The organism is Aeromonas sp. R5-1, assembly GCF_040908265.1.
GTDB classification, from domain to species: domain Bacteria; phylum Pseudomonadota; class Gammaproteobacteria; order Enterobacterales; family Aeromonadaceae; genus Aeromonas; species Aeromonas caviae.
This window is the reverse complement of the sequence record NZ_JBFODJ010000104.1, coordinates 1-56,627: the sequence shown is the minus strand read 5'-3', so window position 1 is coordinate 56,627 and position 56,627 is coordinate 1. Positions and strand designations below refer to the sequence as shown.

Annotated in this window: 51 protein-coding genes and 1 pseudogene (1 of these 52 running past the window's edge); 28 read left to right on the top strand and 24 right to left on the bottom strand. The window is 62.2% G+C overall.

Annotation, left to right across the window (positions count from 1 at the left end):
- Positions 1–98 carry the 3' portion of a 3-deoxy-7-phosphoheptulonate synthase AroG gene (gene aroG, locus AB5Y64_RS14600; protein ID WP_010674454.1) on the top strand. Its footprint begins 958 nt before the window's first position, so the window shows 98 of its 1,056 coding nt (coding positions 959–1,056); its start codon lies off the left edge, out of view; it ends in the stop codon at positions 96–98.
- 86 nt (positions 99–184) lie between these two features.
- Here the strand turns inward: aroG and AB5Y64_RS14595 are convergent, their stop codons facing one another.
- A complete protein-coding gene (locus AB5Y64_RS14595; protein ID WP_010674455.1) occupies positions 185–907 on the bottom strand; it encodes a TerC family protein in 723 nt (240 codons plus the stop codon).
- A 116-nt stretch (positions 908–1,023) separates the two neighbouring features.
- On the opposite strand from AB5Y64_RS14595, the gene AB5Y64_RS14590 reads away from it, so the two are divergent.
- The 3 genes from AB5Y64_RS14590 (at position 1,024) to AB5Y64_RS14580 (ending at position 4,289) form a co-directional block, all read left to right on the top strand.
- A complete protein-coding gene (locus AB5Y64_RS14590) occupies positions 1,024–2,139 on the top strand; it encodes an ATP-NAD kinase family protein (RefSeq protein WP_042017248.1) in 1,116 nt (371 codons plus the stop codon).
- 107 nt (positions 2,140–2,246) lie between these two features.
- Entirely contained in the window at positions 2,247–2,525 is a 279-nt protein-coding gene (locus AB5Y64_RS14585) for a YfcL family protein (RefSeq protein WP_010674457.1), read from the top strand.
- A 99-nt stretch (positions 2,526–2,624) separates the two neighbouring features.
- Positions 2,625–4,289 (top strand): AMP-binding protein, encoded by a 1,665-nt coding sequence (locus tag AB5Y64_RS14580; protein WP_042863732.1) that lies wholly within the window; start codon positions 2,625–2,627, stop codon positions 4,287–4,289.
- A gap of 797 nt (positions 4,290–5,086) precedes the next feature.
- Here AB5Y64_RS14580 and cdd read toward each other — a convergent pair.
- The 3 genes from cdd to AB5Y64_RS14565 all read right to left on the bottom strand — a co-directional run bounded on the left by cdd (position 5,087) and on the right by AB5Y64_RS14565 (position 7,299).
- Positions 5,087–5,968, bottom strand: coding sequence for a cytidine deaminase (cdd, locus tag AB5Y64_RS14575; protein WP_010674459.1), 882 nt, complete (start codon positions 5,966–5,968; stop codon positions 5,087–5,089).
- A 226-nt stretch (positions 5,969–6,194) separates the two neighbouring features.
- Positions 6,195–6,881: an LrgB family protein gene (locus AB5Y64_RS14570; RefSeq protein ID WP_368204045.1), complete on the bottom strand. Its 687-nt coding sequence runs from the start codon at positions 6,879–6,881 to the stop codon at positions 6,195–6,197.
- A 58-nt stretch (positions 6,882–6,939) separates the two neighbouring features.
- Positions 6,940–7,299, bottom strand: coding sequence for a CidA/LrgA family protein (locus AB5Y64_RS14565; protein ID WP_010674461.1), 360 nt, complete (start codon positions 7,297–7,299; stop codon positions 6,940–6,942).
- A 130-nt stretch (positions 7,300–7,429) separates the two neighbouring features.
- Here AB5Y64_RS14565 and AB5Y64_RS14560 point away from each other — a divergent pair, with 130 nt between their 5' ends.
- Complete coding sequence (locus AB5Y64_RS14560) at positions 7,430–9,145, top strand: glycoside hydrolase family 36 protein (protein WP_180911624.1); 1,716 nt, start codon at positions 7,430–7,432, stop codon at positions 9,143–9,145.
- A gap of 58 nt (positions 9,146–9,203) precedes the next feature.
- Here AB5Y64_RS14560 and AB5Y64_RS14555 read toward each other — a convergent pair whose 3' ends face one another.
- From AB5Y64_RS14555 to AB5Y64_RS14545, 3 genes are all read right to left on the bottom strand, one after another.
- Positions 9,204–9,710 carry a hypothetical protein gene (locus AB5Y64_RS14555; RefSeq protein ID WP_010674463.1) on the bottom strand — a complete coding sequence of 169 codons (507 nt, stop codon included), beginning with the start codon at positions 9,708–9,710 and terminating at the stop codon, positions 9,204–9,206.
- A gap of 148 nt (positions 9,711–9,858) precedes the next feature.
- Complete coding sequence (gene sbcB / locus AB5Y64_RS14550; protein ID WP_010674464.1) at positions 9,859–11,286, bottom strand: exodeoxyribonuclease I; 1,428 nt, start codon at positions 11,284–11,286, stop codon at positions 9,859–9,861.
- Between the two features lie 178 nt (positions 11,287–11,464).
- Positions 11,465–12,175, bottom strand: coding sequence for a metallophosphoesterase (locus AB5Y64_RS14545; protein WP_368204043.1), 711 nt, complete (start codon positions 12,173–12,175; stop codon positions 11,465–11,467).
- Between the two features lie 219 nt (positions 12,176–12,394).
- Here AB5Y64_RS14545 and AB5Y64_RS14540 point away from each other — a divergent pair.
- The 3 genes and pseudogenes from AB5Y64_RS14540 to AB5Y64_RS14530 all read left to right on the top strand — a co-directional run.
- A pseudogene (locus AB5Y64_RS14540) lies at positions 12,395–14,335 on the top strand (phosphatidylglycerol lysyltransferase domain-containing protein); the annotation flags it as partial.
- 58 nt (positions 14,336–14,393) lie between these two features.
- Positions 14,394–14,951: a phosphatidylglycerol lysyltransferase domain-containing protein gene (locus AB5Y64_RS14535; protein ID WP_368204042.1), complete on the top strand. Its 558-nt coding sequence runs from the start codon at positions 14,394–14,396 to the stop codon at positions 14,949–14,951.
- A 10-nt stretch (positions 14,952–14,961) separates the two neighbouring features.
- Positions 14,962–15,675 (top strand): AcvB/VirJ family lysyl-phosphatidylglycerol hydrolase, encoded by a 714-nt coding sequence (locus tag AB5Y64_RS14530; RefSeq protein ID WP_161470014.1) that lies wholly within the window; start codon positions 14,962–14,964, stop codon positions 15,673–15,675.
- 93 nt (positions 15,676–15,768) lie between these two features.
- On the opposite strand, the gene AB5Y64_RS14525 is transcribed toward AB5Y64_RS14530, so the two are convergent.
- From AB5Y64_RS14525 to AB5Y64_RS14515, 3 genes are read right to left on the bottom strand one after another with little or no spacing between them, the layout of a single operon-like run.
- Entirely contained in the window at positions 15,769–16,539 is a 771-nt protein-coding gene (locus AB5Y64_RS14525; protein ID WP_161470013.1) for an ABC transporter substrate-binding protein, read from the bottom strand.
- Between the two features lie 53 nt (positions 16,540–16,592).
- Positions 16,593–17,408 (bottom strand): carbon-nitrogen hydrolase family protein, encoded by an 816-nt coding sequence (locus tag AB5Y64_RS14520; RefSeq protein WP_161470012.1) that lies wholly within the window; start codon positions 17,406–17,408, stop codon positions 16,593–16,595.
- 8 nt (positions 17,409–17,416) lie between these two features.
- Complete coding sequence (locus AB5Y64_RS14515) at positions 17,417–18,568, bottom strand: methionine aminotransferase (RefSeq protein ID WP_010674470.1); 1,152 nt, start codon at positions 18,566–18,568, stop codon at positions 17,417–17,419.
- A 115-nt stretch (positions 18,569–18,683) separates the two neighbouring features.
- Here AB5Y64_RS14515 and AB5Y64_RS14510 point away from each other — a divergent pair, with 115 nt between their 5' ends.
- A complete protein-coding gene (locus tag AB5Y64_RS14510; RefSeq protein ID WP_201890598.1) occupies positions 18,684–19,574 on the top strand; it encodes a LysR family transcriptional regulator in 891 nt (296 codons plus the stop codon).
- A gap of 71 nt (positions 19,575–19,645) precedes the next feature.
- Here the strand turns inward: AB5Y64_RS14510 and araA are convergent, their stop codons facing one another.
- From araA to AB5Y64_RS14495, 3 genes are read right to left on the bottom strand one after another with little or no spacing between them, the layout of a single operon-like run.
- The gene (gene araA, locus AB5Y64_RS14505; RefSeq protein ID WP_368204039.1) at positions 19,646–21,145 is read right to left on the bottom strand and encodes an L-arabinose isomerase; all 1,500 of its coding nucleotides are present in this window, start codon (positions 21,143–21,145) and stop codon (positions 19,646–19,648) included.
- A gap of 14 nt (positions 21,146–21,159) precedes the next feature.
- Positions 21,160–21,858 (bottom strand): L-ribulose-5-phosphate 4-epimerase, encoded by a 699-nt coding sequence (locus AB5Y64_RS14500; RefSeq protein ID WP_368204038.1) that lies wholly within the window; start codon positions 21,856–21,858, stop codon positions 21,160–21,162.
- Positions 21,855–23,531 carry a ribulokinase gene (locus AB5Y64_RS14495; RefSeq protein ID WP_368204037.1) on the bottom strand — a complete coding sequence of 559 codons (1,677 nt, stop codon included), beginning with the start codon at positions 23,529–23,531 and terminating at the stop codon, positions 21,855–21,857. The genes AB5Y64_RS14500 and AB5Y64_RS14495 overlap by 4 nt, the downstream gene beginning before the upstream one ends.
- Positions 23,532–23,891: 360 nt before the next feature.
- On the opposite strand from AB5Y64_RS14495, the gene AB5Y64_RS14490 reads away from it, so the two are divergent.
- The 4 genes from AB5Y64_RS14490 (at position 23,892) to araC (ending at position 28,532) form a co-directional block, all read left to right on the top strand.
- Positions 23,892–24,875 carry an arabinose ABC transporter substrate-binding protein gene (locus AB5Y64_RS14490; RefSeq protein WP_010674475.1) on the top strand — a complete coding sequence of 328 codons (984 nt, stop codon included), beginning with the start codon at positions 23,892–23,894 and terminating at the stop codon, positions 24,873–24,875.
- A 66-nt stretch (positions 24,876–24,941) separates the two neighbouring features.
- The gene (araG, locus tag AB5Y64_RS14485; RefSeq protein ID WP_010674476.1) at positions 24,942–26,438 is read left to right on the top strand and encodes an L-arabinose ABC transporter ATP-binding protein AraG; all 1,497 of its coding nucleotides are present in this window, start codon (positions 24,942–24,944) and stop codon (positions 26,436–26,438) included.
- Between the two features lie 48 nt (positions 26,439–26,486).
- Positions 26,487–27,488, top strand: a complete 1,002-nt coding sequence (gene araH / locus AB5Y64_RS14480; RefSeq protein ID WP_010674477.1) for an L-arabinose ABC transporter permease AraH — start codon at positions 26,487–26,489, stop codon at positions 27,486–27,488.
- Positions 27,489–27,620: 132 nt separating this feature from the next.
- Positions 27,621–28,532 carry an arabinose operon transcriptional regulator AraC gene (araC, locus tag AB5Y64_RS14475; protein ID WP_010674478.1) on the top strand — a complete coding sequence of 304 codons (912 nt, stop codon included), beginning with the start codon at positions 27,621–27,623 and terminating at the stop codon, positions 28,530–28,532.
- A gap of 68 nt (positions 28,533–28,600) precedes the next feature.
- Here araC and ykgO read toward each other — a convergent pair whose 3' ends face one another.
- Together ykgO and AB5Y64_RS14465 are read right to left on the bottom strand one after the other, a co-directional pair.
- Positions 28,601–28,726, bottom strand: coding sequence for a type B 50S ribosomal protein L36 (gene ykgO, locus AB5Y64_RS14470; RefSeq protein WP_010674479.1), 126 nt, complete (start codon positions 28,724–28,726; stop codon positions 28,601–28,603).
- Positions 28,723–28,992: a type B 50S ribosomal protein L31 gene (locus tag AB5Y64_RS14465; RefSeq protein WP_010674480.1), complete on the bottom strand. Its 270-nt coding sequence runs from the start codon at positions 28,990–28,992 to the stop codon at positions 28,723–28,725. Before AB5Y64_RS14465 ends, ykgO begins: the two co-directional genes overlap by 4 nt.
- Before the next feature lie 225 nt (positions 28,993–29,217).
- Here AB5Y64_RS14465 and AB5Y64_RS14460 point away from each other — a divergent pair, with 225 nt between their 5' ends.
- Positions 29,218–29,472, top strand: coding sequence for a DinI family protein (locus AB5Y64_RS14460; protein ID WP_010674481.1), 255 nt, complete (start codon positions 29,218–29,220; stop codon positions 29,470–29,472).
- 216 nt (positions 29,473–29,688) lie between these two features.
- On the opposite strand, the gene AB5Y64_RS14455 is transcribed toward AB5Y64_RS14460, so the two are convergent.
- The 5 genes from AB5Y64_RS14455 to dcuC all read right to left on the bottom strand — a co-directional run bounded on the left by AB5Y64_RS14455 (position 29,689) and on the right by dcuC (position 36,172).
- Positions 29,689–30,501 carry a DUF2927 domain-containing protein gene (locus AB5Y64_RS14455; protein ID WP_041201585.1) on the bottom strand — a complete coding sequence of 271 codons (813 nt, stop codon included), beginning with the start codon at positions 30,499–30,501 and terminating at the stop codon, positions 29,689–29,691.
- 20 nt (positions 30,502–30,521) lie between these two features.
- Complete coding sequence (locus AB5Y64_RS14450) at positions 30,522–31,025, bottom strand: M48 family metallopeptidase (RefSeq protein ID WP_010674483.1); 504 nt, start codon at positions 31,023–31,025, stop codon at positions 30,522–30,524.
- Between the two features lie 131 nt (positions 31,026–31,156).
- A complete protein-coding gene (locus AB5Y64_RS14445; RefSeq protein ID WP_045524716.1) occupies positions 31,157–32,800 on the bottom strand; it encodes a hypothetical protein in 1,644 nt (547 codons plus the stop codon).
- A 279-nt stretch (positions 32,801–33,079) separates the two neighbouring features.
- Complete coding sequence (locus AB5Y64_RS14440; protein WP_368204033.1) at positions 33,080–34,729, bottom strand: bifunctional UDP-sugar hydrolase/5'-nucleotidase; 1,650 nt, start codon at positions 34,727–34,729, stop codon at positions 33,080–33,082.
- A 90-nt stretch (positions 34,730–34,819) separates the two neighbouring features.
- The gene (dcuC, locus tag AB5Y64_RS14435) at positions 34,820–36,172 is read right to left on the bottom strand and encodes an anaerobic C4-dicarboxylate transporter DcuC (RefSeq protein WP_010674486.1); all 1,353 of its coding nucleotides are present in this window, start codon (positions 36,170–36,172) and stop codon (positions 34,820–34,822) included.
- 323 nt (positions 36,173–36,495) lie between these two features.
- Here dcuC and AB5Y64_RS14430 point away from each other — a divergent pair, with 323 nt between their 5' ends.
- Complete coding sequence (locus AB5Y64_RS14430) at positions 36,496–37,101, top strand: DUF922 domain-containing protein (RefSeq protein ID WP_214003038.1); 606 nt, start codon at positions 36,496–36,498, stop codon at positions 37,099–37,101.
- 118 nt (positions 37,102–37,219) lie between these two features.
- On the opposite strand, the gene mnmC is transcribed toward AB5Y64_RS14430, so the two are convergent.
- Positions 37,220–39,235 (bottom strand): bifunctional tRNA (5-methylaminomethyl-2-thiouridine)(34)-methyltransferase MnmD/FAD-dependent 5-carboxymethylaminomethyl-2-thiouridine(34) oxidoreductase MnmC, encoded by a 2,016-nt coding sequence (gene mnmC / locus AB5Y64_RS14425; RefSeq protein WP_201956155.1) that lies wholly within the window; start codon positions 39,233–39,235, stop codon positions 37,220–37,222.
- Positions 39,236–39,325: 90 nt separating this feature from the next.
- Here mnmC and fabB point away from each other — a divergent pair, with 90 nt between their 5' ends.
- A complete protein-coding gene (gene fabB / locus AB5Y64_RS14420) occupies positions 39,326–40,537 on the top strand; it encodes a beta-ketoacyl-ACP synthase I (protein WP_161470007.1) in 1,212 nt (403 codons plus the stop codon).
- An 83-nt stretch (positions 40,538–40,620) separates the two neighbouring features.
- Here fabB and AB5Y64_RS14415 read toward each other — a convergent pair whose 3' ends face one another.
- From AB5Y64_RS14415 to AB5Y64_RS14405, 3 genes are all read right to left on the bottom strand, one after another.
- Complete coding sequence (locus AB5Y64_RS14415; protein ID WP_161470006.1) at positions 40,621–41,145, bottom strand: GNAT family N-acetyltransferase; 525 nt, start codon at positions 41,143–41,145, stop codon at positions 40,621–40,623.
- A 97-nt stretch (positions 41,146–41,242) separates the two neighbouring features.
- Positions 41,243–41,557: a DUF4377 domain-containing protein gene (locus AB5Y64_RS14410; protein ID WP_045524724.1), complete on the bottom strand. Its 315-nt coding sequence runs from the start codon at positions 41,555–41,557 to the stop codon at positions 41,243–41,245.
- A 93-nt stretch (positions 41,558–41,650) separates the two neighbouring features.
- Complete coding sequence (locus AB5Y64_RS14405) at positions 41,651–42,937, bottom strand: citrate synthase (protein WP_010674492.1); 1,287 nt, start codon at positions 42,935–42,937, stop codon at positions 41,651–41,653.
- 423 nt (positions 42,938–43,360) lie between these two features.
- Here AB5Y64_RS14405 and sdhC point away from each other — a divergent pair, with 423 nt between their 5' ends.
- The 12 genes from sdhC (at position 43,361) to AB5Y64_RS14345 (ending at position 56,253) form a co-directional block, all read left to right on the top strand.
- Entirely contained in the window at positions 43,361–43,750 is a 390-nt protein-coding gene (gene sdhC, locus AB5Y64_RS14400; protein ID WP_029314418.1) for a succinate dehydrogenase cytochrome b556 subunit, read from the top strand.
- Positions 43,744–44,088 (top strand): succinate dehydrogenase, hydrophobic membrane anchor protein, encoded by a 345-nt coding sequence (gene sdhD / locus AB5Y64_RS14395; protein WP_010674495.1) that lies wholly within the window; start codon positions 43,744–43,746, stop codon positions 44,086–44,088. The genes sdhC and sdhD overlap by 7 nt, the downstream gene beginning before the upstream one ends.
- Position 44,089: 1 nt before the next feature.
- Positions 44,090–45,856 (top strand): succinate dehydrogenase flavoprotein subunit, encoded by a 1,767-nt coding sequence (gene sdhA / locus AB5Y64_RS14390; RefSeq protein WP_029314421.1) that lies wholly within the window; start codon positions 44,090–44,092, stop codon positions 45,854–45,856.
- Positions 45,857–45,873: 17 nt separating this feature from the next.
- The gene (locus AB5Y64_RS14385; RefSeq protein WP_010674497.1) at positions 45,874–46,590 is read left to right on the top strand and encodes a succinate dehydrogenase iron-sulfur subunit; all 717 of its coding nucleotides are present in this window, start codon (positions 45,874–45,876) and stop codon (positions 46,588–46,590) included.
- A gap of 114 nt (positions 46,591–46,704) precedes the next feature.
- Positions 46,705–49,515 (top strand): 2-oxoglutarate dehydrogenase E1 component, encoded by a 2,811-nt coding sequence (gene sucA, locus AB5Y64_RS14380; RefSeq protein ID WP_010674498.1) that lies wholly within the window; start codon positions 46,705–46,707, stop codon positions 49,513–49,515.
- Positions 49,516–49,603: 88 nt separating this feature from the next.
- On the top strand, positions 49,604–50,797 hold the full coding sequence (gene odhB, locus AB5Y64_RS14375) for a 2-oxoglutarate dehydrogenase complex dihydrolipoyllysine-residue succinyltransferase (RefSeq protein WP_010674499.1): 1,194 nt from the start codon (positions 49,604–49,606) through the stop codon (positions 50,795–50,797).
- Between the two features lie 106 nt (positions 50,798–50,903).
- Entirely contained in the window at positions 50,904–52,070 is a 1,167-nt protein-coding gene (gene sucC / locus AB5Y64_RS14370; RefSeq protein WP_368204030.1) for an ADP-forming succinate--CoA ligase subunit beta, read from the top strand.
- On the top strand, positions 52,070–52,942 hold the full coding sequence (sucD, locus tag AB5Y64_RS14365) for a succinate--CoA ligase subunit alpha (RefSeq protein WP_005300222.1): 873 nt from the start codon (positions 52,070–52,072) through the stop codon (positions 52,940–52,942). The genes sucC and sucD overlap by 1 nt, the downstream gene beginning before the upstream one ends.
- A 186-nt stretch (positions 52,943–53,128) precedes the next feature.
- Positions 53,129–53,536 carry a hypothetical protein gene (locus tag AB5Y64_RS14360; RefSeq protein WP_319902570.1) on the top strand — a complete coding sequence of 136 codons (408 nt, stop codon included), beginning with the start codon at positions 53,129–53,131 and terminating at the stop codon, positions 53,534–53,536.
- Between the two features lie 96 nt (positions 53,537–53,632).
- Positions 53,633–54,295 carry a hypothetical protein gene (locus tag AB5Y64_RS14355; RefSeq protein WP_319902572.1) on the top strand — a complete coding sequence of 221 codons (663 nt, stop codon included), beginning with the start codon at positions 53,633–53,635 and terminating at the stop codon, positions 54,293–54,295.
- A 201-nt stretch (positions 54,296–54,496) separates the two neighbouring features.
- Positions 54,497–55,408, top strand: a complete 912-nt coding sequence (locus AB5Y64_RS14350) for a hypothetical protein (protein ID WP_319902573.1) — start codon at positions 54,497–54,499, stop codon at positions 55,406–55,408.
- 377 nt (positions 55,409–55,785) lie between these two features.
- Complete coding sequence (locus tag AB5Y64_RS14345; protein ID WP_319902575.1) at positions 55,786–56,253, top strand: YcgN family cysteine cluster protein; 468 nt, start codon at positions 55,786–55,788, stop codon at positions 56,251–56,253.
- The last annotated feature ends 374 nt before the right edge of the window (positions 56,254–56,627 follow it).

Below are 56,627 nucleotides of genomic sequence, written 5' to 3'. Positions count from 1 at the left end.
TCGGCCAGAGCATCACCGACGCCTGCATCGGCTGGGCCGATACCGAGGTGCTGCTGCGCAACCTGGCGGACGCCGTGGCCGCTCGCAACGCCCTCTGAGCCCAAGGCGCCCCGTTGGCGGGGCAATAAAAAAGCGCGACCCTGGGTCGCGCTTTTTGTTTGGCCATCTCTCGGCAGGTCGCGGTTTACTTGGCCCGCTCCTGGTGGCCGCGCAGGCGGATGTTGATCATCTCCACCACCAGCGAGAAGGCCATGGCGAAGTAGATGTAACCCTTGGGAATGTGCAGATCCAGCCCTTCGGCCATCAGCGCCACCCCGACCAGGATAAGGAAGGAGAGGGCCAGCATCTTGATGGTGGGGTGGGTATCGACGAAGTCGCCGATGGCCTTGGCGGCAAACATCATGACGCCGACGGCGATGATGATGGCCAGCACCATGACAGGGACATGATCCGCCATGCCCACGGCGGTGATGACGGAGTCCAGGCTGAAGATGATGTCGAGGATGGCGATCTGCACCAGGGTGGACAGGAAGCCCGCGGTCTTGCTCACCACACCCGCCTCTTCGGCGGCCCCTTCCAGGCTCTGGTGGATCTCGTGGGTGCTCTTGGCGATGAGGAACAGACCCCCCACCAGCAGGATGAGATCCCGTCCCGAGATGGCTTCCCCCAGCACGGTGAAGAGGGGCTCGGTGAGGCGCATCACCCAGGCCAGGGAGAGCAGCAGCAGGATGCGGGTGCCCATGGCGAGCCCCAGCCCCAGGATGCGCGCTTTCTGGCGCTGGGCTTCCGGCAGGCGACCCACCAGGATGGAGATGAAAATGATGTTGTCGATGCCGAGCACGATCTCGAGCAGGGTCAGGGTGGCGAGCGCGACCCAGGCGGAGGGGTCAGCAATCCATTCCAGCATGATTGAACCTTGGTTGAACAGTGATTGAGGTAGAAGCCGCGCATTTTAGCAGGGGGTCATGGCTTGTCCCAGTGGCGGGAAAAGATAAAATGGCGGCGATCCAACAGGAGGGAAACATGTTTCGATTAGGGCTCATCATCAACCCCGTCGCCGGCATCGGCGGGGCCGTCGGTCTCAAGGGCAGTGACGGTATGGTCGCCGAGGCGCTGGCGCGCGGGGCCGTCCCCAAGGCCCGGGAGCGGGCCCGCCAGGCCCTGTTGCCCCTGTGCGAGCTGACCACGTCATTCGAGCTGCTGACGGTGGCCGGTGAGATGGGGGAGACGCTTGCCGCAGAGCTCGGGCTGCCCCATCGCATTGTCCATCGGCCTGCCGGGGCGCAGACGAGCGCCGAGGACACCCGGGCTGCCGCCCTGGCCCTGCGCGATGCCGGGGTGGATCTGCTGCTCTTCGCCGGTGGCGATGGCACCGCCCGTGACATCTGCGCGGCGGTGGGGGAGTCCTGCCATGTGCTCGGCATCCCGGCGGGGTGCAAAATCCACTCCGGGGTCTACGGGGTGACGCCGGCGGCGAGCGGCCGGGTGGCGGCCAGAATGATCGCAGGGGAGCTTCTGAGCCTGGTGGATGCGGAGGTGATGGACATCGACGAGGAGGCGTTTCGCGCCGGCAAGGTGCGCGCCCGCCACTACGGCCAGCTGCTGGTGCCCGGGGATCTGCGCTACGTGCAGGCGGTCAAGCAGGGGGGGCGGGAGTCCGAGGAGCTGGTGCTCGCCGATCTTGCCGCCGGTGTGGTGGAGCAGATGGAGCCCGATACCCTCTACCTGATGGGGTCGGGGAGCACGGTGGCCGCCTGCATGGGGGAGCTGGGTCTGGAAAATACCTTGCTCGGTGTGGATCTGGTGGAAAATGGCCGGCTTATCGGGCAGGATCTCTCCGCCGCCGAGATCCTGACCCGGATCCGCGGCCGTCGCTGCCGTCTGATCATCACCCTGATCGGCGGTCAGGGACATCTGTTCGGGCGCGGAAATCAGCAATTGAGTCCAGACGTGATCCGGGCCGTCGGGCGCGAGCATATCCAGGTGCTCGCCACCAAAGCCAAGCTGGCGGCGCTAGAAGGCCGTCCGCTGCTGGTGGACACCGACGATCCGGCACTGAACCGGTCGTTGAGTGGTTATCTGCGCATAACCACGGGATACAAGGATCAGGTCATCTACCCGGTGGCCAACCCGGAATAGGACATCAAGGATGCGGCTGGCCTGGCGCCAGAGAGCCGCGATCAACCGGATCGCGGTTCCACTCCCCGAATTTTTTGCCGGCAACCCCGGAAATGAGGCTGCGTTAAATGACGATTCACGATTTTGAACACAAGTTGTTGGGACTGATCGACGCCATGGTCGCCACGGCCAGCGAAGACGAGCTGTTTGCGGGTGGCTATCTGCGAGGGCACATCTCCCTTGCGGTGGCGCGCGCCGAGCTGGAGGGCAAGACCCTGGTGCGGGACGTCAAGAGCTATGTGCTGCGCAGCCTGAACGAGGCCATCTTGCAGGGTGAGCTCTCCGAGCAGGACGAGGTGCTGGTGCAGGAGATGTGGAAGCGTCTGCAGGCCCAGGCGGAAGCTTGATCCCATTCGCAGTTCAAACACAAGTTTAAGTAATCTGCTTCCCTGAGTGTTATCAAAAGGTTAATAATGAGGCTCGCCTTTTGTTTCAGGGATTAAACCATGGCCTCCACCTCACGCATTGCCACCAGACTGCCGCTCGAGATGCTCTATCACTGGGAGCGGCAGTGTCCCGACCGAATCTATCTGCGTCAGACCATCCACCGCGAATACGTCGACTTCACCTGGGGTGAGGTCGCCGACGAGGCGCGGCGCATGGTGACGGCACTGCGCGCCCTGGGCCTGGTGCCCGGTGACAAGGTAGCCCTGCTCTCCAAGAACTGCGCCCAGTGGTTCATTGCCGATCTGGCGATGCAGATGGGGGGATACGTGAGCGTGCCCATCTACCCCACCGCCAACGTCGACACCATCGAATACGTGCTGCGCCACAGCGAAACCAGGGCGATCTTCGTCGGCAAGCTGGACGACTGGAAGAGCCAGGAGGCGGGGGTGCCCGGGGATCTGCTGCGTATCGCCCTGCCTTACGACACCATGCCGGCCACCCACCAGTGGGACGATCTGCTGGCGCAATACGACCCCATCCCGGACAGCCCGGTGCAGGCGCCGGATGCCCTGCTGAGCCTGGTCTACACCTCCGGCAGCACCGGCAAGCCCAAGGGAGCCATGCTGAGCGTGGAGCGCTACGCCTGGTCCTGCGAGAAGCTGGTGGAGGCGGTCTCCCTCACCGCCGAGGATCGCGGCTTCTCCTACCTGCCCCTTGCCCACATCACCGAGCGGGTCTACATCTACGGCGGCAGCCTGTTCAGCGGCGCCACCATCGCCTTCCCCGAATCCCTCGACACCTTCATCGAGGACGTCAAGCGCTGCCGTCCCACCGTCTTCATCTCGGTGCCGCGGCTCTGGGCCATGTTCCGCATCAAGATCCACGAGAAGCTGCCCCAGAAAAAGCTGGCGCTGCTGCTCAAGATCCCTCTCGTCTCCAGCCTCATCAAGAGCAAGCTGCAAAAGGGGCTGGGGCTGGATCAGGCGCGGGTGCTGGGCTGCGGCTCGGCGCCGGTGGCCCCGGCGCTGCTGGAGTGGTATCACAGCATCGGTATCCATATCACCGAGGCCTGGGGCATGACCGAGAACCACGCCTACTCCACCCTCAACTACCCGTTCCGGGCGGACAAGATAGGCACCGTCGGCAAGGCCGGGCCCGGGGTGACCATCAAGATCTCCGACGAGGGGGAGATCCTCTGTCGCTGCGACGGCATGATGGTGGGCTACTACAAGGATCCCGAGCACAGTGCAGAGGCCATCGACGCCGAGGGCTGGCTGCACACCGGTGACATGGGGAAGCTGGACCGGGAGGGTTACCTCACCATCACTGGTCGCATGAAGGACGTCTTCAAGACTGCCAAGGGCAAGTACGTGGCCCCGGTGCCCATCGAGGGGATGCTCGGGCAGGAGCCCATCATCGAGCAGCTCTGTGTCATCGGCTACGGCATGCCGCAGCCGGTTGCCCTGGTGCAGCTCGCCGAGAGCGCCATGAAGGGGGACAAGGCCGGGGTGGAAGCCCAGCTGGAGGCTGCCCTCAACCGGGTCAACGACAAGCTGGAATCCCATGCTCGCCTGCGGGGCATCCTGGTGGTCAAGAGCCCCTGGAACATCGAGAACGGGGTGCTGACCCCCACCATGAAGATCCGCCGCCACCTGCTGGAACAAAAATACGCGGACATCGGTGAGCGCTGGTCCGGCAGCCAGCGCATCCTGTGGGAGTCCTGACAGGGGTCGGTGCCGCCATATCGGCCACATCAATGACAGTCGGGGGAGCCAGTGGCTCCCCCGCTGTATTTCAGGGGGGAAGCAGCCGACAGGGGGCGGGGCTGGGGCATTGACCCCTTCCCCGAGGTTTCCCGCCGCCATACCGCCCCGCGTCGGGGGAATCGGCAGGGAAAGGTATTTGCAAAATCCATGGAGAGGCGGGATCCCAGTGGCTGGGCGAATGCATCTTGGGGTCACACACGGGGGCTGCAAGGGGAGAGGGCGGGGCATTGACCCCTTCCCCGATCTTTCCCGCCGCCGCCATGCCGCCCCGCGTCGGGGGAATCGGCAGGGAAGGTATTTGCAAAATCCATGGAGAGGTGGGATCCCAGTGGCTTGGCAAATGCATCTTGGGGTCACACACGGGGGCCGCAAGGGGCGGGGACGAGGTATTTATCCCTTCCCCGACCTTTCCCGCCGCCGCCATGCCGCCCCGCGTCGGGGGAATCGGCAGGGAAAGGTATTTGCAAAATCCATGGAGAGGTGGGATCCCAGTGGCTGGGCGAATGCATCTTGGGGTCACACACGGGGGCTGCAAGGGGCGGGGGGGAGGCATTGGCCCCTTAACCTGGGCTTCCCGCCACCGCAGAGGAGGTCTGCCAATAAGGTCATCGGAGGGAGACCGCCCTCACATGGGGCAGGGGGGCATCTGATGCACGGCGCCAGAGGCGCAGAGAAAGGGGCTGAGGGGCAGGATGAGAGCCGCAGAGAGCAAGAAGGGGAGCCGCAGCTCCCCTTCCCGTTGGCGGATGCCGGGGTCAGACGGCTTTGTACTCAAGCTCGACCGAGCCCAGGGCCTTCAGGGTGGACTGGGCCGAATCCCGCTGGCTGATCTGGCCATCCTTGCTCTCCAGCAGCACGGCGCGGCGCACGGTGGCGAGATCCTCGCCACCCAGCACAGCGTGGGCGCAGGCCATCTGCATGGGGGGCAGGCTCGGGTTGAAGGCGGCGTTCTCGGCATAGCGGCCGCAGAAGATGCGCCCGTCCTCGAACTGCAGCGCCACCGCGGCATAGCCCTGGCTGTAGGGGGCATAGCTCTGGCGGGCGGCGGCGAGCGCAGCCTGCCACAGGGGGTCGTCGCTCTCGAGCACCAGCTCGTCGTGAGCCTGGGGGCTCATCAGGGCATCGGTGATCTCGAGATCGGCGGGGCCGAAGGAGTGGGGCAGGAAGGATTGCAGCTCGCTGAGATCGTCCGGCAGGGAGACTTTCAGGGTCTTGGCGGTGCTCAGCTCGTTCATGAACTGGCGGCAGTGGCCGCAGGGGGTGTAGTTCACGGTGATCTCGGAGATCCCGGTCTCGCCACCCAGCCAGGCGTTGGAGATGGCGGACTGCTCGGCATGGACCGAGTGGAACAGCCCCTGGCCCGCGAACTCCATGTTGGCGCCAAAGTACCAGGTGCCGCTCAGGCCGCAGGCGATGGCGCCGACGAAGAACCTGGAGATGGGGGCCACCGAGCAGGCGGCCGCCAGCGGCAGCAAGGCCAGACGCAGGGCCCTGTCATCCAGCCCGGTGGCGGCTTTCAGGGTCGCGACCTGGTCCGGGGTGAAACGGGCCTGGAAATCGTCCCCCAGCATGGGCAGCAGGGCGGCCTGGAGCGGGGCGGAAAGGGTCTCGAATGGCTTGGCAAAGCGGGGATGCATACTGTGTCCTCAAAGGCCAATTGGGGGGCCATTGTAGGGAGCAAGCGCGGCGAATTGTGTGAGCGCGCTCACGCCTTGATGGGTAAAGGGGCGGGGATGGTAAAGGAAACGTTTGTCTTTCGCAATCTGTGCGCCAGCTCCCGGCATCAGGGAGGCGAGGGTATCGGATGGAAACGGTGAAAGGGCACAGAGGCCATGGCCGCAAGGGCGGCCATGGCAACGGGGATCAGGTCAGCCAGTGGTAGAGGGCGAACAGCAGGGGGGCGATGGCCGCGGTCAGCACGCCGCACACCACCATGGCCAGCGACGAGAAGGCGCCCTGGGTCACCCCCTGCTCGGCGGAGGCGGCGGTGCCGATGGCGTGGGCGCAGGCTCCCATGGCGAGCCCCTGAGCCTCGGGGTCGGTGACCCGCATCAGCTTGAGCAGGGGGTAGCCCACCAGGGCCCCCAGGATCCCCACCACCACCACCACGGCGGCGGCGATGGCGGGAATGCCGCCGAGGGACTGGCTGACGCTCATGGCGAGCGGCGTGGTGATGGACTTGGTGGCGATGGAGGCGAGCAGCGCCGGATCCGCCCCCATCAGGTGGCCGACCACCAGGGTGGTGCAGACCGAGATGAGCACCGCGGTGAGGGTACAGGCCAGGATGGGTGTGAGCTTGTCGCGGATCTGGCGTGCCTGCTGGTAAAGCGGCAGGGCCAGGGCCACCACGGCGGGTTCCAGCAGGGCGGTCAGGGGCGAGGCCCCCTGCTGGTACTGATCCAGGGGCAGATCGAGCCAGAGCAGCAGGCCGATGATGACGGCGGTGGGGATCAGCACCGGATTGATGACGGGCCAGGGCAGGCGGCGGTAGAGGGCCCGGGTCATGAAATAGAGGGCCAGGGTGAGGGGAATGGCCAACCAGAAGATCATGGCTGCATCCTTGTGATGACAGGGTAAGGTGAGGTGAGGGGCAGGGCGAACCAGAGGATCATGGCTTGTTCATCCTTTGATAGAGGTGGCCGACCGCGCCCAGGATGAGCACGATGCCGAGCACGACGCAGAGCATGATGAGACCGAAGGATTGGCGCAGGGGCTCGAGCCAGGCCACCAGGCCCACCGCCACCGGCACGAACAGCACCCCCATGTGGCGCAGCAGCAGGCCGCCCCCCAGCTCGACCCAGGAGAAGCGGACGATCTGCAAGGAGAGCAGCACGAACAGCAGCAGCATGCCGATGATGCTGCCGGGGAAGGCGAAGGGCAGGATGGCCGCCACGGCCTTGCCTGCCAGCAGACAGGCGATGATGACCAGAAAATCACGAAGGTAGCGCAGGGTGCGTTGCAGCAGCACGGGGGCCTCATCTTGGCAAGTGTGAGCAAGGTCGCAGTTTAACAGGCACGGGGGGGAGGGAACAGGGTCAACTGGCCCGCAGGGGATACAATGGCCCCGGCTTCATCCCCATTCACAAGAAGGAGTTCCCATGTCGACCCCCTCTCTCCTGGCCCGGTTGCGCCAACTGCCCGCCGATCCCGCCCTCCCTGACACCCTGCTGCAAACCCGCCAGTGGGAGGGGCCGCTTTGCCGGGTGAGGCTCGACAACACCGGGAAGCAGTCCGAGGCCGTCCACCACTGGCGGCTGTTTGAGGGGGATCTCGGACTTGCGCCCGACGCGGCCATCTACGGGGAGGGGTTCCAGATGCTGGCCCAGACCGGGGGACGCTGGAATGCCCCCGAGCACCTGGGCCGCTGCCCCGATGCGTCTGTCTATCGCATCACCGCCGATCATGGCTACCACACGGTGCACAACCTGCTGCTGGTGGCGCTGGAGGGGGGCTGGCTGCTGCTGGCCTTTGCGAGCTGCCAGCGCTTTGGCGGGGAGTTTCGTCTCCATCCCGACGGGCGCCTCGAGATAGTGATGAACACCGAAGGGCGCACCCTGGCGCCGGGTGCGTACTGGCAGAGCGAGGCGCTGATCTGCCTGGAGGGGCCGGACAGGGAGGCCCTGCTCGCGACGCTGGCGCAGCATATCGCCGCCGAGCACGGCTCCCTGGTGGGGGAGGTGCCCACGCGCCCGAGCGGCTGGTGCTCCTGGTATCACTATTACGCGAACGTGAGCGCGGCGGACATTCGCGAGAACCTGGCGGTGCGGGCCGAGCGTTTCCCGGCCCTGCGCTACGTGCAGATAGATGACGGCTATCAGGCCAGGATGGGGGACTGGCTCACCCCTTCCGCCAAGTTCGAGGAGGGGGTGGCGGCCCTGGCAGGGGAGATCCGCGCCGCCGGTTGCGAGCCGGCGCTCTGGGTCGCCCCCTTTATCGCCGAGCCCGGCTCGCAAGTGTTCCAGGATCACCCTGACTGGTTCGTGAAAGGGGAGGATGGCCTGCCGCTCCCCTCGGAGCGGGTCACCTACGGGGGCTGGCGCTGCACCCCCTGGTACGTGCTGGATGGCACCCACCCCGAGGTGCAGACGCACCTGGAGCAGGTATTTCGCACCCTGCGTACCCAGTGGGGCATTCACTACTTCAAGCTCGATGCCAACTTCTGGGGGGCCATCCACGGTGGTCGCTTCCACGACCCCGCCGCCACCCGGGTGGAGGCCTATCGGCGCGGCATGGCCGCCATCCTGCGCGGTGCCGGGGAGGGGGCTTTCCTGCTCGGCTGCAATGCGCCGCTGTGGCCGAGCCTCGGCCTGGTGCACGGCATGCGGGTGAGCGATGACGTGGAGCGCCAGGGCCCCCGTTTTCGCCAGATAGCGCGAGAAGCCTTCTGCCGCGCCTGGCAGCACGAGCGGCTCTGGGTGCTGGACCCCGACTGCGTCTGCCTGCGGGATATTCCGGGCCAGCACGGGAGCCGCGCCGAGTACGACTTCCACCTGGCCGCCCTGGTGGCGAGCGGTGGCATGGTACTGGCGGGGGACAGATTGCAGGATCTGGACGAGGCGCAAGGGGCGCGCCTTGGCAAGCTGCTGGCCCTGTGCGCCGCGCGCACCCCGGCGGCCCGCTTCGAGGGGATGGCATTCGAGCGCGGGCGGGTGGCGCTGCCCGGGGGCGGCGAGCTGCTCTGCCTGTTCAACTGGGGGGAGCACGCCTGCGAGTTCCCGTTGGCGCCGGGGGGCACGGACTTCTGGGACGAGACGCCCCTGGGGAGCCCCCTGGTGCTGCAAGGGGGGCAGGGGGCGGTGATCCGCTACCCCTGATGGCGTTGCACTGCAAAAAGGCTCCCTCGGGAGCCTTTTTTATGTGGCGAAATGGTCTCTAGAAGTGCCACTCCATCCCGATGGCGTAATTGGCGGAACCATAGCCCGGGATCTCGTTGCTGGAGGCGAGCGCCTTGACGGTGAGGCGAGTTGTCAGGGGGATGCCGAGCCCCATGCCGATGGCGATCTCGTCGCTCTGATCCCCCATCATGTCCACCCGCAGGGTGCGATAGAGGGAGAGATCCTGGCTCATCTGGGCATAGATCTGGGACGACTTGTTGTAGAGCTGGCCGAACACCTCCATCTGGAAGCCGTTTTGCGGCGTGATGGCCAGGGGAATGCCGGCGAAGCGGTAGAGATCCGAGTGGTTGAAATAGCTGTTGGTGATTTGCGGGGTGAAGTCGGTCTGCTGGTAGAGGGTGCTGAAGTTGTGCTCGATGAGCCGGTAGGTCTGCTCCGGCAGGCGCAAGAGGTAGTCTGGCACCTCGAACCGGGCGCCAGCGAGGGCGGCCTGGGGCAGCAGGGCACAGGCGACGAGTGTCAAAGCAGGCAGAGCTGAACGCATAAAACGAGAGTTCCCCAACAGTCGAAAGCACGGCATCCATGCCGTCAGCGCATCTAAATATTCACACTATCAGGAGCTTGGGCTCCCTGCCCATTATGTCGCGAGCCGGGGAAACGCATCGGTTTTTAACTGTGAAACGGCTCACATCTCATAGATTTTCAAGGTAGTGATAGAGACTCTTTAGAATCGCAAAGTTCCGTTCGTTCCCCTGGTTCTGTTCCGCCAGGGCTTCCAGGCGCGGCACATAATCCGGCAGACGGCGGCTGAAGTAGTCGCTGCAGTGCAGGCGCCAGCGCTTCTGCTCCGCTTCGCTCAAGGTGTGGGGCCAGTTGCGGGCGCGGTAACGGAACAGCATCTCGGGCAGACGGGGATCCGTGAAGGCAAACTCCCGCTCCCCCAGCAGATCCGCCGGGGTGGCGCGCACCAGATCCATGGTGGACTTGTCGCCGTGGCCGAAGAAACCGGCGTAGAGCTGGGTGTCGGGGTCGCCGTCATTGCTGCCGGCAAACTCCTGGTTGAACACCTCCACCAGTTTTTCCCGCACCTCGGGGTGGGCCCGCAGCAGATCCAGGCTCTTGCGGCACTGAGCCCGGTTGATGCCCAGCTCGTCCGCCCGCTCCGGCGTCAGGGTGGCGGCCGGGGCCAGCACCGGGCACTTGTTGATGTGCACCAGTTTGACCGGAATGCCGGCCAGATCCCCCAGCTCCTCTTTTTTGGTGTAGAGGCGCTCGCGGATCTCCTCGCAGGAGAGCTCGATAAGCGGAGTGGGGTCACGGGTCAGATCCACCATGATCACCGCGTTCTGGTTGGTGGGGTGCCAGGCGAGCGGCGACACCCAGCTTGCACACCCCTGCCAGGGGGAGAACATGCCGGAGACGTGCACCAGGGGTTTCATGGTCACCACGTCGATGAGGGCCTTCACCTTGTTCTTGTTGCGAAGATCAAAGAGGTACTCGAAGAGCTTGGGCTGAGCCTTTTTCACCAGCCTGGCCATCTCGATGGTGGCCAGCACATCCGAGAGCGCATCGTGGGCGTTGGCGTGGGCCACGCCGTTGGCGACGGTGAGCTTCTCCAGCCTGAAGCTCGGCTTGCCCTCGTCGTCAAACGCCCACTCTATCCCCTGCGGGCGCAGGGCGTAGCAGGCCCGCAGCATGTCGAGGATGTCCCAGCGGGAGTTGCCGTTCTGCCAGGCGTAGGCATAGGGGTCATAGAAGTTGCGATAGAGGGTGTAGCGGGTCACCTCGTCATCGAAGCGGATGCTGTTGTAGCCGAGCACGCAGGTGCCCGGGGTGGCGAACTCTGCGTGGATCTGGCGGATGAAGTCCGCCTCGCACAGGCCGTCCTTCATCGCCTTTTGCGGCGTGATGCCGGTGATGAGGCAGGCTTCCGGCTCCGGCAGGTAATCCGCCGGCGGCTTGCAGTAAATCACCAGCGGCTCGCCGATGACGTTGAAATCCCCGTCGGTGCGAATGCCCGCAAACTGCGCCGGTCTGTCTTTGGCCGGACTGATGCCGAAGGTCTCGTAGTCGTGGAAATAGAACGTGGGCCCGCTGGCCGGGTGCGCTGATGTGCTCATGTTGCTCGAAAGGAGTGTCCGATGACGGCGGCGCCTGGCGCCTGGGTGGGGGTGCCATGCACCGCAATTGCCTGCATGGTAAACCATCGCGCTGGCAGAGCGAAGTCCGGGGCGTTCGCCTGGCGCTTTAATGGGCAGTGGGCGTTGTCCGTGAGCCTGATCATCCCATCGGTCCGGCTCAGGGCAGGGGAAAGTGAGGGGTCAGGGTATTGAGGTCCAGCAGGGTGAAGTAGCCGCCCTCCTCGGGATACCAGCCGCCGGTGTCGATGTAGTGGACGTTGCCAAGGCGCACCGGCTCCCTCACCGGGGTGTGGCCCACCACCAGGGCGGCGAGATCCGCGACCCCGCTCTCGTCCAGCCGTTCGATACGGCGCCTTGACCAGAGGCAGACGTTCTTGATGGCCCGAAGCCGTCCGCCGCTCACCCCGGCATCGAGTTGGTCCAGCAGCCCCTGCCAGGAGGAGAAGGGACAATCGGCGTGAAGCAGCCCGACCGGACCGGCCGGGGTGGCCACCTCGATGACCAGGGGCAGGCTGCGGTAGTGGACGGCGAACGCCGCCTGCTCGGCAGGGGTCAGCTGCTGAAACCAGCCGCCGCCGTTTCGGACCCAGTTCTCCCGATCGCAGCTCTCGTAACGGCAGACGTAGTCGTCGTGATTGCCGCAGACCGGGTGAAACCAGGGTCTGGCCAGCCAGTGGATCACCTCGCTGCACTCGGGCCCGCGATCCGCCAGATCCCCGACGCTGAAGAGACGGTCCCGGGCGGGATCAAAATCCAGGGTGTCGAGGGCCTGCTGCAACAGGGCGAAGTGGCCGTGGATGTCGCCGACGGCCAGATCGCGCCCCAGGGCGTTTTGGGGGAAGCGTCTTATCAGGGGGGAGGGTGTCATGGCGTCTCCTGCCTCTATCCCGGACGGGGATGTTTTGTCTGCCTGTACATAAGGTTACAGAAGAAAAGTGGCGAGCGGGCAGGGCCTGGTAAATCATAGGATTGCCCCCGTGAACGTGCGGCGTCACGCGCCGCCTGTGGGGGAGTCACTCCGGGAGGGCGCCTTGTCCGCCCGTTTTCGGAGCCTCTCTTTCTCCACGCTTTTTGACAGGAATCTTGAATGCGGCGTCAGCTGTTGATCTGGATAGGCCCCCTGTGCAGCCTGCTGCTGCTGGGGGCGGCCTTGACCGTCCTCTATCATTTGACCCACCTGTGGCACTGGCACGACATCCGCCAGGCCATCTGGTCACAACCCTTGCCGCAGTTGGGGGGCGCCCTGCTGCTCACCCTGCTCAGCTATGGCTGCCTCTGCTGCTACGATCTGCTGGCCCTGAAGGTGCTGGACAAAAGCCTGCCCTGGCAGCAGGTGGGGATGACCTCCTTCATCGCCTACACCTTCTCCAACACCCTGGGCTTTGCGCTGCTCACCGGCTCCTCGGTACGCTACCGGCTCTACTCCTCCCTGGGGCTTGGCACCGGGGAGGTGGCCAGGGTGATCCTCTTTTGCTCCATCACCTTCTTCCTCGGCCTGCTGGGCTGGGGGGGCAGCGCCCTGCTGCTGGGGCAGGGGGCTGCCCTGCTGGCACACTGGCCCCGCTGGGTGACCGGTCTGCTGCAACTGGCGGGGGCCCTGGCCCTGCTGACGGTGCTGGCTTATCTGGTGTGGCCAGGGGCGGCCCTGGTCTGGCGCGGACACCCGCTGTTCCTGCCGCGCATCAAGTACCGCCTGCTGCAACTGCTCATCGCCCTGCTCGACTGGATGGCCGCCGCCGCCGTGCTCTATGTGCTGCTGCCATCGGGCAGCGTGCCCTATCCGGTGCTGCTCAGTGCCTTCGTGCTCTCCAGCCTGCTCGGGGTGCTGGCCCATGTGCCGGGGGGCATCGGGGTCTTCGAGGCGAGCATGAGTCTGCTGCTCACCCACTATCTGCCGGTGGACAAGCTGCTCGCCTCCCTGCTGATCTACCGCTGCGTCTACTACTTCCTGCCCTTCCTCTGTGCCCTGCTGCTGTTCGCAGGTCAGGAGCTGCTGCAACAGCGGGCCCGCCTGCACCGGTTGCAGGGGGTGATGATGGCGACCCGGGAGTTCGTGCCTGCCCTGGTGAGCATGGGCACCTTCGCGGCGGGCACCCTGCTGCTCTGCTCCGGGATGATCCCGACCATGAGGGGGCGGATTGAAGCCTTCCTGCAGGTGCTGCCCCTGCACCTGCTGGAGCTCTCCCATGTGCTGGGCAGCGTCAGCGGCGTGCTGCTGCTGTTGCTGGCCCACAGCCTTTATCGCCGCGATGACGGGGCATTCAGGATCACCCAGTGGCTGCTGGGGCTTGGCATGCTGTTCTCCCTGTTCAAGGGATTTGACTGGGAGTCCGCCCTGCTGCTCGGGGGCTTCTTGCTCGTCATCACCCCCTGCCGCCCGCTCTTTTATCGCAAGGGCTCCCTGCTCCACGCCCGGTTCACCCCGGCCTGGCTGATGTCGGTGGGGGCCGTGCTGCTGGGGGCCTTGTGGTTGCTGCTCTTCTCCTATCGGCATGTGGAGTACGACCCCTCCCTCTGGCTGCACGTGTCGGCCCACGGGCCCGGGGCGGCCTCCCGCGCCCTGCGCGCCCTGGGGAGCGTCATCGGCGTGCTGGCGGTGGTCGGGGTGGCCCATCTGCTGGCCCCCTTGCGTCTCGCCGCCGGCAAGCCGGATGCCGAGGTGCTCTCCCGTGCCCATGGGCTGGTGATGCGGGCAGGGGGAGGCCACGGCTACCTGGCCCAGCTTGGGGACAAGTCCCTGCTGTTCCACCCCAGCGGCGAGGCCTTCCTCATGTACGGGGCAGAGGGCAGCAGCTGGATTGTGATGGGGGATCCCGTCGGCCAGCCCTCCCTGGTGGAGGAGCTGCTCTGGCAGTTTCGCGAGCGCTGTGACGAGCACAACGTCAGCCCGGTCTTCTACCAGGTGTCGGCCCGCTATCTCCCTGTCTATCTGGATCTCGGGCTCATCCCCTTCAAGCTCGGGGAGGAGGCCATCGTGGATCTGCACGGCTTCGATCTCGCCGGCAGCCGCCTGCGCAACCTGCGCCAGAGCCACGCCAAGGGCAAGCGGGAAGGGCTGCGCTTCGAGGTGGTGGCTCCCTGGGAGATTGCCCCCCCTGCTGCCCGAGTTGAAGGGGATCTCCGACAGCTGGCTGCACAGCAAGCAGGGCAGGGAGAAGGGCTTCTCCGTTGGCAGTTTCGATCCCGCCTACCTCATCCTCAACCCGATGGCGCTGGTGCGGCGCGAGGGGCTTATCGTCGGGTTTGCCAACCTCTGGACCAGCGACAACAAGGAGAGCCTCTCCATCGATCTGATGCGCTACAGCCTGGACACGGGGGCGGCCCCCGTCATGGACTTCCTGTTCGTTGAGCTGCTGCTGTGGGGCAAGCAGGAGGGCTATGCCAGCTTCAACCTGGGGATGGCCCCCATGTCGGGGTTCAACGACAACCCCCTCGGTGGTTACTGGGCCCGCCTTGGTAACACCCTGTTCACCCGGGGCAGCCGTTTCTACAACTTCCAGGGATTGCGGCGTTACAAGGAGAAGTTCGGCCCAAGGTGGGAGCCCCGCTACCTGCTCTGTACCGGCCATCTGGTGCTGCCCCGCACCTTGACCCACCTCGTCTCCCTCATCAGTCGCGGCCCCTTCGGGCTCATGAAGAAATAGGAGTTGGCCCATGAGAGCCATGTTGTTGCTGTTGATTTGCTGTCTCGTCTCTTCGTTCACCTTGCCGGCAGTGGCCGCCCAGCCGGGGCGGGTCGGCGCGGATCTGGGGCTGGTGGAGTTGCCGGTGGCGCAAGCCTCGTCTTCCCCCATGGTGGTCTTCATGAGCGGGGATGGCGGCTGGGCGGCGCTGGACAAGGGGCTCAGCGCCCAGTTGCAGGCCCACGGCATGCCGGTGGTGGGCTGGAGCTCGCTCTCCTATTACTGGAAGAAGAAGACGCCGGATCAGGCGACGGCGGATCTGGTGCGCATCCTCACCGAGTACCAGTCCCGCTGGGGACGCCAGCGCTGGCTGCTGGTGGGCTTCTCCTTTGGTGCCGAGATAGTGCCCTTCGTCATCAATCGCCTGCCGCCGGCTTATCGTGACAGCCTGGCGGGTGCCGTGATGCTGTCGCCCTCGACGGCGTCGGACTTCGAGATCCACGTCAGCGACCTGGTGGTGCACGGCAAGGGGGGCAGCTATCCCACCCTGCCGGAGGTGAAACGCATCCAGCGTCTGCCGCTGCTCTGCGTGCAGGGGGCGGCGGATGACTCCCCGGTCAAACTCTGCCCGCGCCTGCAGCAGCCGAACGTGACGACGGTGACCCTGCCGGGATCCCACCACTTCGACGACAACTACCAATCCCTGTACCAGCAGATTGCCGGGCACCTTGGCCTTGCCAAATAACGGTGAGAGGCCGGGTAAAACGGAGCAGGGCGGCCAGTGGCCGCCCTGTTGCCTTGGCCCCTTGCAACTGCTCAAGGGGCCAGCATGCCGGGATCAGAGCAGGTCTTCGAGCTGGTACTTCTTGAGCAGGGTGTCGAAGGTGCCGTCGGCCTTGACGCTGTCGATGGCGGCATCGAACCGGCTCTTGAGCTTGTCATCGTTCTTGCGCAGGGCCACCGCCACCCCTTCTCCCAGGATCTTGTCCTGGGTGCCGTTGTACTGGGGACCGACGAAGGCGAACTGCTTGCCCATCTCCTTGTCGAGGAAGCCGACCTTCAACTGCACCATGTTGCCGAAGGTGTAGTCGGCGCGGCTGGACTGCAGATCCAGCATGGGGGACTGGGCGTTGACGTAGCGCTTGATCTTGGCCACCTCACCGTAGCGGGCGGTGATGAAGTTGTCCTGGGGGGTGCCCTCCTGCACCGCTATCACCTTGCCCTTGAAGTGGGCCGGATCGTCTGCAAAGTCGGCCGCCTTGTCGCTGCGCCCCACGAAGCGGTTCTGCATCATGTAGTAGACCTGGCTGAAGTCCACTTTCTGGCGCCGCTCGTCCGTGATGTTCATGGAGGACATGATGGCGTCGTACTTGCGCACCTGCAGGCCGGGCAGCAGGGCATCCCAGGGCTGGTTGATCACCTCGCACTCGGTCTTCATGGCTGCGCACAGGGCATAGGCCAGATCGACCTCGAAGCCGCCGAGCTGGCCGTTGCTGTCGACCATCTCGAAGGGGGGATAGGTGGCATCGGTGGCGATCACCAGGGGTTTAGCGGCGGCCTGGCCGGCGGTGGCCAGGGCCATCAGCATCATCAGTGTGTTGAGTTTCATGGTCAGTCCCTTGAAGTGTGGTGTCATTCCTAGCGTGCTAAAGGGTGCCGGCCTCAAGGGCCGACGGCTATCTTGCGATGGGTGAGGGCCGGCAACTGGCTGCGCACCGTGCGCTGTGCTGCCAGATCCAGGGTGGCGATGGCCATGCCCTGACCCTCCTCTACCTGGGCCAGTATCCGGCCCCAGGGATCGATGATCATGCTGTGGCCGAAGGTGCGCCGCCCACCGGGGTGGTGTCCCCCCTGGGCACTGGCAAACACGAAGGCCAGGTTCTCTACCGCACGGGCCCGCAGCAGCAGCGCCCAGTGCGCGAGCCCGGTGGTGTGGGTGAAGGCCGCGGGCAGGGCGATGAAATCGGGGGCGGGCCCCAGGCGAAACAGCTCCGGGAAGCGCAGGTCGTAGCAGATCCCGAGGCGCAGCACGCCCCAGGGCAGGGGATGGCTCACCACCTCCCGGCCCGGGGTCATGGTCGCGGCCTCGTCATACTGCTCCTGCCCGGTGCAAAAGCCAAACAGGTGCAGCTTGTCGTAGCGGCTTGCGAGCTGCCCTTGGGGGTCGATGAGCAGGCTGCTGTTGTGCATCTTGCTGGGCTCGTGGCTGGCAAGCGGCAATGTGCCGGCCAGGATCCAGACGCCGAGCTCCCGGGCCAGCCCCTGTACCCAGGCAAGCAGGGGGTGATCGTCAACGGGGGCGGCCAGGGCCACTCGCGCCCGCTCATCGACCGGCATCAGGTAGAAATATTCGGGCAGCAGGGCCAGCTCGGCCCCCTCGGCCGCCGCCTGGCGCAGCAGGGCTTCGGCCTGGGCCAGGTTGTGGTCAAGGTCATCCCCGGAGACCATCTGGAGGACGGCAACGCGCAGTGAATCCATGGTGCCCCCTAGACGGCGCACAGGCGCTCGGCGCCCGCCAGCAGGGTGTCGTCATCCTTGGAGAAGGAGAGACGGATGACTCTTTGATCCGTGCCGTCGTGATAGAAGGCGGAGACCGGAATGGTGGCGACCCCGTGATCGCGGATGAGCCGCTGCACGAACAGGCTGTCCGGCTCGTCGCTTACCCGCTCGTAGCTTGCCAGCATGAAGAAGCTGCCCGCCGAGGGGAGCAGGGTCAGGCGCGAATCCACCAGGGCCGAGGCGAGCAGGTCACGCTTGCGCTGGTAGAAGGCTGCCAGCCCCTGATAGTGGGCCGGTTGCTGCAACAGGTGGGCGAAGCCGTACTGCATGGGGGTGTCGGCGGCGAACATGGCGAACTGGTGCACCTTGCGGATCTCCTCCATCAGGGGACGGGGCGCCACGCAGTAGCCCACCCGCCAGCCGGTGACGTGGAAGGTCTTGCCGAAGGAGAAGACGGCGACGGAGCGCTCCACCAGCTCCGGATAGCGGATGACGCTCTGGTGCAGGGCGCCGTCGAACACCACGTGCTCGTACACCTCGTCCGAGAGGATCAGGATGTCGGTGCCGCGCACCAGGCGGGCGAGGCGCTCCTGATCCCCTGCCTGCCAGACGGTGCCGGTGGGGTTGTGGGGGGTGTTGAGCACTATCATGCGGGTACGGGGGGTGATGCGGGCGGCCACCTCGTCCCAGGGAATGGCGAAATCCGGCGCCTTGAGGGCGATCACCACAGGGGTGGCTCCCTGCAACTGGATCATGGGGCGGTAGCTGTCAAACGCCGGCTCGAACATGATCACCTCGTCGCCGGGGTGAACCAGGGCGGTGATGGCGCAGAACAGGGCTTCGCTGGCGCTGGCGGTGATGGTGATCTCCTCGCCCGCGTCATAGTGATGGCCGTAGCTGGCTGCAATCTTGGCCGCCAGTTGTTCGCGCAGGGCAGGCAGCCCCGTCATGGGGGCGTACTGGTTTTCACCGGCCAGCATGGCCTCGTGGGTCACCCGGATGAGCTCGGGATCGCAGGGGAAGCTCGGCGCCCCCTGGGAGAGGTTGATGCTGGGGTGGCGAGCGGCCAGATCCCCGATCACGGTGAAGATGGTGGTGCCCACCTGGGGCAGTTTGCTGGAAACCTGGGGGATGGACATGGGGCCGTCACCTGCGTGTGTGAAAGAGGTCCCTTTTTAGCCCCCCCAAGGCTTGCCGGACAACGGATTATTCGGCATGGTATGCATGAGTTTTTCTCAAGCATGGAGGCTTGTCATGTTGTCCACCCAGTCGCGTACTCAGTTGCCTCTCTATGGCCTGCAGGTCTTCGAGTGTTCTGCCCGCCATCTGAGTTTCACCCTGGCCGCCGACGAGCTGTGCGTGAGCCAGGGGGCGGTGAGCAAGCAGATCGCCCAGTTGGAGGCGCGCCTGGGCCACCTGCTGTTCGTGCGCGGCACCCGTTGCCTCACCTTGACCCCGGCCGCCGAGCGGCTGCTGCCTTTCGTTCGTGAAGGGCTGGCTCGCATGGGGGAGGGGCTCAGCGCCTTGCAGGCCCTGCCCCACGAGCAGGCGATCAGCATCAAGGTGCCCTCCTGCGCCAGCCGCTGGCTGCTGCGGCGGTTGCAGGCGTTCGAGGGGGAGGCGGTGGAGGTGCGTGGCAGCCACAGCCATGGCATCGACTTCTCCCGGGAGCCCTTCGATCTCGCCATCGTCTACCAGCCCTGCCTGGGGCGCTATCCCCACAGCCAGCCCCTGTTTCGGGAACGGCTGACCCCGGTCTGCGCCCCGGCGTTTGCTGCCAAGCATCGTCTGTGCGAGCGCGACCTGAACGAGCTGCCCCTGCTGCCCCTCATCCATGCCAGCGCCGATAGGCGGGACTGGCGCAACTGGTTTGCCGCCTTCCTCGACATCCCCTGGCAGCCCCAGGGGGGGCAGCTGTTCGATACCCTGGACTTGGCGATGAATGCTGCGCTGCAGGGGTTTGGCCTCTCTCTCGGGGATCCCACCATAGTGGCCGAGGAGCTGGAGAGCGGCGCCCTGGTCGCCCCCTTTGCTCCCGTGCTGGAGACGGATCACGAATACGCCCTGCTCGCCCGGCCCGACAGCCAGCGCCACGGGGTGCAGCGAGTCTGTCACTGGCTGCTGGAGGGGGAGGGTCATCCCTGAGGGGACGCGAAATGAAACAGCCCCGCGGGCGGGGCTGTTGTCATGGTGATGGCCGCTGGCCGATTAAAGGGTCACTGGCAGATCTTGTAGTAGACCTCGTTCCAGCGCAGTTGCTCCTTGAGCGCGGGGATGCGGGTGTGCTCGTCGATGACCACAAACTCGATGCCCATGATGTCGGCGAAGGTGCGCAGCTGCTCGATATCCACCGACTGGGTGAACACCGAGTGGTGTGCGGCGCCCGCGAGGATCCAGGCCTCGGCACTGGTCTGCAGGTCCGGCAGGGGTTTCCACAGGGCGCTGGCCACCGGGAGTTTCGGCATGGCCTCTGGCAGGTCCACCACTTCCAGCTGATTGACCACCAGACGGAAGCGGTTGCCCAGATCGATCAGGCTGGCGTTGACCGCCTTGCCCGCCGGGGCCGCGAACAGCAGGCGGGCCGGATCGGCCTTCTTGCCTATGCCTAAATGCTGGGCGTCCAGCACGGGTTTGCCTGCGGCGATGGAGGGGCAGACCTCCAGCATGTGGGCCCCCAGCACCAGGTTGTTGCCCGCTTCCAGATGGTAGGTGTAGTCCTCCATGAAGGAGGCACCCCCCGGCAGGCCTGCACCCATTACTTTCAGGGTGCGCAAGAGGGCCGCGGTCTTCCAGTCCCCTTCTGCCCCAAAACCGAAGCCTTGCTCCATCAGGCGCTGGCAGGCGAGGCCCGGCAGCTGGTGCAGACCATAGAGATCTTCGAAGGTGGTGGTGAAAGCGCCAAAGCCGCCGTCGGTGAGGAACTTCTTCATCCCCAGCTCCTGGCGCGCCGCCTCATACAGGGATGCACGCAGCACCCCGCCCGCCTGCACCGCCTCGGTCAGGGTGTAGGTCGCCTCATATTCGGCCAGCAGCGCCTCGATGTCGCTGTCGGGCACGGCGTCGATCACCTTCACCAGGTCGCCGACCGGGTGGTAGTTCACCTGATAGCCGAACTGGATCTGGGCCTCAATCTTGTCGCCCTCGGTGACCGCCACGTTGCGCATGTTGTCGCCAAAACGGGCAATCTTGAGGTGGCGGCTGTCGTGGATGGCGGCGGCGATGCGCATCCAGTTGCCAATCTTCTGTCTGGCCTCTTCATCCTGCCAGTGACCCACCACCACGGTGCGGGGCAGCCGCAGGCGGGCCCCCATGAAGCCGAACTCGCGCCCGCCGTGGGCGGTCTGGTTCAGGTTCATGAAGTCCATGTCGATCTCGCTCCAGGGGAGATCCCGGTTGAACTGGGTGTGGAACTGCAGCAGGGGCTTTTGCAACTGGCTCAGCGCCGGGATCCACATCTTGGCGGGGGAGAAGGTGTGCATCCACACCATGAGCCCGGCGCAGCGCTGGTCGTGGTTGGCATCCCGGGCCACCGCGCTGATTTCATCGAGGGTGGTACTGGTGGGTTTGAGCACTATCTTGAGGGGCAGGTTCGCCCCCTCGTTGAGCTGGCTGGCGATGGTGTGGGCGTGATCGGCCACCTGCTTCAATGTGGTGGCGCCATACAGGTGCTGGCTGCCGACCAGGAACCACACTTCCAGCTGTTTCATCAATTCCATGAGTTTGTCCTCTTTTAGGCTTTTGTCTGGCCGTAATAGGCGTGTTTGCCATGCTTGCGCTGGTAGTGCTTCTCCAGCAGGTAATCGGGCAGGGGGCGGGCCCCCGGGTTGATCTGGCCGGTGAGCCAGGCCATGCGGGCCACCTCTTCCAGCACCACGGCGTTGTGTACTGCATCCTCGGCGCTCTTGCCCCAGCTGAAGGGGCCGTGGTTGGCCACCAGTACCCCCGGCATGGTGAGGATGGGGGTCTGCTTGAGGGTTTCGACGATGAGATGACCGGTCAGCCCCTCGTAGTCCTCCTCCACTTCGCCCGGGGTGAGCAGGCGGGAGCAGGGGATCTCGCCGTGGAAGTAGTCGGCCTGGGTGGTGCCGAAAATGGGGATGGGGTGCCCCGCCTGGGCCCAGGCGGTGGCATGGGTGGAGTGGGTGTGCACCACGCCGCCAAGCTCCGGATAGGCGCGATAGAGCACCAGGTGGGTGGCGGTGTCGGAGGAGGGGCGCAAGGCGCCCTCCACCTGCTTGCCCGCCAGATCCAGCACCACCATGTCCTCGACCCGCATCCGCTCATAGCTGACGCCGCTTGGCTTTATCACCACCAGATTGCGCTCTCGGTCGATGCCGCTCACGTTGCCCCAGGTGAAGGTCACCAGGCCATGGCGCGGCAGATCCAGATTGGCGGCGAGCACCTGATCCTTGAGGGTCTTGAGGTTCATGCCGGCACCCCCCGGTTGTAGAGCGGTTCGGCGGCGGCGCCCCAGGCGAGGTAGCGCTGGTAGAGGCGTTCATACTCGGCGACCCGCTCGGGGTGTGGCTGGTGGGTGCGCTCCACGGCGCTCGCCATGTGGTGCTGGGCCTTGGCCACATCGGCGTGGATCCCGGCCGCCACGGCGGCAAAGATGGCCGCCCCCAGGGCGCAGCACTGATCCGAGGCCACCACCTGGATAGGCCTGTTCATCACGTCGGCGCAGGTCTGCATCACGGTGGTGGACTTGCGGGCGATGCCGCCAAGGGCGATCACCTGCTCCACCGGCACCTGCTGACTGGTCATGCACTCCATGATGCTGCGGGCACCGAAGGCGGTGGAGGCCACCAGGGCACCGAAGAGATCGGGGGCATCGGTGCCGAGGTTGATCCCCGTGAGGGTGCCCTGCAGGCGCTGGTTGGCATAGGGGGTGCGCCGGCCGTTGAACCAGTCGAGCACCACCGGCAGGTGCGCCAGGTCGCGCTGCTGATCCCAGGCGGCGGCGAGGCTGGGTAACAGGGCCTGCTTGTGGCGCTCGATGGCGGTGCGAAGCTCCGGATACTGGGCGGCGAGGCTGTCCAGGGGCCAGCCGAGCTGGCGCTGATACCAGGCATAGATGTCACCGAACGCGGACTGTCCTGCCTCCAGCCCCACCATGCCCGGCACCACGCTGCCGTCTACCTGGCCGCAGATCCCGGCAATGGCCCGATCACCTATGGTGGCCTCATCTGCGATCAGGATGTCGCAGGTGGAGGTGCCTATCACCTTCACCAGCGCATTGTTGCCGGCCCCGGCTCCCACCGCCCCCATGTGGCAGTCAAAGGCGCCGCCGGCGATCACCACCTCGCAGGAGAGGTGTAGCCGCTCCGCCCACTCCGGGGTCAGAGTGCCGACCGGGAGATCGGCGGTCCAGCTGCCGGTAAAGAGGGGGAAGTCGAGATCCTCCGTCAGCAGGGGATCCAGGGCATTGAGGAAGTCGGCGGGCGGCAGGCCGCCCCAGCTCGGGTGCCAGAGGGACTTGTGGCCGGCGGCACAGCGCCCGCGCTTGAGGGTGGCCGGGGCCTGGGTGCCGCTCAGGACGGCGGGGACCCAGTCACACAGCTCGACCCAGTTGCAGGCGGCGGCGCGCACGGCGGCATCGGCGCGGGAGACGTGCAGGATCTTGGCCCAGAACCACTCGGAGGAGTAAATGCCGCCGATGTAGCGGCTGTAGTCGGGGAACTGGCCGCCGTGGCACAGGGCGGTGATGGCCTCCGCCTCCTCGATGGCGGTGTGATCCTTCCACAGCACGAACATGGCGTTGGGGTTGTCGGCAAACTCCGGACGCAGGGCCAGCACGCGCCCCTCTCTGTCGATGGGGGCGGGGGTGGAGCCGGTGCTGTCCACCCCGATGCCGCGCACGGCGGTGCGCTGACTCGGCGTGAGCTGGCTCACCACCGCCACCACTGCCTGCTCCATGGACTCCAGATAGTCGAGGGGGTGGTGGCGGAACTGGTTGTTGACCGGTTGGCAGTAGTGGCCTGCCTGCCAGCGCGGGTAATAGACGACATGGGTCGTCAGCTCGGCGCCGTCCTGGCAGCGCACGGCGAGTGCCCTGACCGAGTCGCTGCCGAAATCGAGTCCGATGACGATGTGCTCAGACATAAGTGCTCCTGACCATCAATGAGGGGTGACTGGGGGGAACCATAGGAGATGGGCAGGAGGGGCGGTTAGCCATTGGCTGCTGGAAATATGGATTTTAACGCTGTCAGTGCGACAGGGTGACGGCTCTCTAAAATTCAATATGTGACGAAATTGCTAATTATATAGACGAAATGGCTGCAATCTCATGGCGTGATCCTGCTCTCCATTTTTAATTGTGAAAACGATTACAACTTGGTTCGCTCAATCAGCAACAACAATAACGTCCTGTTTAAGCATGTTTTTATATGGCTGCGACTTGATTGACTCAACGAGCAGCACTGCGTGGATACATGGATTGATAGAACCGTTGGAGACATTCGCATGAACAAAATCGTTAAAGGCATGATCGCGATGGGGTTCGCCCTTGGTATGGCAAATTCTGCTTTCTCGGCCGAAGCGCTGAAGCTGGGCTACCTGGTCAAGCAGCCCGAGGAGCCCTGGTTCCAGACCGAGTGGAACTTCGCCGACAAGGCGGGCAAGGAACTGGGCTTCGAGGTGATCAAGATAGCCGTCCCCGACGGGGAGAAGACCCTCAATGCCATCGACAGTCTGGCGGCGAATGGCGCCAAGGGCTTCGTCATCTGTACCCCTGATCCCAAACTCGGTGCCGCCATCATGGCCAAGGCCAACAGCATGGATCTGAAGGTCATCACGGTGGATGACCAGTTCGTCAACGCCAAGGGCCAGCCCATGGAGCAAGTGCCCCTGGTGATGATGGCCGCCACCAAGATTGGCGAGCGTCAGGGTCAGGAGCTCTACAAGGAGATGCAAAAGCGCCAGTGGGACGTAAAGGCGACCGGGGTGCTCGCCATCACCGCCGACGAGCTCGACACCGCCCGTCGCCGGGTCGAGGGCTCCCTGGGCGCGCTCAAGGCCGCCGGTTTCCCCGAGGGCCAGATCTTCCGCGCGCCCACCAAGAGCAACGACATTCCGGGGGCGCTGGATGCCGCCAACTCCATGCTGGTGCAACACCCCGAGGTCAAGAACTGGCTCATCGTCGGCATGAATGACAACACCGTGCTCGGCGGCGTGCGCGCTACCGAAGGGCAGGGCTTCAAGGCGGAGAACGTCATCGGCATCGGTATCAACGGGGTGGATGCGGTGAACGAGCTCTCCAAGTCCAGCGCCACCGGCTTCCTCGGCTCCCTGCTGCCCAGCCCGGACGTACACGGCTACAAGAGCATCCAGATGCTCCATGACTGGGTCGTCAACGGCGCCGAGCCTGCCAAGTTCACCGAGGTGACCGACGTGGTACTCATCACCCGCGACAACTTCAAGGCCGAGCTGCAAAAGAAAGGGCTGTGATCCCCATCCCTTGATACCCATGCCGGCATGGCGGAGTGCGCCGTGCCGGCTGGCTGGAGTCATCTCATGAATCAAGTTCCATATCTGGAGTTTTGCGGCATCAGCAAGGAGTTTCCCGGCGTCAAGGCGCTGCAGAACGTCTCCTTCGCCTGCCAGCAGGGCACGGTACACGCGCTGATGGGAGAGAACGGGGCCGGCAAGTCCACCCTGCTCAAGATCCTGAGCGGTTTTCAGGCGCCCACCCGCGGGGTGGTGAAGCTGGCGGGTCAGGAGAAAGTGTTCCAAAACACGGTCGATGCCCTTGAGAGCGGGATCGCCATCATCTATCAGGAGCTGCACCTGGTCCCTGAAATGAGCGTGGCGGAGAACATCTACCTGGGGCAGTTGCCGACCCGGCGCGGCGTCATCGATCGGGAGAAGCTCTATCAGGATGCAGCCAGGCAGCTGGCACGCCTCGGGATGGATGTCTCCCCCGAGACGCCGCTCAAGTACCTGTCCCTGGGTCAGTGGCAGATGGTGGAGATCGCCAAGGCCCTGACCCGGGACGCCAGCGTCATCGCCTTCGACGAGCCGACCAGCAGCCTCTCGTCCCGCGAGATTGAGCAGCTGTTTCGGGTCATCCGCCAGTTGCGGGACGAGGGCAAGGTCATTCTCTACGTCTCCCACCGCATGGACGAGATCTTCGCCCTGTGCGATGCCATCACGGTGTTCAAGGATGGCCAGTTCGTGCGCACCTTCGCTTCCATGGCCGAGGTGGACCGGGATCTGCTGGTGAAGACCATGGTGGGGCGCGAACTGACCGACATCTATGGTTACAGCCCAAGGCCGCTTGGCGAGGCGGGCCTCAAGGTGGAGCACCTGATGGGACCCGGCCTCAAGGCGCCGGTGTCGCTCGAGGTAAAGAGAGGGGAGATCCTCGGCATCTTCGGGCTGGTGGGGGCCGGGCGCAGCGAGCTGATGAAGCTTATCTTCGGCGCCGAGACACCTCGGGGGGGCGAGATATCGGTGTTTGGCAAACAGGTGGTCATTCAGAGCCCCATCGATGCCATTCGCAGCGGCATCATGCTCTGCACCGAAGACAGGAAGGCGCTCGGCATCATCCCCATCCATTCGGTGCAGGAGAACATCAACATCAGCGCCCGCCGCCACCACGCGTGGGGAGGCTTCTGGATCAACCAGAAGTGGGAGGACGAGAACGCGAGGCTGCGGATCCGCGACATGCGGGTCAAGACCCCGTCTCCCCAGCAGGCCATCATGAACCTCTCCGGCGGCAACCAGCAGAAGGCCATTCTGGGACGCTGGCTGTCGGAAGACATGAAAGTGATCCTGCTCGACGAGCCGACCCGAGGCATCGACGTCGGGGCAAAGAACGAGATTTACAACGTGATTTACGATCTGGCCAAGGTGGGCATCGCCGTGGTGGTGGTCTCGAGCGAGCTGCCGGAGGTGCTGGGCATCGCGGATCGGATCCTGGTCATGCGGGAGGGGGAGATCGCCGGCGAGCTTTCCCACGACGAGGCCAACGAGGTCAAGGCGCTCAATCTGGCCATGCCGGCCCGTTGATCTGCTGACCGCAACGAGATAGCACCCGGAATTTTCAGGAGAAATACCATGACAACAACGACCTCGGTCGGCCAAGCCGCCAACGACACCGCGGCGAGCGGTACCCGCCTGCAACTGACCCGCATCTGGGATCAGTACGGCATGCTGGTGATCTTCGCCATCCTGTTCCTGCTCGCCTGCGTGCTGGTCCCCAACTTCGCCAGCCTGATCAACATGCGGGGGCTCGGGCTTGCCGTCTCCATGTCGGGCATGGTGGCCTGCGGCATGCTGTTCTGCCTCGCCTCCGGCGAGTTCGACATGTCGGTGGGCTCCGTGGTGGCCTGCTCCGGGGTTGCCTGCGCGGTGGGCATCAACGCCACCGAGAGCATCCCCCTCGGCATTCTGGCCGGTCTCTCGGTGGGCCTTGTCTTTGGCCTCATCAACGGCATCGTCGTGGCCAAATTCAAGATCAACGCCCTCATCACCACCCTTGCCACCATGCAGATGGCGCGCGGGGTGGGCTACATCATCTCCGACGGCAAGGCGGTGGGCATCGTGGAGGAGGGCTTCTTCGAGCTTGGCAACTCCGCCCTGCTTGGCATCCCGACGCCCATCTGGCTGACGGCTGTCTGCTTCGTGTTGTTCGGTCTGCTGCTCAACAAGACCACCTTCGGGCGCAATACCCTGGCCATGGGGGGCAACGAGGAGGCGGCGCGTCTGGCCGGGGTCAACGTGGTGCGCACCAAGATCATCATCTTCACCATGACCGGGCTCATCGCCTCGCTCGCCGGCATCATCCTCGCATCCCGCATGACCTCGGGTCAGCCCATGACCTCCATCGGCTTCGAGCTGGTGGTGATCTCCGCCTGCGTGCTGGGTGGGGTCTCCATGAAGGGGGGGATCGGCAAGATATCCTATATCATCGCCGGGGTGCTGATCCTGGGGCTGATGGAGAACGCCATGAACCTGCTCAACATCTCCCCGTTTGCCCAGTACGTGGTGCGTGGCCTCATCCTGCTCGCCGCCGTGCTGTTCGACCGCTACAAGCAGGTGCGCAAAGCCCGTATCTGAGCGATGTCTTTCCTCGTCACCGGGCCGGCCTCGCGCCGGCCCGGTGTTTTCCCCGGCAAGCTGTGAGCCAGTTCAACAATTTCACAACGAACAGCTTGCGAACATAGGGGGTTCCTACGCCGGATCTCTACAATGGCCCATGTCGACTTTTTTACCGAAACCCTGTTTTCCGCCATGTCCTCGATGCAAAAAGAGAAGCCGAAACAACTCAATCCCCTGCTGCCTGGCTACGCCTTCGACGTCTTCCTGGTCTCGGGGATGACTCCCATCGAGCAGGGGAGCGCGCTGGATTTCACCATCGACAGGCCCCACGGCATGAAGGGGTTCATCGTCAATCTGACCATCAAGGGCAAGGGGCAGATCTTTCAGGGGGACAAGGCCTTCACCGTGGAACCCGGCGACCTGCTGCTCTTTCCACCAGCGGCGGTGCACCATTACGGCCGGGCGCCGGATGCCCGGGAGTGGTATCACCGCTGGGTCTATTTCCGGCCGCGGGCCTATTGGACTGACTGGCTCAAGTGGCCCCAGGTGACGGAGCAGGTGGGGCGACTGCAACTGGCGGACAACCAGCTGCTCACCGAATTCGACGCCCTCTTCCTCGACATCGAGGAGACCCACAAGCAGCTGCGGCCCATGTCGGAGCAACTGGCCATGAACCTCTTGGAGCGGTTGCTCATCCGCTGCTACGAGGCATCGTCCCAGAATGCCTATCCCGCCATCGATCACCGGGTCCACGAGGCGTGCCAGATCCTGAGCGAGTCCCTCTCGGCCGAGATCTCGGTGGAAGCGCTGGCGGAGCAGGTATTCTTGTCTCCCTCGCGCCTCGCGCACCTGTTTCGCGAGCAGGTGGGGGTGAGCATAGTGCGCTGGCGCGAGGATCAGCGCATCATGCGGGCCAAGCTGCTGCTGCAGACCACGCCGCTGTCGGTCGCCACCATAGGCCAGCAGGTGGGCTATGACGATCAGCTCTACTTCTCGCGGGTGTTCCGAAAGCGGGTAGGGGTCAGCCCCACCGAGTACCGCAAGTGCGCCACCCCGCTGTGAGCAGAGCCCAGAGATGACAAAGCCCTCATGACGAGGGCTTTTGTTATCCATGAGGGGCGGATGCGCAATCAGCCCTGACGAGCCTTGAACCTGGGATTGCTCTTGCAGATGACGAACAACTTGCCGCGCCGACGCACGATCTGGCAGTCCGGGTGACGCGACTTGGCGGATTTCAGGGAGGCGAGGACTTTCATTGTTTCTCTTTTCCTTTGCTGAAGAACTGACCGAATCGCTGGCCGAAGCGAGCGACCTGACCTTCCTTGCCGACCTGCTTCTGTTTGCCGGTATAGAAGGGGTGGGACGCGCTGGAGACATCCAGCGTCACATAGGGGTAGGTGTTGCCATCTTCCCACTCTCTGGTGCGATCGGTGGCCAGCGTGGAGCCGATCAGAAAGTAGGTATTGCTGGCGAGATCGCGGAACAGAACCTTGCGGTATTCAGGGTGAATATGGGGGCGCATGATTGCCTCTTTTGTTATGTTATAACAAGAGATGGATAATGCGATGGATGAGAATCAATATCAACTGTTTTTTCCATGATGACAGCGATGGGGGAAAATCGGGGCCGTTCGGCTGCACATCGTCAGCGAGAAGGTGTGAGCGGTGAGGGCCTATGTGCAGCCACCATCTTTACTTTTTAAAAATACTGTATAAAAATACAGTAAACTATCATGGAGACGTACCTTATGCGCCTGGAAATCATCATCGACAGAAAACACCAGATCCCCACCTCGACCATGGAGGCCTTGCGCCAGGAGCTGCTCAAGCAACTGGGTGAGCGCTTTCCCGATCTGCATGTGCGGGTGGCACCGGGTAGTGCCATGGCTCTGACGGTCAGTCGCGCCAGCAAGGAAGACAAGGAGCTGGCCGAAGCCATGGTGCAGGAGGTGTGGGAAAACGCCGATAGCTGGATGCCGGAAGAAGAGGCTCTGGAGGCCTGAAGATAAGCTCTCAGCGGCAAACATCGTCGTGATCCACCAGGGCGCGAGGAGGAACCTCCAGTCGGGTGATGATCCCTGTACCGGCTTTGCCGAACCGCTCTTCAAAACACGCAGCCATGGGCTGCGTGTTGCGTTGATGGGGTAAGCGCATGACCATGAAGGCGAAAGGCGAAAGGCGAAAGGCGAAAGGCGAAAGAGTAATGTTTCTGGCTGCGCTCAGAGTCCCGCCCAACGCTTGAGGCTGTCGACTTGCACTCGTTGGGTGGCCTGTGCGATGTCGCCATTGGCACGCAGTGCCTTGAGGGCGGTGGGGAGCGCCGTGCGTACCTCGTCCGCCGTCATGCCCGGTTGCAATGCCGGGTGGTAGGCAAGCTTGAGCAACACGTAATCGAGCCCGGTCAGAAAGCTGTCGATGCTGCTGTCATTGAAGATGGAGGGGAACACCTTGTCCGAGTCGTTGGGCAGCCCCATCACCTGGCTCAGCTCTTCCACCACGCAATCCAGAAAACGGCCCTTTGCCCGGCTGTAATCCACCGGAATGATGATGGTGGCACGGGTGATCTCGTAGCGAGCGTTGGTGGCGAAATTGGCCAGGCAGATCCCCTCCTTGAGGGCGATGCGCACCGACTCGTCCTGGCGCATGGTGCGTGCAGCCCAGCTCGCCATCTGTTTGTGCCGGGTCATGATGAGGGTGAGATTGGGGTTGTCGCTGACAATCTCGATGGGGTGACCGGTGATCCTGCTCAGGTGACGGGTCTGTACCTTGACGACCTCGGCCTGTAGCGGCTTGTCGCCGAATTCGTTGACGAGCTTGAGACGCACGGGGCCCGGCCAGCGGGAGAAGTGCTCCTGTTGTTCATGGCCATACTCCCGTTTCATGGCGATTTCCATGAAGCTCTGGACAAGGTAGTCATCACGTTGCCAGCGTTCGGTGGCCGACAGCGGCAGGGAGAAGAGCCAGAGCATCAGCCCCGGGAGCAACCAGTGCCCATGGCGAACGGGCTGGACAGGTGTGTGCCATGGGCGCATCTTGCCTCCTTGCAAGGGGATCAGCGGGCGGTACGCTCGATATCACGCCAGGTGAGCCAGAGCCTGAGATCGAACTCCAGTTGATGATAGTCCGGTTCCATGTGCTGGCAGAGCTGGTAGAAAGCCTTGTTGTGATCCTTCTCCTTCAGGTGGGCCAGCTCATGCACCACTATCATCTTGAGAAAGGCGGGATGGGCCTCCTTGAACAGGGCGGCGATGCGGATCTCGTTCTTGGCCTTGAGCTTGCTGCCCTGCACCCGGCTGACATAGGTGTGCAGTCCCAGGGCATCCTTGATCACGTTGATCTTGCCGTCGAAGATCACCTTGGAAAGCGGCGCGGAGCTTTTCAGGTAGCGGTTCTTCAGCTCCATGGTATAGGCGAGCAGCGCCTTGTCGCTCTGGACGAGGTGGGTTTGCGGGTAGCGCTTGGCCAGCATCTCGCCGAGTTTGCCCGCCGCAATCAACTGCTGTACCTGAGCCTTGAGTGGCTCCGGATAGCCCCCCAGATAAGTCAGCTCCGCCATGATTCTTCCCTCTGCCGCAAAAAAGAGCGCCATTGTAGTCAGGATGGGGCCCCTTGAACATGGTCGGCCCCCCTCTTTATGACGACAACGAAAAGGGGCCACCACCAGGATGGCCCCTTCTGTGTGCCTGATTAGCGGCGCCGGTACAGGCCCGGGTCCACCTCTTCATACTGGGCTGCCAGATACTGGTAGAAGGCAAGGTGGGAGGGGGAGGTCGGAGTCTTGAGCTCCTGTGCCACCCGCTCCGGTTTGGCGATGATGAATTTGGGTTGTTGGCGCTGGATGTCAGCCAGCACCCGCTCGCGCACATCGTAGGGCGGGTTGACGTTGGCAAAGAACAGATAGGCGGAGGCCGGCTGGCGATCGGTCCAGAGGTAGTATTGCGGCTGGATGCCATCGACCCAGATCTTGTCGGTGGGCGCCGTCTCGGCCAGGATACGATCGACCCTGACCTGGGCGGGGGGATTGAACGGCCTGCCCTTGAGATTGCCTTCCCAGGCGTTGTTGACCAGCAGCGCCAGCATGGCCAGCGAGGCGAGCCAGGGGGTGGCGCTTCGCACGTCCCAGGCGCGCCAGAGCGGGACCAGAATGAGCACGGGCAAGGCCCACAGCAGGCTGTTGCCGAGCACCTCGCGCACCCGCTCCAGAGACCACTCCTTGGTGCTCCAGCCATAGCCGAGCTGCTGGGCCAGCAACCAGCTGGCGGTCAGCACCACCAGGGAGATGCAAAGTAGCCCCAGGGCATCGGATCGCTGCTCGCTTCTGTCCAGCAGGCAGGCGAGCGGCAGCAGGCCAAGCTGCAGATAGAGCACGTCATAGTGATCGAACACATGGCCGGAGACCGAGTTGGCGATCAGGGTGAACAGCACCCCCAGCAGGGTGGCGCACAGCGCGGGGAGATACCACTCCTGGCGGCGCCCGAGCATCAGGACGAGGAAGGCGGGCAGCAGCATGATGAGGCCGGTGCGCAGCAGACCGACGGCGCCTACCTCAGGAGAGAAACCGTTGCCGTAGCTCCCTTCAAAGAAGATGCCGAAGGCGTAGTATTTGAACTCTGCCAGCACGTCGTGGTGCTGGAAGTAGGCATAGAGCGGGCCGCCGACGAGGGCCAGTCCAAGCAGGCTGGAAAAGAGCAGGGCAAAGGCGCAGCGCCACTGCTCGCGCAGGCACCAGTGACAGAAGAGCACCAGATACCAGGCCCCCCAGAAGGCGCCGTTGTTGGTGCGCATCCAGGCCACGATGGCGAAGGTGAGTGCGGCGACCAGGGCCGGTCCCCAGCTGAATCGCTTGTCCAGCAGCAAGGTGATGAAAGCCCACTGGGCGATGAGGGCCAGATGGAATGTCCAGTCCTCGGTCATGTTGCCGTAGTAGTAGCGAGTGCTGTAGAGCGCCAGCAGGGCCAGCATGCTGCCAAGTCGCGCCCGCACCGAGAGCCCGAGCTGCGAAAAAGCCTGCCAGCTCGCCATGAGGCCCAGCCAGCAGAGCACCCACTCCAGCAGCCAGATCCCGAAGAAGCCACCAAGGCCATAGCCCAGTGCATCGAGGGCGAAGATCATGGGACCCTTGATGTCGATCATGTCCCGATAGAGTACGCCCCCCTCGCTCCACATCTTGCCCATCACCGCAAACAGGGAGGCATCAAATCCCGGGGCCATGCCGTGGAACAACGGATTGCGCAGACAGAACAGCAGAGCCATGAGGGCGGTGAGCAAGATGACCGACGGCCTGATCCCGGGATTGTGGCGGTGCGGGGTAAAGCGGATGGCATGATTCATGGGTGACCTGTTCCTGCGGGAAAGACTGAAAAAGCGGGCTTATCTTGCCGAGCCGGGCTGCACGATGCAATGGAAGAAGTGTAGGCACCTGAAATAATTCGTAAAAGTATCGTTTTCACGCCTCTGGCTGCATTGGCAGGCCCCATCACAAGACAGGGCAGGCGCAGTCGGGCGTCACAGCCTGAGGTTGCATGGTAGGGGGCATGCGCCTGGGAGCGGACCAGGATTCCCCTATGCGGCGAAAAGGCGGCACCGACCCGGGATGGGCCGGTGCCAGATTCACTGGCCGTGATACTCCACCAGGGCCGGCAGGGTGCTGAGCTCCGGCAGGTGGCGTGCCCAGCGCAGGAAGGCATCCGCCAGGGTGATGCCGAGCTCCTGATTGTGCTGGGTCAGGGTGCGGGCAAGGGCAGTGTAGCCCTCCTTGCCGGAGGCAGTATAGGCACTGGAGACCCCGCGATAGATGGCATTCGGCTCGACGTGCAGCCACTGACCCGGGCTGGCTTCCCATTCCAGGCGAGTGATCCTCTCCCCTTTGGGCCTGTCGGCCTGATAGCAGAAGCGCACCCCGGCGGTGTAGGGGAAGCTGCCGCTGCCATTGCCCGTCACCCCGTTGTTGGTGGCGTTGTCGATGGCCCCCTCCAGCGCCTCGGCCAGTTCATTGCCGTGCACCCGGTAGAGGGTAAGGGGAATGGCAAAGGGCAGCAGGCGTCCGGCAACGTCTGCTTCGGTCAGGGGGCCGGGCTCGAGGGAGCAGCGCACGCCCCCGGCATTGTGCAGGGCAAAGTCCACCTGACCCACCTGTTCGCGGGCACTGGCCAGCATGGCGCTCGCTACCAGGGGGGCGACCTGGCTGCCGGCGGGCTGGGTGGCATCGGGCAGCCGCTGATGGTGCAGTGGCCCGGCGAGGCGGGTCACGATGCGGCGGGTCATGGTCTCGAGCTCGGGGCGATAACGCCGGGCCAGATGCAGCTCGAGCTCGGGGGCCGGTTCGCAGAAGTGCAGCCCCGCAGGAGGCGGGGAAGCAAAGGGCCAGGGATCCCAGGGTAACCACTCCAGCTGGCCGCGGCTTTGGCACACGCGTCCCTGTTCGTCGAAGGTGAGTTCGCACACCCCGAGACAGAGGGCGCTGTGGGCGGCGTGCAGGATGGCCACCCCGTTCACCATGAGGGGATAGCTGCCTTCGCTGTCGAGCCCGAGCGGCGCCAGATCCCCCAGCAGGCTGTGGGTGTGCCCGCCGACGATGAGGCTGAGCTCGGGGAAGCGGGTCGCCAGTCGCTTGTCCTGCGCCAGACCCAGGTGGCTGAGCAGGATGATGTGCTGGATGCCGGCGGCCTTGATCTCGCCGAGGGCACGGCTCAAGGTCTCTTCGATACCGTGGAAACGGGTGTGGGGATCGGGGCTCGCGATGGCGGCCATCTGCGGCAGCGTGATGCCGAGCAGGGCGAAGGGCACGTCGTCGATGACGCGCTTGTGCCAGGGGCGGCTCGCGTCAAACAGCCGCGGCAGTCCCTGCAGCCGTAGCTGGGCATCGGCGGGCTCCTGACGGTTGTCGATGTTGGCGGCGAGCACCGGGAAATCGAGCTGGCGCAAAAACTCCACCAGCGGCCCGTTGCCCAGATCGAATTCGTGGTTGCCGATCACCATGGCATCCGGTCGCAAGAGGGCCAGCAGGTCCGCATTGGCCCGCCCTTTGAAACGGTTGAAGTAAAGTGACCCCTGGAAGGTATCGCCGCCATGCAGCAGCAGGCAGGTCTGGCCGGCTGCCTCGGCCTGTTGGCGCAGGGCGGTGAGCCGGGTCAGGATGCGGCCATAGCCGCCGCACTGGGTGCGCCATTCGGACTCGCCATCGGGGGAGAAGCGCATGGGGGCGCCATCGAAATGGGAGTGGCAGTCGCTGAAGTGGGCAAGTTGAACCGTCATACTCAAGGCTCGGTCCTCCTTAGGAAAAAAGAGCACCGAGTCTACTGCATGGGGTGGGGGGGATACCAGCCCGGCGGCAGCCGGGCCGGTAAAGAGTCAGGCGGGAACCATGATCTGGGTGGCGAGGATCACCACCAGCAGGCCGACGGCCACCGGCAGCGAGGTACGTTTGACCACCTCGAACGGAGAGAGATTGCCCATCCCCGCACAGGCGACCACCACCCCGGAGACCGGCGAGATGGTGCGGCCGAGGTTGGATGCCTGCAGCATGGGGATCACCAGATAGGCCGGGTTGACGCCGAGGCTGGTGGCCAAATGGGGGATGAGCTCCACGAAGGCGTAGAAGGGGGCGTTGCCGGAACCCGTGGTGAAGGCCGCCAGGGTGGTGATGACCACCAGCACCAGCATGATGACGATGCCGCCGGTACCGAAGCTCTGAGCCAGATCCAGGAGGTTGGCGATGAAACCGAGTCCCATCAGACCCTGGGCAAAGACCCCAGCACCCACCAGCAGCATCACCACGCCGGCGAAAGCGTCGGCCATGTTGCGCCAGCACACCTGCAGCCCGTCCAGCAGCTCGCGGCCGTTGCGCTTGCGCACCAGCTCCAGCAGGGCGGCCAGCACCAGGCAGATGACGATGATGGTGACGATGTCGAGCTTGGGCCCCAGTTTGCCGTCAAACAGCAGCACACCGATGATGGGGGTGAAGGGCAGGATGGCGTAGAAGCCGGGGGCGTCGGTGACGAGATCGCTCGGGGCGACCGCGGCGTTGTGCTCCCCGGCCTTCTGATCCAGATAACGCTGCCAGAAGAAGTGGGTCACCGCCATGGCTGCGATGGCCACCAGGGAAATGGGCAGGGTCAGCTTGAAGGCAAACTCGATGAGCTCCATGTTCGCGGCCTGGGCTGCCATCACCACGTCCCCCGAGGTGGGTGAGAGGATGATGGCGGCCGGCGAGGCGCACACCGCCGCCGCCGCGCCACGGGAGATCCCCATGTTGACCATCAGCGGGAAGAGGGTGGCCATCAGCAGAACCCCGAGGCCGGTCGCGGAGCTCACCGCCAACGACATGGCGCAGGCGACCAGATAGGCGGCCACCAGCAGGATGTAGGGGGACTTGATGACACCGAGGGGTTTGCTCGCGAGCTTCACCAGTATGGTGTTGGCGCCGATGTGGCTCATGTAGCCGGCAAAGCCGCACAGCACCATGATGAGCATGCCGAGGCCACCCCCCCTGTCGACCAGCAGGAAGCGCACGTATTCGAAGATGTCGGTGGCCATGTGGCCGGTGGAGGGGACGCTCGCCGGCAGCACCGCCTTGCCCATCAGGGCGGTGATCGCCAGCAGCAGCAGGCCGCCGCTGAGCAGTACCCCGGTGGCGGAGTAGCCCTTGAAGATGTAGCGACCCACGGCCAGGGTGACCAGGGTGCCGATCAGGAGTTCTATCATAAAACCTTCCCAAGAGTTGAAATGAGGGGGTGGCCTGCCAGGGCTCACCAGAGGGTTGCGCTGGACTATCCGGCATCGGCCAACAAAAACACTGCGGATATTACCCACTAAGGAGTATTTCACCATCCATTCGATGGCAGCTTGTGATCTCGACTGCAAATCCCCGCCTGAGCCGGGGTGATGACTCGCACGTTTGCAGCAAGCGGGTGCCAAGAGCGGATGACAGGGGGCTGGATCAGGGGTAATCTCCCAATCGGGTTATTAATTCATTGATTATTAATTGAAATTAAGCCGGGACTCACAAGGAGCAAAGCCGCGGACAGATGGGACTCTTCAGCAAGACAGGGGTGACGGCGGCCCTCATTTATGCCGCCTCAATCGGTGCTGTACCTTCCCACTATGCCGGTGTGAAGGTCGCCCCCGATATCAAGGTCGATTTCCAGTTCTATCGGGTCTCCGGGGCCGATGTGGGGGCCGTGATGCGCCAGATCACCGCCTTGTCGCCCACCCAGGCGGACGGGCACATCGGCAAGGCCAGTTATCAGCTCTCCTGGCAGTTGCAGACGAAGGCGACGGCGACACGCTGCGAGCTGGAGCAGGCCAGCGTTCGTGCGCGCATCCAGGTCAGGGTGCCCAACTGGATGGACAAGGCCCGTGCGCCCGCGAAGGAGCGCCAGAAGTGGGACAAGCTGGTGGCCGCCATGTTTGACTACGAGAGCCGTCACAAGGATATTCTGCTGGAGAGCGTGAGCCAGCTTGGCACGCGCCTCGCCCAGTTGCCGGTGACCCGGGATTGCCCAACCCTGGAGCATCAGGGCTGGCAGGCAGGGCAGGCGGTGCTGGAGGCAACCCGGGCGCGGTTCGACACCCTGGCCAGCCAGACCGATCAGGGGCGCAAGCTGGGGGTCGTCTGGCCCAGGGCTGGCTGATAACACGTGTACAGGCCCATGGCCACTCATGGGAAACATAAAAAAACGGGCTGATTGAGCCCGTTTTTTTGTTGGTGCGCCAATAGCGTGGAGGCCGGCAGCCCCGGCTCCTGGGTGGCTAGTCGCGCAGTGGCTTGCCTCTGCGCAGCCTTCGCACCCAGTAGCGGGCGGGATGGAGCGCCTCCAGCAGATCGGCGGCCAGCGGCAGGGGATCGCCGCAGATCTCGCTGGCGACCAGCTCGCCGCACAGGGGCGCCGAGCACAGACCCCGGGAGCCGAGCGCCCCCAGCACGTAGAGGCCGGCATGCAGGGGCAGTGCGCTCTGCTGATCCGCGGGGGCGTTGACGTCATGATCCGCCAGCGCCGCCAACCGGGGGACGGGTCCGGCGACCGGCAGGTGATCCCGGCTGGCGCAGCGCACCCCGACGCGGGCCTGAGCGCCGCTCACATCCACCTCGGCAGGCCAGCGCTGCTGGGGCACACAGGCTTGCAGCCGCGCCCTGTTCTGCTCCTGCTCGTCGGCGCGGTAGGCAAGGTCGGTCTGGTTGCGGCCATAGCTGGCCCCGATGCAGTGCGCACCGTTGTGGGCCGGGGTGAGGTAGCCGTCGTAGCAGAGCACGGTCTTGAGCTGGCTCAAGCCAGTCGTGGTCGGCACATGGCTCACCTGGCCGCGCACCGGATAGAGGGGAAGCTCGGCAAAGGGGAGAAGGGCTGGCAACTGATGCCCGGCTGCTGCCACCAGATTGGGGGCGTGCCACTGGCGGCCATCCTGGCTCTCCACCCGCCAGCCATCGACCTCTTCGGCAATGCGGGTCACAGCGGCATTGAACACCACTTCCAGCCGCCCGCTGGCCTGCGCCTCCCTGATGGCCGCGCGGGTGAGATCCGCCGGACAGAGCCAGCCCCCCAGGGGATAGCTCACGCCATCCGCATCGCAGGGCAGGCCGACCACCTGCTCAACCTCCGCTGCCGAGAGTGGGTGCATCAGCTCGGGGGGGAAGGGGCCCTGACTCATCTTGGCAAGCTTGGCGGCGGATTTGTCGTCGTAGCCGAGTTGGGTGACGCCACACAGAGAGAAGGCGACGGGGTGGTGCTTTGCCAGGGCCAGCAGCCGGTTTCTGGCAAAGCCAAAGGCCAGCGAATAGAAGCGCGACAGGGCATCGTGCTCGCCGTTGAGCAGGGGGTAGAGGGCTCCTTGTCGATTGCCGGAAGCGCCGCTGGCCGGTTCGCCATCTTCGCACAGCAAGGTGACGTGCCGACCCCGCTCCACCAGAGAGAGCGCCGTCATGGCGGAAGCGATGCCGCCACCGATGATGAGCACCTCTCCCTCCCGCCCTGCGGGGCGGGCATACCAGGGGGCGATGCTCTGCTGCGGCACTTTGCCTTCCCGAACACCCGCCAGCATCTCCCGCTTGCTGCCGTGGCCCTTCACCTTCTTCATGGCAAAGCCGGCGGCAATCAGCCCTCGTCGCACGAAACCGGCGCAGGTAAAGGTCGAGAGGGTGGCATCGGGGCGGGCGAGGCGAGCGAGATCGTCGAAGAGATCCTGGGTCCACATCTCTGGGTTCTTGGCAGGGGAGAAACCGTCCAGATACCAGGCGTCCACCAGACCGGTTGCCGGATGGGGCACCTGGGGCAGCATCTCCTTGATGTCGCCAAACCAGAGGTCGAGGCGGATGCGGCCATCGGCAAAGAGCAGGCGATGGCAGCCGGAGACCGGCAACGGCCACTGGTCGATGAGAGGCTGGCTCAAGGGGGCAAGCTCGGGCCAGGCGGCCAGGGCCTTGCGCAGATCGGCCTGGGTAAGAGGGTATTTCTCGACGCTGATGAAGTGCAGCCGGGATCCGTTGCCGGACAGGGGGGCCTGTTCCAGAAAGGCGGCCATTGTGGCCAGAAAGTTAAGTCCTGTACCGAAACCTGTTTCACCAATCACGAAACTGTCACTATCGTGGTGCGAAAATCGCTCTGGCAGTCGATTTTGCTGCAAAAAGACGTAGCGGGTTTCACTTAGACCGTTATCATTGGAAAAGTACACATCCCCGAACTCACTGGAGACTGGAGTTCCCGCTTCGTTCCAGTCCAATCGGGCATGATGTAAGGATGTTTGACTCACGTTTTCCTCGGCTCGCGTCACAAAATCGCGGGCATTCTACGTGAAAGCAGACCAGTTTGGCAGCCGAAAGCGGGTAGACTCGGTGCCAGTTTTTCCAGACGAGATGAATTAATGAGAAGAGCAGTGATCACCGGTATCGGCGTCATCTCCAGTATCGGCAACAACAAGGAAGAGGTGCTGGCCTCCCTGAAAGCAGGCAAATCCGGCATCACCTATTCCGAGCAGTTCGAGCAGTACAACCTGCGCAGCCGTGTCTGGGGTAACATCAAACTCGATCCGTCTGAACTGATCGACCGTAAAGTCATGCGTTTCATGGGTGACGCCGCGGCCTACGCCTACCTCTCCATGCAGCAGGCCATCGAAGATGCCGGCCTGCCGGAAGAGATGGTCTCCAACGAGCGTACCGGCATCGTGACCGGTTCCGGCGGCGCCTCCGGCAAGAACACCTCCGAATCTGCCGATATCGCCCGTGAAAAGGGCGTCAAGCGGGTGGGTCCCTACATGGTGCCACGTACCATGTCTTCCACCACCTCCGCCTGTCTTGCCACCCCGTTCAAGATAAAAGGTGTCAACTACACCATCAGCTCCGCCTGTGCGACCTCTGCACACTGCATCGGTCATGCCTTGGAACTGATCCAGCTTGGCAAGCAGGACATCATCTTTGCCGGTGGCGGCGAGGAGCTGGACTGGTCTTCCACCATCCAGTTCGACGCCATGGGCGCGCTCTCCACCAAGTACAACGACAACCCGGAAAAAGCGTCCCGCACCTATGATGCGGACCGCGACGGCTTCGTCATCTCCGGTGGCGGCGGCATCCTGGTGGTCGAGGAGCTGGAACACGCCCTGGCCCGTGGTGCCCACATCTACGCCGAAATCACCGGTTACGGTGCGACCTCCGACGGCTACGACATGGTGGCCCCGAGTGGTGAAGGCGCCGTGCGTTGCATGAAGATGGCGATGCAGGGTGTCGACAAGGTGGACTACATCAACACTCACGGTACCTCTACTCCGGTTGGTGACACCAAGGAGCTGGAAGCCATTCAGACCCTGTTTGGCAGCAATGCACCCAAGCTCTCCGCCACCAAGGCGATGACCGGTCATGCCCTGGGCGCCGCCGGCGTGCACGAGGCCGTCTACTCCCTGCTGATGATGGAACACGGCTTCATCGCCCCCAGCATCAACATCGAGAACCTGGACGAGAAGGCCGTGGGCCTGCCCATCGTACGCGAGTACGAAACCGCGGATCTCAATACCGTCATGTCCAACAGCTTCGGCTTCGGCGGTACCAACGCCTCTCTGGTGTTCAGCAAGTTCAAGGCTTGATCTCCCTGTGGGGAGCGCAACGCGAAATAGAAAAAGGCGCCGAAAGGCGCCTTTTTTATTGAACTCTTTTTATTGAATTCTTTTTATTGAACTCTGCTGATGGTTCCCGGTTCTGGACCGCTGTCTGCCAAGGGCAACCGCATATAGACAGCCCCGTCACCATACTCCACCAGCGATTTGCCGGTGTCGGCGGGCACAAACCCCTGCTTGCGCCAGAAGGCGGGGGCATCCTGAACCGCCACCAGGCCTGCATGGCGATATCCTGCATGGCTCGCGAAAGCGAGCGCCCTTGCCAGCAGCCGCTGTCCGACACCCAGGCCGCGTGCCTTGCTCGAGACAGCGAGATCGTGCAGATAGAACTCGTCGTGGCCGGCCAGCGCCTTCATCGGCACCGAGAGGGGCGGGGGCTGGTGGGCACGCCAGGGGTGGCAGAGCAGGTAACCCAGCACTTTGCCCTGACGCTCGGCCACCCAGCAGGAGGCGGGGGCCAGCTGGGTCTTGCTCTGCATCACCTCGAGGGACTCGGGTTCAAACTGGTGATAACACTCGTGCTGGATGGCCATGATGGCGGGCCAGTCTGGCGTGCGGATGGTGCGGATCGTGATCATGATGCGGGTCGGGTCCGTACTCAAACCGTGGCAAAAAGGGGTGACAGCATACCCCAGAGAGCACACAAACGAAACCGGGTCACCTGTCAGCGACTCGTCAGCGAACCGGTTCCTTGCTCACGATCTTGACCAGCTGGTAGCGCAAGGAAGGGGCATCGGCCGGCACATCGGCAAGTTGCTCCCTGGTCACTTCCAGCTGGTAGCGGTAGCCCGGCTCGAAGGTGAAGCCTTCGATCTGCTGATAGAAGAGGCTCCAGCTCTCGCCCGGCTGACTGCGTACCTGCATGCACTTCATGGGGGCGACACCGACGCAGTCTGCCAGCTTGTCCTGGATATAGAGGGTTTCGGTGGTCGGGGCGCTCTGGCAGGCGCTGAGCAGGAGGGCGGAGCTGAGGAGCAGGGGAGATTTCATGATGAATGTCCTTGGCGTAAAAGGGCGCGATTAAACCTGCAAAAGAAAAGGCGGTCAATGACCGCCTTTGTAACAAACCATGACAGATCGGGCTCAGCGCTGGTCGAGGGGCACGAATTCGCGCAGGGGCTGACCGGTGTAAAGCTGACGGGGACGGCCGATCTTCTGATCCGGGTCCGAGTGCATCTCGTTCCAGTGGGCAATCCAGCCGATGGTGCGGGAAATGGCGAAGATCACGGTGAACATGGACATGGGGATGCCGATGGCCTTCATGATGATGCCGGAGTAGAAGTCCACGTTCGGGTAGAGCTTCTTCTCGATGAAGTAGGGGTCGGACAGCGCGATGCGCTCCAGCTCCATGGCCACGTCCAGCAGCGGATCCTTGATCTGCAGCTCGGTCAGTACCTCGTGGCAGGTTTCGCGCATCACGGTGGCACGGGGATCGTGGTTCTTGTAGACCCGGTGACCGAAGCCCATCAGACGGAACGGATCGTTCTTGTCCTTGGCGCGGCCGATGTACTCGGGAATGCGATCCACGGAGCCAATCTCTTCGAGCATCTTGAGGCAGGCTTCGTTGGCACCACCGTGGGCCGGGCCCCACAGGGAGGCGATCCCCGCGGCGATACAGGCAAACGGGTTGGCACCGGAAGAGCCGGCCAGACGCACGGTGGAGGTGGAGGCGTTTTGCTCATGGTCCGCATGCAGGGTGAAGATGCGGTCCATGGCGCGCTCGACGATGGGGTTGACCTTGTACTCTTCGGTCGGCACGCCAAACATCATGTGCAGGAAGTTGCCTGCATAGGAGAGGGCGTTGCGCGGCTGCATGAAGGGCTGGCCGATGGAGTACTTGTAACACATGGCGGCCAGGGTCGGCATCTTGGAGAGCAGACGGAAGGCACAGATCTCGCGATGCTCCTCGTTGTTGATGTCGAGGGCGTCGTGATAGAAGGCGGACAGTGCGCTGACCACGCCGCACATGACGGCCATGGGGTGGGCGTCGCGGCGGAAGCCACGGAAGAAGAAGGCGATCTGTTCGTGCACCATGGTGTGGCGGGTGACCAGACGTTCAAATTCCGCATATTGGGTCTTGGTGGGGGCCTCGCCGTACAGCAGGATGTAGCAGACTTCGAGGTAGCTGGCCTGGGTGGCCAACTGGGCGATGGGGTAACCGCGGTGCAGCAAGACACCCTGGTCGCCATCGATGTAGGTGATGGAAGATTTGCAAGAACCGGTGGCCATGAAGCCGGGGTCGAAGGTGAAATATCCTTGCGTGCCCAGCTTTCTGACATCGATCACATCGGGTCCAACGGTACCGGAGAGGATCGGCAGTTCAACCGGCTCTTTTCCGGGCAGATGTAGGGTGGCTATCTTATCAGCCATAGCACGTCTCCTTTGCTCTTTTATAATTTGGTTCCAGCCCTACTTTATTACGACTGTTATGACGCTGGCAAAGGTTCTTACCCGTACCACGGCGGCTGGAGCGCCTTATTTGAACCAGAGAACCATGTCTTTGTCAATTTTGCTGGATGATCATTAATGACTTGTTAAAGCTGTTGTGAGATCTGGTTTACGGTTTTGGATTTTCTGTGTAGCTATTTGATTGTCATTGGTTAAGGCCGCCGATATACTGCGCCACGTGGGTGATGGTCGTCGGTGTTTGAAACGCTTTCGCAAAGCCAGATGTGATATCGAAAATGTTATTTTTGGCTTTCCTGAGTTGTTTTGGTAACAAAAACCTAACAAATGCCACTCCTCGCCCTCAAAGCGTGTGAAAACAATAACTAACGTGCTCAATGGAGCTGAGTGGGCAAAGCCGTGAAAAACAAACAGAGACCTGTAAACCTCGACCTACAGACGATCAGCTTTCCTGTCACCGCCATCGCTTCCATCTTGCATCGTGTCTCAGGGGTCATCACCTTTGTGGCATTGGCCATCTTGCTGTGGATGCTTGGTACTTCACTCGCCTCTCCCGAAGGATTTGAATCGGTCGTTGCCATCATGGACAACTTCCTGGTCAAGTTCGTGCTGTGGGGGATCCTGACCGCGCTGGCTTACCACATCGTGGGCGGTCTGCGGCACCTGGTCATGGACATGGGCTATTGGGAAGAGCTGGAATCCGGTAATCAGAGTGCCCGTGTGGCCTTCGTGATCACCGCGGTTTTGGCGGTATTGGCGGGGGTGCTGGTATGGTAACCAATTCTGCAACTTTCGGGCGCAGCGGTGTTCATGATTACATCCTGATCCGCGCCACCGCCCTCATCATGACGTGCTACGTCCTCTATCTGGTTGGCTTTGTCGCGTTCAACGACATCACCTACGAGGTGTGGACCGGCTTCTTCTCCAACACCTTCACCAAGGTCTTCACCCTGCTGACGCTCGTATGCGTCTTGATCCACGCCTGGATCGGTCTGTGGCAGGTGCTGACCGACTATATCAAGCCGGTCGGACTGCGCGGTGCGCTGCAGTTTGTGCTGGTGGTGGTGCTGTTTGTCTATGTGATGACTGGTTTCGTCGTGCTGTGGGGTGTGTAAGGTGACTATTCCAACTCGTGAATTTGATGCGGTCGTGATCGGTGCCGGTGGCGCCGGTATGCGCGCCGCGCTGCAGATTGCCCAGTCCGGCAAGAGCTGCGCCCTGTTATCCAAGGTTTTCCCGACCCGTTCCCACACGGTCTCCGCCCAGGGCGGGATCACGGTCGCCCTGGGCAATGCCCACGACGACAACTGGCAGTGGCACATGTATGACACCGTCAAGGGCTCCGATTATATCGGTGATCAGGAAGCCATCGAGTACATGTGCAAGACCGGCCCCGAGGCCATCTATGAGCTGGAGAACATGGGCTTGCCTTTCTCCCGCTTTGACAACGGTACCGTCTACCAGCGTCCGTTCGGCGGTCAGTCCAAAAACTTCGGCGGCGAGCAGGCTGCCCGCACCGCGGCGGCAGCCGACCGTACCGGTCACGCCCTGCTGCACACCCTGTATCAACAAAACGTCAAGAACAAGACCACCGTCTTCTCCGAGTGGTATGCCCTGGATCTGGTGAAGAACCAGGATGGCCATATCGTCGGCTGTACCGCCATCGACATGGAGAGCGGCGAGGTCGTCTACTTCAAGGCCAAGGCCACCGTGCTCGCCACCGGCGGCGCCGGTCGCATCTACCAGTCCACCACCAACGCCCACATCAACACCGGTGACGGCGTCGGCATGGCGCTGCGTGCCGGGGTCGGCGTGCAGGACATGGAGTTCTGGCAGTTCCACCCCACCGGTATCGCCGGGGCAGGGGTACTGGTCACCGAAGGTTGCCGTGGTGAAGGCGGCTACCTGCTGAACAAGGACGGCGAGCGCTTCATGGAGCGTTATGCACCAAACGCCAAGGATCTGGCCGGTCGCGACGTGGTGGCCCGTTCCATCATGATCGAGATCCGCGAAGGCCGTGGCTGTGACGGTCCCTGGGGCCCGCACATCAAGCTCAAGCTGGATCATCTGGGCAAAGAGGTGCTGGAATCCCGCCTGCCGGGCATCTGCGAGCTCTCTCGCACCTTCGCCCACGTGGATCCGGTCAAAGAGCCCATCCCCATCATCCCGACCTGCCACTACATGATGGGCGGCGTGCCGACCAGCGTGAACGGCCAGTGCCTGACCCAGGACAAGGATGGCAACGACGTGCCGGTGGTCGGTCTGTTCGCGGTGGGCGAGATCGCCTGCGTCTCCGTGCACGGTGCCAACCGTCTGGGCGGCAACTCGCTGCTGGATCTGGTGGTGTTCGGTCGTGCTGCCGGGATGCACCTGGTGGAGACCCTTGGCTCGATGGAGCACGGCGTGGAAGCCACCGACGCCGACATCGCCAAGGCGCTGGAGCGCTTCAACCGCTGGGAAAACAACCGTGACGGAGAAGACCCGGCCCAGATCCGAAAGGATCTGCAGCGCTGCATGCAGAACAACTTCTCCGTGTTCCGGGAAGGGGATGCCATGGCAGAAGGGCTGGCCGAGCTGAAACTCATCCGCGAGCGTCTCAAGAACGCCCGTCTGGACGACACCTCCAAGGAGTTCAATACCCAGCGCATCGAGTGCCTGGAGCTGGACAACCTGATGGAGACCGCCTATGCCACCGCGGTGGCGGCGAACTTCCGTACCGAGAGTCGTGGCGCCCACAGCCGCTTCGACTTCCCGGAGCGTGACGATGAGAGCTGGCTGTGCCACAGCCTCTATCATCCGGACACCGAGTCCATGACCCGTCGCGCTGTCAACATGTCACCCAAGACCCGTGAGGCGTTCCCGCCCAAGGTCCGGACTTACTGATTGCGGAGCCAAGCACAATGAACGTCACATTCTCTGTCTACAGATACAATCCGGACGTTGATAACGTCCCGTATATGAAGGATTATCGTCTTGATATTCCTGAAGGTTCCGACATGATGGTGCTCGACGCACTGATCCAGCTCAAGGAGCTGGATCCCACCCTCGCCTTCCGCCGCTCCTGCCGCGAAGGGGTCTGTGGATCTGACGGTCTCAACATGAATGGCAAGAACGGTCTGGCCTGCATCACGCCGCTCTCCGATCTCTTGAAGAAGGGCAGCAAGGTCGTCATTCGACCCTTGCCCGGTCTGCCGGTGATCCGGGATCTGGTGATCGACATGACCCAGTTCTACACCCAGTGGGAGAAGGTCAAACCCTTCCTCATCAACGACGAAAAACTGCCGCCCGTGCGTGAGCACCTGCAATCCCCCGAAGAGCGCGCCAAGCTGGATGGCCTGTACGAGTGCATACTCTGTGCCTGCTGCTCCACCTCTTGCCCCTCCTTCTGGTGGAACCCGGACAAGTTCATCGGTCCGGCCGGCCTGCTCGCCGCCTATCGCTGGCTGGCGGACAGCCGCGACACTGCGGCCAGTGAGCGACTGGGCAACCTGGATGACGCCTTCAGCGTGTTCCGCTGCCACGGCATCATGAACTGCGTGAACGTCTGTCCCAAGGGCTTGAACCCGACCAAGGCCATCGGTCAGATCAAGTCGATGTTGCTCAACCGGGCCGTGTAGTATCGGGGCCAGGGCGCCTTGCGCCGGGCCCGACCTCTGGATAGCCATCCCGCCCCGGGATGGCTATGACCCTACAAGCTGCAGTGCAGCGAACAAGATGTACAAGGGATAGAAATGCATAACGGCGTGATGAAGGCCTGGTTGGAGTCATCTCACCTGGCTGGTGCGAATGCAAGCTACATTGAGGATTTGTACGAATCCTTCCTGGAAAACCCCGACTCCGTTGCCGACGAATGGCGCAGCCTGTTCCAGTCGCTGCCCCAGGTCAACGGACATGCAGTAGAACAACCCCACTCCCAGGTTCGCGACTATTTCCGCCGCCTGGCCAAGGACTCCTCCCGTTACAGCGCTCCCGTCTCCGATCCCCAGGTGGATGCCAAACAGGTTCGCGTACTGCAACTGATCAACGCCTTCCGCTTCCGCGGTCACCAGAACGCCAACCTGGACCCCCTGGGTCTGTGGCAGCGCGAGCCGGTCGCCGAGCTGGATCCGGCCTTCCACAACCTGCAAGGTGCAGACATGGAGGCCACCTTCAATGTGGGCTCCTACGCCATCGGTCGCGAGACCATGGTGCTCTCCGATCTGTATGCCTCGCTGAAGAAAACCTATTGCGGCAGCATCGGCGCCGACTACATGCACCTCACCTCCACCGAGGAGAAGCGCTGGCTGCAAGACAGGCTGGAATCCATCGAAGGGAAGGGCAACTATACCCTCGAAGAGAAGACCCGCTTCCTCGAGAGCCTGACCGCCGCCGAAGGGCTGGAAAAATACCTGGGTGCCAAGTTCCCGGGGGCCAAGCGTTTCTCCCTGGAAGGGGGCGATGCCATGGTGCCCATGCTCAAAGAGCTTATTCGCCGCGCAGGTGAGCAGGGTTGCAAGGAAGCCGTCATCGGCATGGCCCACCGCGGTCGCCTCAACGTGCTCATCAACGTACTGGGCAAGCGCGCCCAGGACCTGTTCGACGAGTTCGCCGGCAAGCACGGCGAATCCTGGGGCACAGGGGACGTGAAGTACCACATGGGCTTCTCCTCCGACTTCGCCACCCCGGGCGGCAACGTCCACCTGGCGCTCGCCTTCAACCCGTCGCACCTCGAGATCGTCAACCCCGTGGTCATCGGCTCCGTGCGTGCCCGTATGGACCGTCGCGGTGACAAGGACGGCTCCAGCGTCCTGCCCATCACCATCCACGGTGACTCCGCCATCGCGGGGCAGGGGGTCGTTGCCGAGACCTTCAACATGTCCCAGACCCGTGCCTATGGCGTGGGCGGCACGGTGCGCATCGTCATCAACAACCAGGTGGGCTTCACCACCTCCTATATCCGTGACCTGCGCTCCACCGAATATTGCACCGACATCGCCAAGGCGGTGCAGGCCCCTGTGCTGCACGTCAACGGGGATGACCCGGAAGCCGTGGTGCTGGTGACCCAGATTGCCCTGGATTACCGCAACACCTTCAAGCGCGACGTGGTGATCGAGCTGGTCTGCTACCGTCGTCACGGTCACAATGAGGCTGACGAGCCGAGCGCGACCCAGCCCCTGATGTATCAGAAGATCAAGCAGCACCCGACCCCGCGCAAGATCTACGCCGATCAGCTGATCGCCGAAGGAGCCATCGCACCGGAGCTGGCTACCACCCTGGTCAACGACTATCGCGATACCCTGGATCGGGGCGAGCGGGTGAGCAAGGAGTGGCGCCCCATGGAGCTGCATTCCGTGGACTGGACCCCTTATCTGGGTCACGACTGGGCCATGGCCTATGACAGCACTGTGCCGATGGATCACCTGAAGGCCCTCGGCGAGCGCATCAGCCAGTATCCGGCCACCCATGTGCTGCAACGCCAGGTCGAGAAGATCTACGAAGACCGTCGCCTGATGGCCGCCGGTGAGAAACTGGTGGACTGGGGCTTTGCCGAGACCCTGGCCTACGCCACCCTGGTGGACAAGGGATCCCGCATTCGCTTTACCGGGGAAGACTCCGGCCGCGGTACCTTCTTCCATCGCCACGCCGTGCTGCACAGCCAGACCGATGCCAGCACCTACACCCCGCTGTGCAACCTGCACGACGAGCAGGGCCCGTTCGAGGTGTACGACTCCGTGCTGACCGAGAACGCGGTACTGGCGTTTGAATATGGCTACGCCAGCGCGGAGCCGGCCGGTCTCACCATCTGGGAAGCCCAGTTCGGTGACTTCGCCAACTGCGCCCAGGTGGTGGTGGACCAGTTCCTCTCCTCCGGCGAGCAGAAGTGGGGCCGGATGTGCGGCCTGACCATGCTGCTGCCCCACGGTTACGAGGGCCAGGGCCCGGAGCACTCCTCTGCCCGTCTGGAGCGTTATCTGCAGATGTGCGCCCAGCACAACATGCAGGTGTGCGTGCCCTCCACCCCGGCGCAGGTGTTCCACATGCTGCGTCGCCAGGTGGTGCGCCCCATGCGCCGTCCGCTCATCGTGATGACGCCCAAATCCCTGCTGCGCCACCCGCTGGCGGTGAGCAAGCTCGAAGAGCTGGCAGAGGGCACCTTCCAGAACGCCATCGGCGAAATCGATGCGCTGGATCCCAAAGGCGTCAAGCGCGTGGTCTTCTGCTCCGGCAAGGTTTACTACGACCTGCTCGATGCCCGTCGCAAGGCCGAGCAGCAGGACGTGGCCCTGGTACGGATCGAGCAGCTCTACCCCTTCCCGGAAGAGGAAGTGCGCGCCATCCTGGCCGATTACAGCCATGTCACCGACTTCGTCTGGTGTCAGGAAGAGCCGCAGAACCAGGGCGCCTGGTACAGCACCCGTCATCACTACGACAGCGTGCTGCCAAGCCATGCCCGTCTGCGTTATGCCGGTCGCCCGGCCTCGGCCTCACCGGCCGTCGGTTACATGTCCGTCCACGCCAAGCAGCAAAAAGCCCTGGTGGAAGACGCCCTTACCCTGGAATGAACGAGTTGTGGATGAGGAGGGCCCGTGTCGGGATCCTCTCTGACCTGGAACAAGCCTGCTGGCCAAGAAGTAACAAGGAACTGATTACATGACTATCGAGATCAAGGTACCGGACCTGCCGGAATCAGTGGCGGATGCCACCATCGCGACCTGGCACAAGAAACCGGGTGATCTGGTTGCCCGTGACGAAGTGCTGGTTGACATCGAAACCGATAAAGTCGTGCTGGAAGTGCCCGCGCCGGAAGCCGGCGTACTGGGCGACATCCTGCAGAGCGAAGGGGCCACCGTGCTCTCCCGCCAGCTGATCGCCATGCTCAAGCCGGCCCCCGTTGCCGGTGAAGCGACCAGCGAAAAGCCGGTGGAAGCCGTGGCCGATGACGCAGCCGATGGCCTGAGCCCTTCCGTGCGCCGCATGGTGGCCGAGCATGACATCGACGTCGCCAAGCTGACCGGCACTGGCAAGGGTGGTCGTGTCACCAAGGAAGACGTGGAAGCCTTCATCAAGAATCTGGGCAAGGCTCCCGTGGCTGCGCCGACTGCTGCCACTCCCGTGGCTGCCGCACCGGTCGCGCCGCTGGCCGGTCGCACCGAGAAGCGTGTGCCCATGACCCGTCTGCGCAAGCGCATCGCCGAGCGTCTGCTGGAGGCCAAGAACACCACCGCCATGCTGACCACTTTCAACGAGATCAACATGGCGCCCATCATGAAGCTGCGCAAGCAGTACGGCGAGATCTTCGAGAAGAAGCACGGCATCAAGCTCGGCTTCATGTCCTTCTATGTGAAGGCCGTGGTCGAATCCCTCAAGCGCTACCCGGAAGTGAACGCGGCGCTGGACGGTGACGACATCGTCTACCACAACTACTTCGACATCAGCATCGCCGTCTCCACCCCCCGTGGTCTGGTGACCCCGGTGCTGCGCGACTGCGACAACATGAGCCTGGCGGACATCGAGAAGGCCATCAAGGATCTGGCCGGCAAGGGCCGTGACGGCAAGCTGACCGTGGATGAACTGACTGGCGGCAACTTCACCATCACCAACGGCGGCGTGTTCGGCTCCCTGATGTCCACCCCCATCATCAACCCGCCCCAGAGCGCCATTCTGGGTATGCACAAGATCCAGGACCGCCCCATGGCCGTCGACGGCAAGGTCGAGATCCTGCCGATGATGTACCTGGCGCTCTCCTACGATCACCGCATCATCGACGGCCGCGAGTCCGTGGGCTTCCTGGTCTCCATCAAGGAGCTCCTGGAAGACCCGACCCGTCTGCTGCTGGATGTCTGAGCAAGCGTGACTGAAAGATAACGAGGGGCCGCCCAGGCCCCCATTCACAGGGGATTGAGAAACACGAGCCCCGGACGGAAATACCTACAACACGGATAGAGCATCTATGAATCTGCATGAATATCAGGCAAAACAGCTGTTTGCCGAGTATGGCCTGCCGGTCTCCGAAGGTTATGCCTGTGCTACCCCGCAGGAAGCGGCCGAAGCGGCCGACAAGATTGGTGGCAACACCTGGGTCGTCAAATGCCAGGTCCACGCCGGTGGCCGCGGTAAAGCGGGCGGCGTCAAGCTGGCCAAGAGCAAGGACGAGATCCGCGCCTTTGCCCAGAACTGGCTCGGCAAGAACCTGGTGACCTATCAGACTGACGCCAATGGTCAGCCGGTTACCAAGATCCTGGTGGAGTCCTGCACCGACATCGCCAAGGAACTGTACCTGGGCGCCGTGGTCGACCGTGGCTCTCGCCGCGTGGTCTTCATGGCTTCCACCGAAGGTGGCGTGGAGATTGAGAAAGTCGCCCACGAAACCCCGGAACTCATTCACAAGGCGGCCATCGATCCCCTGGTGGGCCCGCAGGCCTATCAGGCCCGTGAGCTGGCCTTCAAGCTGGGTCTGGTCGGCGATCAGATCAAGCAGTTCACCAAGATCTTCATGGGCCTGGGCCAGATGTTCCTGGACTGCGACTTCGCCCTGCTGGAGATCAACCCCCTGGTCATCACCGACAAGGGCAACCTGCACTGCCTGGACGGCAAGATCAACATCGACGCCAACGCCCTGTACCGTCAGCCCAAACTGCGCGAGATGCACGATCCGTCCCAGGATGACCCTCGCGAAGCGCACGCCGCCCAGTGGGAGCTGAACTATGTGGCGCTCGATGGCAACATCGGCTGCATGGTCAACGGCGCGGGCCTGGCCATGGGTACCATGGACATCGTCAACCTGCACGGCGGTTCACCTGCCAACTTCCTGGACGTCGGCGGCGGCGCCACCAAGGAGCGCGTGACCGAGGCCTTCAAGATCATCCTCTCCGACAGCAAGGTACAAGCCGTGCTGGTCAACATCTTTGGCGGCATCGTGCGCTGCGACATGATCGCGGAAGGCATCATCGGTGCCGTGAAGGAAGTGGGGGTGAAAGTGCCCGTGGTGGTGCGTCTGGAAGGCAACAATGCCGAACTGGGTGCCCGTAAACTGGCCGACAGCGGCCTCAATATCATCGCCGCAACGAGTCTGACTGACGCAGCTCAGCAAGTGGTAAAAGCAGCGGAGGCCAAATAATGAGCGTTCTGATCAACAAAGACACCAAGGTGATCTGCCAGGGCTTCACCGGCGGTCAGGGTACCTTCCACTCCGAACAGGCGATTGCCTACGGTACCCAGATGGTCGGCGGCGTCTCCCCGGGCAAGGGCGGCACCACCCACCTGGGCCTGCCTGTGTTCAACACCGTCCGTGACGCCGTGGAAGCCACCGGCGCCACCGCCTCCGTCATCTATGTGCCGGCCCCGTTCTGCAAGGACGCCATCCTGGAAGCCATCGATGCCGGCATCAAGCTCATCGTCACCATCACCGAAGGCATCCCGACCCTGGACATGCTGGACGTCAAGGTGAAGCTGCAGGAAACCGGCGTGCGGATGATAGGGCCCAACTGCCCGGGCGTCATCACCCCGGGTGAGTGCAAGATTGGCATCATGCCGGGCCACATCCACAAGCCGGGCAAGGTGGGCATCGTCTCCCGCTCCGGCACCCTGACCTATGAAGCGGTCAAGCAGACCACGGACGAGGGCTTCGGCCAGTCCACCTGCGTCGGTATCGGTGGCGACCCCATCCCGGGCTCCAACTTTATCGACATTCTGGAGATGTTCCAGAACGACCCGCAGACCGAAGCGATCGTGATGATCGGCGAGATCGGCGGCAACGCCGAGGAAGACGCGGCCGCCTATATCAAGGCCCACGTCACCAAGCCGGTGGTCTCCTACATCGCGGGCGTCACCGCCCCGGCTGGCAAGCGCATGGGTCATGCGGGCGCCATCATCGCCGGTGGCAAAGGCACCGCGGCCGAGAAATTTGCCGCCCTGGAAGATGCCGGCGTAAAAACCGTGCGTTCCCTCGCCGATATCGGCAAGGCCCTGCGTGAAGTGACCGGCTGGTAATATCGTTTAGCTTGTTTTGTTAAATATAAAAGCGCCGACCGGATGGTCGGCGCTTTTTATGGATGGTAGTTTGAAATAGTGGTAGCATTCGCGAACGTTAGAATATGCTTCGCTATTCTAACCTACGGCTCTTAAGAGCATAAAGTTAAATCAATCTAGGATTACTGATCCTTCCTAGGTATTATTATGCGTTTACCAAAATTTTTATTTATTACTTTGATATGTTACTCCTCCATATTTTCTCAAAGTGCATTTGCGGATAACTTGGGGATTGACTGGCCACAAGAAAAAATGGCCGATGGTAAATATATTCATGGGCCTGCCTTCGAGCAGTGCACCGCTTTTGGGGATCGGTATGCTAAGATTGCCACGGTTGAAGATGAGGGTGGCAAGAAATCCGGAAACTATTTTTCTACGTTGCACATCATTAAAAGCATGGAAACTCAAACGGAATGGATCTGCTTGATACAGTACAATGTTGCAATGTTCCTCAACGGTCAGCAAATGGGTGCTTTCCAGTTGCAAGAACTCCATCATGTAAACAAGCAGACCAATAAATTCAAGACGACCCCAACAGAATTAAATGATCGGTAGTCGTACATTAAAAATAAAATTAACTAAATTCTATCTGATAGCCCATGACACTAAAGTGTAGTAGATATGACGATAGTTCAATACTGAGGTATAATAATGAGAATTACGTTTGTGATAGTTGTTGCGCTGTTTCTTTCTGGTTGTAGTTCCCTACCAGAAACTCCACCTGGAGCGCCAGAAACCAATGATAACCCATGCTTCAACAGGCTATTCGATAGTTACGGTGCACGGATTACCCCCGATAAACCACACTACAGGATGATTGATACTATAGAAGGCGTTCAAATGTGTTCGGTAGACCTTTTAGGTTTCGCTAAAGCCTATCTTCTTTATGACCCCAAAGCCCCCATTTACTGGGGTGACTTTACTAGATCTTATGAAAATAAATTTGACATGAAGGAGAAGTTGGAGAGAGCTTATACCCAGTGGCAGAAGGAAGAAGCTGATAAATTGTGTGCTGCTGACGCTTCCTGCATGGCAAAGAAGAAGCGCGATGAGGAATATAATCAGAAGCTTGACGCTAAAAACGAAAAGCTCTGGGTTGAACACAGAAACAAGCAAATGAAACAGTGTCTACCATATGCCAAAGACTTGTCGAGCAAGATACCATCACTTTTAAATCCAAGGGTTGAAAGTGCCTTCGGATACGGGGATATTATTGTTTGTCAAGTTAGGTTCGATCAGAAAACTGTAAGTGGCACGTTCCTTAAAATAATGTCGTTAACAATTAACACATCAAACGGAGCTTACGAATACTAATGATCCTGTACAGGATCTGGTAATACTTTCAATCATATCACATATTGGGCTTCGCAGGCTCAGCTACAACCTACAGGTAGGTTGGGTTGAGCGCAGCGAAGTCTATATAATAGTTAACACTCGGTAAACATTGGGCTTCGTAAATTTAGTCCAACTTACGCCCCTATAGTCAATGCCAATGTAATAAGAGTGAGTTTTGTAATGACAAATATTACCGTACAAGTCCTTGTTGCTAAAGATGGACATTGCAATCTTGATTCATTTCCGTTGCGATTTGGTTTTAAATTTGATGAAGATACAATAATCGAAATATCAAATGCATTCGCAATTAATATTGACAATAAATCAGAAAGAATAAAATACGAGGGTTCGATTAAATGCCTCACAACCGGTAGGAAGGTCCGAGGTTATTTTATTGTTCAGGAATCCAAAGAAGGGTTTTCATCCAAACTTGTGACCGCTTGGCGATTTAATGACAGTGTGGAATTTTACTTGTCAGAGGTGCTGAAAAGCCTAAGGAAGGCTGGGGTTATATCGTCAGAATGGTTGCTGAGAAATCATGCGCTATATATTTCTGGTAAGCTGAGAACTCACAAAGAGCTTGTTGAGGTCTTATCAAAAGAGATGAGTTTGTCAAAGATTGAGAAAATTAGATCTGAGACTGAAAAGACAATTTCATCTTATGAGAAAAAACTGGAAGAGTTTAACGTAATAAGACAGCGTGCGGTTGATGAAGCTGCCCGTGAAAAGGATAGGGCAGACAAACTTTCTGAAGAGATAGACATATTGAACAATAAACTAAATGCGCTTATTAATAGTGAAATGAAAGATGCTTATGAATCTGGAAATACTCTTCATATCACAAATACATCACGGTTAGTTCGAGTAAATGAAGGAGTGCTATATAATGGTTCGTATTGTACGTCAATAATTCTGGACACTGGTGAGCATTGGTACATGAAAACATCAACCTTTGATAGGCTTGGTAAAATAACCGAGAAAGCTAAGGCGCTAATAGGTAGGGAAGTCAAAGTTACATCTTGGGACCCGATAAGGGAGCCGGGTAAATGGTCTAATAAATTTTATTTTAGAAATATCTACGCCATAGACTAATAGATCTGTCGTGTATTAAGGAAGGTGCGAATAAGTCATATGGCACGAGAGCATTTACTGGTAACCCATTGATATTAAATGACTAAAATTTTCATTTTTTGTTCGTGGGATACTTGTTCGCACTTTCCTTAAGGCATCATGTGTATCTCGTATATTGGGCTTCGCAGGTTCAGTCACAACCTGTACAGATTTAGTTATCACCTACCACGCTTGTGGTTGTGGTTGTGGTTGTGGTTGTGGTTGTGGTTGTGGTTGTGGTTGAGCGAAGCGAAGTCCAACGTGTACAGATCTAGTTATCACCTGACACCGGCCTTGAAAAATCGGACCATAAGGCGTATAACCACGCGCTTGTCAGCGTATTGAGTGAGCCCATTGCCATGCAGCAAAAAGTGCCGCAGTTAAACGAAGTGCAGACCGCCCCCTTCTGGCAGGCGAAGAGCCTGCAACAGATGACCACTGTGGAGTGGGAGTCCCTGTGCGATGGCTGCGGCAAGTGCTGCCTGAACAAGCTGATCGACGAGGACACCGAGGAGCTGGTGTTCACCAACGTGGCCTGCAACCTGCTCAATACCAAGACCTGCCAGTGCTCCGACTACGGCAACCGCTTCAAAAAAGAGCCGGACTGCCTGCAGATCACCTACGACAAGATTGCCGAGTTCGACTGGCTACCGTCGAGCTGCGCCTACCGCCTGCTGGCAGAGGGGCAGAGCCTGCCTGAGTGGCATCCGCTCATCACCGGCAGCCGCAGCGCCATGCACCAGGCTGGCCAGTCGGTGCGCGGCAAGGTAGTGCACGAGGCGCAGGCTGGTGACTGGGCCGACCATATCATTACCTGGGCGAGCTAAGCCTTAATCCGCCGTTTATTGCTTACTACAGGGGCAGGGGAGTGAGACTTCGCTGCCCCTGTTGTTTTTGGGATATAAGGGATGCGTTTTTGTGATAAAGGTAGTGTAAAGTTCTGCTGTGAGATGAACGTAGTGAGGGGGATGAGAAGCCGTCTCTAACGCCGTCTGTATTCGTTCAATCGCTTTTAGACACAAGGGCAGCAGAGTCCACACTCCGCTGCCCTTGTTGCTTTCTGGCGTCTTCTGGCGATGTAGTGTTGTTCTCCTCAGCCTGGCCCTTGCGTATTCCGGCGAAGTTGAACAGCCATTCCGGCCAACGTGAACACCCTGATCCTTAACGCGCTCACGTCACCCCGTTTCTAACTCGAGTGTTC

Coding starts and splice junctions, on each gene's coding strand:
- AB5Y64_RS14510 (WP_201890598.1), top strand. CDS start 18,684: ATGTTGTCCACCCAGTCGCGTACTCAGTTGCCTCTCTATGGCCTGCAG.
- AB5Y64_RS14570 (WP_368204045.1), bottom strand. CDS start 6,881: ATGATCTTCTGGTTGGCCATTCCCCTCACCCTGGCCCTCTATTTCATG.
- AB5Y64_RS14595 (WP_010674455.1), bottom strand. CDS start 907: ATGCTGGAATGGATTGCTGACCCCTCCGCCTGGGTCGCGCTCGCCACC.
- AB5Y64_RS14580 (WP_042863732.1), top strand. CDS start 2,625: ATGGCCTCCACCTCACGCATTGCCACCAGACTGCCGCTCGAGATGCTC.
- AB5Y64_RS14560 (WP_180911624.1), top strand. CDS start 7,430: ATGTCGACCCCCTCTCTCCTGGCCCGGTTGCGCCAACTGCCCGCCGAT.
- AB5Y64_RS14465 (WP_010674480.1), bottom strand. CDS start 28,992: ATGCGCCCCCATATTCACCCTGAATACCGCAAGGTTCTGTTCCGCGAT.
- AB5Y64_RS14590 (WP_042017248.1), top strand. CDS start 1,024: ATGTTTCGATTAGGGCTCATCATCAACCCCGTCGCCGGCATCGGCGGG.
- AB5Y64_RS14450 (WP_010674483.1), bottom strand. CDS start 31,025: ATGGCGGAGCTGACTTATCTGGGGGGCTATCCGGAGCCACTCAAGGCT.
- sbcB (WP_010674464.1), bottom strand. CDS start 11,286: ATGAGCACATCAGCGCACCCGGCCAGCGGGCCCACGTTCTATTTCCAC.
- sucD (WP_005300222.1), top strand. CDS start 52,070: ATGAGCGTTCTGATCAACAAAGACACCAAGGTGATCTGCCAGGGCTTC.
- sdhD (WP_010674495.1), top strand. CDS start 43,744: ATGGTAACCAATTCTGCAACTTTCGGGCGCAGCGGTGTTCATGATTAC.
- cdd (WP_010674459.1), bottom strand. CDS start 5,968: ATGCATCCCCGCTTTGCCAAGCCATTCGAGACCCTTTCCGCCCCGCTC.
- AB5Y64_RS14555 (WP_010674463.1), bottom strand. CDS start 9,710: ATGCGTTCAGCTCTGCCTGCTTTGACACTCGTCGCCTGTGCCCTGCTG.
- AB5Y64_RS14455 (WP_041201585.1), bottom strand. CDS start 30,501: ATGCGCCCATGGCACACACCTGTCCAGCCCGTTCGCCATGGGCACTGG.
- AB5Y64_RS14585 (WP_010674457.1), top strand. CDS start 2,247: ATGACGATTCACGATTTTGAACACAAGTTGTTGGGACTGATCGACGCC.
- AB5Y64_RS14355 (WP_319902572.1), top strand. CDS start 53,633: ATGAGAATTACGTTTGTGATAGTTGTTGCGCTGTTTCTTTCTGGTTGT.
- AB5Y64_RS14525 (WP_161470013.1), bottom strand. CDS start 16,539: ATGAAACTCAACACACTGATGATGCTGATGGCCCTGGCCACCGCCGGC.
- dcuC (WP_010674486.1), bottom strand. CDS start 36,172: ATGATAGAACTCCTGATCGGCACCCTGGTCACCCTGGCCGTGGGTCGC.
- araG (WP_010674476.1), top strand. CDS start 24,942: ATGAATCAAGTTCCATATCTGGAGTTTTGCGGCATCAGCAAGGAGTTT.
- AB5Y64_RS14520 (WP_161470012.1), bottom strand. CDS start 17,408: ATGGATTCACTGCGCGTTGCCGTCCTCCAGATGGTCTCCGGGGATGAC.
- AB5Y64_RS14495 (WP_368204037.1), bottom strand. CDS start 23,531: ATGTCTGAGCACATCGTCATCGGACTCGATTTCGGCAGCGACTCGGTC.
- araC (WP_010674478.1), top strand. CDS start 27,621: ATGGCCCATGTCGACTTTTTTACCGAAACCCTGTTTTCCGCCATGTCC.
- AB5Y64_RS14545 (WP_368204043.1), bottom strand. CDS start 12,175: ATGACACCCTCCCCCCTGATAAGACGCTTCCCCCAAAACGCCCTGGGG.
- fabB (WP_161470007.1), top strand. CDS start 39,326: ATGAGAAGAGCAGTGATCACCGGTATCGGCGTCATCTCCAGTATCGGC.
- sucC (WP_368204030.1), top strand. CDS start 50,904: ATGAATCTGCATGAATATCAGGCAAAACAGCTGTTTGCCGAGTATGGC.
- AB5Y64_RS14460 (WP_010674481.1), top strand. CDS start 29,218: ATGCGCCTGGAAATCATCATCGACAGAAAACACCAGATCCCCACCTCG.
- AB5Y64_RS14385 (WP_010674497.1), top strand. CDS start 45,874: ATGAACGTCACATTCTCTGTCTACAGATACAATCCGGACGTTGATAAC.
- araA (WP_368204039.1), bottom strand. CDS start 21,145: ATGGAATTGATGAAACAGCTGGAAGTGTGGTTCCTGGTCGGCAGCCAG.
- AB5Y64_RS14350 (WP_319902573.1), top strand. CDS start 54,497: ATGACAAATATTACCGTACAAGTCCTTGTTGCTAAAGATGGACATTGC.
- sucA (WP_010674498.1), top strand. CDS start 46,705: ATGCATAACGGCGTGATGAAGGCCTGGTTGGAGTCATCTCACCTGGCT.
- odhB (WP_010674499.1), top strand. CDS start 49,604: ATGACTATCGAGATCAAGGTACCGGACCTGCCGGAATCAGTGGCGGAT.
- AB5Y64_RS14345 (WP_319902575.1), top strand. CDS start 55,786: ATGCAGCAAAAAGTGCCGCAGTTAAACGAAGTGCAGACCGCCCCCTTC.
- AB5Y64_RS14430 (WP_214003038.1), top strand. CDS start 36,496: ATGGGACTCTTCAGCAAGACAGGGGTGACGGCGGCCCTCATTTATGCC.
- AB5Y64_RS14415 (WP_161470006.1), bottom strand. CDS start 41,145: ATGATCACGATCCGCACCATCCGCACGCCAGACTGGCCCGCCATCATG.
- AB5Y64_RS14490 (WP_010674475.1), top strand. CDS start 23,892: ATGAACAAAATCGTTAAAGGCATGATCGCGATGGGGTTCGCCCTTGGT.
- AB5Y64_RS14360 (WP_319902570.1), top strand. CDS start 53,129: ATGCGTTTACCAAAATTTTTATTTATTACTTTGATATGTTACTCCTCC.
- AB5Y64_RS14410 (WP_045524724.1), bottom strand. CDS start 41,557: ATGAAATCTCCCCTGCTCCTCAGCTCCGCCCTCCTGCTCAGCGCCTGC.
- ykgO (WP_010674479.1), bottom strand. CDS start 28,726: ATGAAAGTCCTCGCCTCCCTGAAATCCGCCAAGTCGCGTCACCCGGAC.
- AB5Y64_RS14500 (WP_368204038.1), bottom strand. CDS start 21,858: ATGAACCTCAAGACCCTCAAGGATCAGGTGCTCGCCGCCAATCTGGAT.
- AB5Y64_RS14515 (WP_010674470.1), bottom strand. CDS start 18,568: ATGTCCATCCCCCAGGTTTCCAGCAAACTGCCCCAGGTGGGCACCACC.
- AB5Y64_RS14405 (WP_010674492.1), bottom strand. CDS start 42,937: ATGGCTGATAAGATAGCCACCCTACATCTGCCCGGAAAAGAGCCGGTT.
- araH (WP_010674477.1), top strand. CDS start 26,487: ATGACAACAACGACCTCGGTCGGCCAAGCCGCCAACGACACCGCGGCG.
- AB5Y64_RS14530 (WP_161470014.1), top strand. CDS start 14,962: ATGAGAGCCATGTTGTTGCTGTTGATTTGCTGTCTCGTCTCTTCGTTC.
- AB5Y64_RS14445 (WP_045524716.1), bottom strand. CDS start 32,800: ATGAATCATGCCATCCGCTTTACCCCGCACCGCCACAATCCCGGGATC.